Raw genomic sequence first — 57,671 nt, 5'->3', positions numbered from 1 at the left:
GCCTGTTTGGCGGCGACGCGCGCGGCGATCTTCGTTTCGATCGCGGCGGCATCCAGCGCGCCTTCGGCTGCAGCACCCGCTGCCTGCTGCAGGTAGGCACGCGGCTCCCGTCCGAGCAGCCCGAGCACCGCGCCAAGCTCGCGCAATTGACGGGCCAGCGCGGGCTCGCGCGTGCGGTTCACTTCGGTGGCCAGCTCGAACAGCACCGACACGGCCACTGGCGTATTGAAGTCGTCGTTCATCGCCGCCTGGAAACGCCGCGCGTACGCTTCGTTCCAGTCGAGTTCGCCCGTATCGGGCGTCACGTCTTTCAACGCCGTGTACAAACGCGTCAGTGCGTTGCGCGCGTCGTCGATATGCACGTCGCTGTAATTGAGCGGTGAACGGTAATGCGCGCGCGCGATGAAGAAGCGCACGACCTCCGCATCGTACTGCGCGAGCACTTCGCGAATCGTGAAAAAGTTGTTCAACGACTTCGACATCTTTTCGTTGTCGATCTGCACGTAGCCGTTGTGCATCCAGTAATTCACGAAGGTCTGGCCGGTCGCGGCTTCGCTCTGCGCGATCTCGTTTTCGTGGTGCGGAAACTGCAGGTCCTGGCCGCCGCCATGAATGTCGAACTGTTCGCCGAGCAGCGTGCAGCCCATCGCCGAGCACTCGATATGCCATCCCGGACGGCCGCGGCCGTACTTCGACTCCCAGCCGGTGTCGGCCGGTTCGTCGGGCTTGGCCTGCTTCCACAACACGAAGTCGAGCGGGTCCTGCTTCGCGTCGTTGGCCGCGACGCGCTCGCCCGCGCGCAGGTCTTCGAGCGACTTGCCCGACAGCTTGCCGTAGCCCGCGAACTTGCGCACCGCGTAGTTGACGTCGCCGTCGCTCGCCTGATACGCGTACCCGTTGTTCTCGAGTGCCTCGATCATGCCGAGCATCTGCGGAATGAAGTCGGTCGCGCGCGGCTCGATGTCCGGACGCGCGATGCCGAGCGCGTCCGCGTCTTCATGCAACGCGGCGATAAAGCGATCGGTCAGCGACTTGATGGTCTCGCCGTTCTCGACCGCGCGACGGATGATCTTGTCGTCGATGTCGGTAATGTTGCGCACGTAGGTCACGTTGTAGCCGAGCGTGCGCAACCAGCGCTGCACGATGTCGAACACGACCATCACCCGCGCATGGCCAACATGACAATAGTCGTACACGGTCATCCCGCAGACGTACATTCGTACAACGCCTTCCTGCAGCGGGACGAAAGTTTGCTTGTCACGCGCGAGCGTGTTGTAGATGCGCAGAGATTCCATAGAGAACGGTGCGTGGGCCCAAAGAAGTCCGCATTGTGCTTCATGCGCGCCGCGACCCGAGACGAACAGAACAGCGGGTGCGTCGCCGGCAGCTGAAACCGGCGCACCTCGTGCGGCGATCACGCTGCAGACGAAACGGCGAACCAGGCGGAGACGGCCACGAGTGGCGAAAAGACAGTCGGCGGTTCGACGGAACGCGCAGACCTTTTGTTAGAATGGCTCGGAGTATAACACCCAGACCTAAGCCTATGAAACACTCCAGCGGCCGCGCACGCAGCGCTGCGACCCTCGCCGCGACTGCGCCTGAAGGCCTCGTTGGCGGCCTCGTTGGAAGCCGTTCCGGCGGCATTGTTTTCGCAGCGGCGCGCACTCTCGCGTGGCGCGTCACCGTGGCCGCCGCGCTGGCCGTGGTACCGGTCGCCGGCGCTTATGCGCAGAAGGCCGCGGTGATGCCGCAAGGCCCGGCGGTACGCGACAACACGCCCGAAGTCGACGCGTCGATTGAGCAGAGAAACTGGCAGGCCGCACTGACCCAGCTCGATGCGCGCATCGCGTCGAACCCGCGCGACGCCCAGGCCAAATTCAAGCGCGGCACCGTGCTCGCTCACCTGGGCCGCGACGACGAAGCGATCGCCGCGTTCACCGAACTCACGCAGCTCTACCCCGAGTTGCCCGAACCGTACAACAACCTCGCGACGCTGTATGCAAAGCACGGCCGTCTGACCGACGCGCGTGCCGCGCTCGAAACCGCGTTGCAGGTCAACCCGAACTACGGCCTCGCCTACGAGAACCTCGGCGACGTCTATCTGCGCATGGCCAATGAAGCGTATCGGCGCGCGCAGGGCATCGGCAAGGCCAGCGCGACCACCACCCAGCGTCTCGCGCAAATCCAGAAGATCGTTTCGCCGGCGCCAGCGCGCAAAGCCGCGCAACCGGCCGCCGCGCAATCGAGCGAAACCACCGAGCGCAACACCCCTTCTTCGACGCTGCCTGAAACCCCGAGCTTCCAGTTCGGCGGCGCCAACGGCTCGCTCGCGATGCCGCCGTACGTCGCGCCGTCGCGCTAACGCGGGGCCACACTGCCCCACCGCAGATTTTTCCACCCCGAGGATCTTCATGAAATGGTTGATGTTGGCGCTCGGCAGCGCCGCCCTGATCGCAACCGCGCCGGCTTTTGCGCAGGCGGGCTCGCAGGCCGCTCATCCGCAGGTGCTGCTCAAGACGTCCGAAGGTGACATTCGCGTCGAACTGTATCCCGAGAAAGCGCCAAAAACTGTCGCGAACTTCCTCGACTACGTGAAGGCCGGCCAGTACAGCGGTACGATCTTTCATCGGGTGATTCCGGGCTTCATGATCCAGGGCGGCGGCTACACGCAGAGCTTCGCCGAGAAGCCGACGCGCGCGCCGATTGCGCTCGAGAGCCGCAGTGGTCTGAAGAACACCGCGGGCACGATCGCGATGGCCCGCACCAGCGATCCGGATTCGGCCACCGCGCAGTTCTTCATCAACACCGTTGACAACGCCAATCTCGACTATCCGAAGCCCGACGGCAACGGCTATGCGGTGTTCGGCAAAGTGACGAGCGGGATGGACGTCGTCAAACGCATCGAGGCGACCCCGACCACCGTGCGCGGCGCGATGAGCGACGTGCCGCAAAAGCCGATCGTGATCCAGTCGGCGACGGTGGTGAGCAAGTAACCGCGTACCGGCGGCTCGCGCACCTCACCGGTACGCGCCGCAACCCACGCCCCGGCGCGGCCTGCCGTCAACCAATGACGGCGCGCCGCGCCTTTTATCCACCTGTTCATCAAAGGATTCCATCATGGTTGAACTGCATACGAACCACGGCGTCATCAAACTCGAACTGGACGCCGCGAAGGCGCCGAAGTCGGTCGAGAACTTCCTCAACTACGTGAAAGCCGGTCACTATGACAACACGGTGTTCCACCGCGTGATCGACGGCTTCATGATCCAGGGCGGCGGCTTCGAACCCGGCATGAAGCAGAAGCCGACGGCCGAGCCGATCACCAACGAAGCGAACAACGGCCTGAAGAACGAAACCGGCTCGATCGCGATGGCGCGCACCAACGACCCGCATTCGGCGACCGCGCAATTCTTCATCAACGTGAACGACAACGACTTCCTGAACCACTCGTCGCCGACGCCGCAGGGCTGGGGCTACGCGGTGTTCGGCAAGGTCGTCGAAGGGATGGACATCGTCGAGAAGATCAAGAAGGTCAAGACCGGTTCGAAGGGCTTTCACCAGGACGTGCCGGTCGACGACGTCGTGATCGAGAAGGCTGTCGTCGTCGACTAAGCGAACCGCTTAACGTCGACCCGTTTGAACTGATTATCAGGCACCTTCAATGCTGCAAGAGACGCCGCTGCGAAGCGTCGCCGCGGGCGTGCCAGGCGAGGGCCCACGCCCGCACGCCGCACGCCCGTTTTTCTTTCTCTCCGATCTTCATCTGAGCGACGCGATTCCGCACACGGTCGCCGCGTTCGAGCACTTCGTCCGCGTCACCGCCGAGGCCGCCGATTCGGTGTTCATCCTCGGCGATCTGTTCGAGTATTGGGTGGGCGACGACATGCTCGGCGAACCGTTCGTCGCGCGCATCACGGCGCTGCTGCATACGCTGTCGGAGCGCGGCATCGCGCTCTACATCATGCACGGCAATCGCGATTTCCTGCTCGGCCGGCGCTTCATGAAAGCGGCCGGCGCGATCTGGCTGCCCGATCCGTTCGTGATCACCGCATTCGGCACGCGTGTCGCGCTCGCGCACGGCGATGCGCTGTGCACCGCCGATCGCGGCTATCAACTGTTCCGCAAGTTCGCGCGCAATCCGTTTGTGCAGTTGCTGTTTCTCGCGTGGCCGTTTCGCTGGCGCCGCCGGCTCGCCGAGAAGATGCGCGCCAATAGCGAGCACGGCCGCGTGCGCCCGATGTCGATCAAGTACGACGTGACCGCCAAAGGCGTCGCCGCGCTGTTCCGCAAATCGAAGGCGGCGACGATCATTCACGGGCATACGCATCTGCCCGCGCGGCATCGCGAGCCGGGCGGCACGCGCTGGGTATTGCCGGACTGGGATCTCGATCACGGGCCGCGCCGGGGCGGCTATCTGAAGATCGATGCCGACGGGATTCGCGCGTTGCCGCTGGATTGACACTCGATTGACGCGTGACGCGGCGGCAGGCGCCGCGCACGCCCGCACTTCTCACCTGCGCTTCGCTTCACTTCACCTCACCTCGCCTCACTTCACGAGTTGGCTTCCGCCGTCGCGGTTTCCGCCTTGCCCGCGATCGCCGCGGACAAACGGCGCAGGTCGAAGAGCGCCGCATCCGCGCCCTGCAGACCTTCGAGGCTGGTGCCGAGCCGCTCGAGCGCGGCGACGATTTCATCGATGCGCCGCGCCTGGGTGGCCGCGTGATCGATCAGACCGTGAATCGCGAGCGAAACCGGATCGTCCGCATTCGGCGTGATGCCGTACGCGCAGAACGCGCTGGCTTCGGCAGCGCGTTTGGCGTCGCGCGCGGCGTCCTGGCTGGCGGCGTGGTTGGCGTCCTGGCTGGTCGAACTCGCGGCCGCGCCGCCCGCTTGCCCGTTCGCATGGGCGCCGCTCGCGGCAACCACTGCCGCTGCCGGAACGATGATCCGCGCCGGATTGCCGACCGCGGTGCCGCGCGCCGGCACCGGCTTGGTCACGACCGCGTTCGAGCCGATCTTCGCGTCGGCGCCAACGGTGAAGCCGCCGAGCACCTTCGCGCCCGCGCCGACGATCACGCCGCGCTCGAGCGTCGGATGGCGTTTCGCGCCGCGCGTGAGCGAGGTGCCGCCAAGGGTCACGCCCTGGTAGATCGTGCAGTCGTCACCGACCTGCGCGGTCTCGCCGATCACGACGCCCATCCCGTGATCGATGAACACGCGCCTGCCGAGCGTCGCGCCCGGATGGATCTCGATGCCGGTCATGAAGCGCGCCATCTGCGAGACGAAACGCGCAAGCCAGCGGCGTTTGGCCCGCCAGCACGCATGCGCGACACGGTGCAGCACCAGCGCGTGCAGCCCCGGATAACAGGTGAGCACTTCCCATGCGCTGCGGGCGGCGGGATCGCGCTCGCGGATCGTGGCGATATCTTCGCGAAGTCTCGTGAACATGGCAGGCACTGGTTTTGGGTAGGGACGGACAACCGTTGGCGCGGTTCGGCGCGCCTCGGTGCGCGCACGTCGCTCATGCATGCTGCGGTGTCTTTGCATGGGCATTTCGCGCGCTGCATGCAGCGCGGCCGCTTAGCACGCCAGCAGCTTAGCTTCGAATGTCTGGTGGATTGTAGGTCGATTGCGCGAAAGCTGCGGGAAGCCCCCGCCGCCGGCAAGGTTGTCGCCTGTGGGGCGCGCTGGCCTCGCTGGCCCGCGGGCAGCGTGTCCGGTTGCCCCGTTGTACGGTACGGCGCTCCCCGCGCATCACGCTCGACCGGTACGCGCCGCTCAGTCGCCCCGCTTCGTCTTCAGCAGGATGTGCTTGGCGATCCCGCGCACGATGTTGACCTCTTCGCGCTCCAGACCGGAGCGCGCGAATAGCCGCCGCAGCCGCGACATCAGCTTCTTCGGATTGTCCGGATCGAGAAACTCGAGCGCGACGAGCGCACTTTGCAGATGCGCGAACATGCTTTCGATTTCGTCGCTGGCCGCCATCTGCGCGCGGGCGCCAGCCGATTCGGCCTGCCCTGCGCTTGCGTGAGCGTTCGTACCCGAACCTGCAACCGCACCTGCAACCGCACCTGAAGCGGCGCCCGGCCGCGCCGTCGTGGACGCGCCGCCCGCGTCATCGGCACCGAGATACGCGGTCCGCAATTCGTACGCGAGCACCTGCACCGCCTGCGCGAGATTGAGCGAACTGTAGGCCGGATTGGCGGGAATATGCGCGATCGCGCTGCAGCGCTCGACGTCGTCGTTCGACAGCCCGGTGCGCTCGTTGCCGAACACCAGTGCGATCTCGCCATGCACCGCCTGCTGGTGCGCGACCGCGGCGGCCGCGCGCGGCGTCCACTGCGGCGGCCCGTACTCGCGCAGCCGCGCGGTCAGCGCGATCGACCAGTGCACGCCGGTCAGCGCCTCGGCGAGCGTCGGCACGACGTGCGCGGACGCGAGCACGTCATCGGCGCCGCTCGCCATCGCGATCGCCTCGGGATCGTTCTGCACGTTCGGCACGCGCGGCGAGACCAGCACGAGCCGCGCGAAGCCCATGGTTTTCAGCGCGCGCGCGGCGGCGCCGACATTGCCCGGATGACTGGGCTCGACGAGCACGAAGCGCGTCGACGTGAAGCCGCCGCGCAGATCGGCAACGGCGGGGTCGGAAGAGTGATGAGGGTGATCCACGATGAACCCGGCTAGCTAGAAAACAGGTGACTGGTGCAAAAGACTGCGACCGAAGACGCGTATGGTAGCGCCAACGCGCGCCGCTGCCGAATCACGCAGGTTCGTTCGCACCTGCGCGGCGACGCCCGGACTTCGGGTAAAATACCGCCTTTCGCGTCCGGCGCCGACGTCCGCCCCACGGTTTGCGTCGAACCGGCCGCTACGTTCTTATTCAATTCGTCTCCGTCGACGGAATGCGCCCCGGCGTTGTCCGGCCAGCGTTCCGTGCCGTTTTCGCGCCGTTGCGGCGCCTCCTGGCGCGGGTTTTCGCGCCTATTTACCGGCAAGCAGCCGTGCTGCCCCGGCACAAGGATCAGTTCATGCATCCCATGCTCAATATCGCTGTGAAGGCCGCGCGCCGCGCCGCGCAGATCATCAACCGCGCATCGCTCGATCTCGACCTGGTCCAGGTCAGCAAGAAGCAGCACAACGATTTCGTCACGGAGGTCGACAAAGCGTCTGAAGCGGCGATCATCGACACGCTGAAGACCGCCTACCCCGATCACGCGATCCTCGCCGAGGAATCGGGCAAGTCGGACAACGAGTCCGAATACCAGTGGATCATCGATCCGCTCGACGGCACCACCAACTTCATCCACGGCTTCCCGTACTACTGCGTGTCGATCGCGCTCGCGCACAAGGGCATCGTCACCCAGGCCGTCGTCTACGATCCGACCCGCAACGATCTGTTCACCGCATCGCGCGGCCGCGGCGCGTTCCTCAACGATCGCCGCATTCGCGTCGCCAAGCGCGACCGCCTCGCCGACTGCCTGATCGGCACCGGCTTCCCGTTCCGCGCGAGCGACAACCTCGACGCGTACGGCCGCCAGTTCGCCGAGATGACCGAAGCCTGCGCGGGCCTGCGCCGCCCGGGCGCCGCCGCGCTCGATCTGGCCAACGTCGCCGCCGGCCGCATGGACGGCTTCTTCGAGCAGGGCCTGAACGCATGGGACGTCGCCGCGGGCAGCCTGCTGATCACCGAAGCCGGTGGTCTGGTCGGCAACTACACCGGCGACTCGGACTTCCTGCACGTCGGCGAAATCGTCGCGGGCAACCCGAAGGTCTACGCGCAGATGATCCCGGTGCTGTCGCGCTACAGCCGCACGCGTCAGCAGTCGGCTTAAGCCGCGCCGCCGCGACCGGTTCGCGGCAGCCCCATCAGGTGACAAGAAAAAGCGGCTTCGGCCGCTTTTTTCATTGGCCCGGCCGCGCGGCCTGCAACGCGCGGAGCTTCGTGCTACAAAACGGGAAACCGCGCAGAGCCGGTGCCGGTGCCGGTGCAGGTGCAGGTGCAGCTGCAGGTGCAAGCGCCAGCGCCGTGCCCGCGCCGGAGATACGCGGGACACGGGCCGGCCGCTTGCGACGAGTCTCGCGAGTCCAGCCGAATCCCGCCGCCCCGGCCCTCTCGCGCAACGAGCGGGACCGTTCCGTGCTTCGGGCAGCTTCGACTTGCCCCGTCCGTGACGTCGTCACGTCGCCCTCCCGCCGCTTTGCGCTCAGCTTTCCACCCGCCTCATGAAAAAAGGCTTCTACACGATCATCGCCGCGCAGTTCGTTTCCTCGCTGGCCGACAATGCGCTGCTGATTGCCGCGATCGCGCTGCTGTCGGTGATCAAATCGGCCGCGTGGGTCACGCCGCTGCTGCAGATTTTCTTCACGATCTCCTACGTGCTGCTCGCGCCGTTCGTCGGCGCGTTCGCCGATGCGCTGCAAAAGCGTCACGTGATGTTCATTTCCAACGCGCTGAAGGCGAGCGGCTGCCTGCTGATGATCGCCGGCGTTCATCCGATGATCGCGTACGGCGTGGTCGGCTTCGGCGCGGCCGCGTATTCGCCCGCCAAGTACGGGATCCTCACCGAACTGCTGCCGGCCGCAAAACTCGTCAAGGCGAACGCGTGGCTCGAATCGGCGACGGTGCTCTCGACGATCGTCGGCACGATGCTCGGCGGCGCGCTGATCAGCGCGGTCGTCGAGCGCTTCGTCGCGCATGCGCATCTGCCGTTGATCGGCTCCGCCGCCGACCTCGCGATGTTCGCGGTGATGCTCACGTATGCGCTCGCCGCTGCAATCAACGTGTTCATTCCCGATACCGGCGCGCGCTATCCGAACCGGCTGACCGAACCGAAAAAGCTGGTCAGCGACTTCCATCACTGCTTTCACGTGCTGTGGGCCGACAAGCTCGCGCAGATCGCGCTGTGGGTCACGACGCTGCTGTGGGGCGCCGCGGTCACGATGCAGCTGCTGGTGCTCAAGTGGGCGAACGTGAACCTGGGGCTGTCGCTGTCGAAGGCGGCGGTGATGCAGGGCGTGACCGGCGTGGGCATCGCGCTCGGCGCGGCGGGCGCGGCCGCGTTGATTCCGCTGCGCCAATCGTTGCGGGTGCTGCCGATCGGCATTCTGACCGGCGCGGTGGCGATCGCGATGGCGTTCTACCACAAGGACCTGTTCCCGGCCGGCGCAGGGCTGCACGTCGGCGCGCACGTCTTGCCCTTTTACATCCTGTTCGCTTATCCGCTGATGATCGTGCTCGGCGCGCTGTCGGGCTTTTTCATCGCACCGATGAACGCGATCCTGCAGCACCGCGGCGCGACGCTGTTGTCGGCCGGTCATTCGATCGCCGTGCAGAATTTCAACCAGAACCTCGCGGTTCTGCTGATGCTCGGCGCGTACGCGCTGCTGCTCACCGCGCAGTTGCCCGCGCAGTGGATCATCGTCGTGTTCGGCAGCTTTATCACGCTGATGATGTGGCTCGCGAAGCGGCGCAGCGCCGCGAACGAGCGTGTGGTGGATATGCGGGCGATGGTCGAGGAATAAGCGCATGAGGGTCCCTCCGTGGCGCGCGTGCGTATCTGCATCGACAGGCGCCGCAGCGCCGCGCTGGCGAGCGGCGCGATGGCCAACGGTTCGCTGATGTTGCCAGCCCGATCGCGCCCCGGACATCGCCCATCCGGCCAGGGTCCGCTCGCCGCGCCGGCGGGTTAAACTCACGCCCTGAGCATCTACCGCAAGAAGACACCAAGGATGGGCAATCAAACCGCAGCGGCCACCGACGTCGCACAACACACGCCAATGATGCAGCAGTATCTGCGCATCAAAGCGGAGCATCCGGGCACGCTGGTGTTCTACCGGATGGGCGACTTCTACGAACTCTTTTTCGACGACGCGGAAAAAGCCGCGCGCCTGCTCGATCTGACGCTCACGCAGCGCGGCGCGTCGGCGGGCAATCCGATCAAGATGGCCGGCGTCCCGCATCACGCGGTCGAACAGTACCTGGCCAAGCTCGTGAAGCTCGGCGAATCGGTCGCAATCTGCGAACAGATCGGCGACCCGGCCACATCGAAAGGCCCGGTCGAGCGCAAAGTCGTGCGCGTCGTCACGCCCGGCACGCTGACCGACGCGGCGCTGCTGTCCGACAAGAACGACGTCTACCTGCTCGCGATGTGCGTCGCGCACAACCGCCGCGGCGTCGCGATCAGCGTCGGCCTCGCGTGGCTCAATCTGGCGAGCGGCGCGCTGCGCCTCGCCGAAGTCGCGCCCGATCAGGTCGCCGCCGCGCTCGAACGTATCCGCCCCGCCGAAATTCTGGTCGCCGACAGCACCGCCGAGTCGTCCAGCTGGAGTCCGCCCGTCAACGTCGGCGCGCTGACCCGCATGCCGGCCTGGCACTTCGACATCGGCTCGGGCACTCAGCGCCTGCGCGATCAACTCGGCGTCGCGAGCCTCGACGGCTTCGGGGCACACTCGCTCACCTGCGCGTGTGGCGCGGCCGGCGCATTGCTGCTGTACGCGGCGTCCACGCAAGGCCAGCAGCTGCGTCATGTGCGCAGCCTGAAAGTCGAATCGGAATCCGAATATATCGGCCTTGACCCCGCTACGCGCCGCAACCTCGAACTGACCGAAACGCTGCGCGGCACCGAGTCGCCGACACTATGCTCGCTGCTCGACACCTGCTGCACGACGATGGGCAGCCGCCTGCTGCGTCACTGGCTGCATCATCCGCCGCGCGATCCGGCGTTCGCCCAGGCGCGCCAGCAGGCGATCGGCGCGCTGCTCGACGCGCCGCCCGGCGCCGATCTCGATACACTGCGCGGCGCATTGCGGCAGGTTTCGGACATCGAACGAATTACCGGCCGGCTCGCGCTGCTGTCGGCCCGGCCGCGCGATCTGTCGAGCCTGCGCGATACCTTCATCGCGCTGCCCGAATTGCGCGCGCGACTCGCGGCGGTCGCGTCGAACGCGGATTCGCTCGCGCGCATCGACGCGGCGCTCGAACCGCCGCAAGACTGCGTCGAATTGCTCAAGCGCGCGGTCGCGCCGGAACCGGCCGCGATGGTGCGCGACGGCGGCGTGATCGCACGCGGCTATGACGCGGAACTCGACGAACTGCGCGATATTTCGGAGAACTGCGGACAGTTCCTGATCGATCTGGAAACGCGCGAACGCGCGCGCACCGGCATCGGCAATCTGCGCGTCGAATTCAACAAGGTGCATGGCTTCTATATCGAAGTCACGCGCGGGCAGACCGACAAGGTGCCCGACGACTACCGGCGCCGCCAGACGCTGAAGAACGCCGAGCGCTACATCACCCCTGAGCTGAAGGCCTTCGAGGACAAGGCGTTGTCCGCGCAGGAACGCGCGCTGGCCCGTGAACGCGCGCTGTACGACGCGTTGCTGCAAGCGTTGCTGCCGTTCATTGCGGACTGCCAGCGGGTCGCCATGGCGCTCGCCGAACTGGATCTGCTGGCCGCGTTCGCCGAACGCGCGCGCGCGCTCGACTGGGTCGCGCCGAGCTTCTCGGCCGACGCGGGCATCGACATCGAACAGGGTCGCCACCCGGTCGTCGAGGCGCAGGTCGAGCGCTTCATCGCCAACGACTGCGCGCTCGCGGCCGAGCGCAAACTGCTGCTGATCACCGGTCCGAACATGGGCGGTAAGTCGACCTTCATGCGTCAGACCGCGCTGATCGCGCTGCTTGCCTACGTGGGCAGCTACGTGCCGGCGCAGCGCGCGGCGTTCGGGCCGATCGACCGCATCTTCACGCGCATCGGCGCGGCCGACGACCTCGCCGGCGGCCGCTCGACCTTTATGGTCGAGATGACCGAAGCGGCCGCGATTCTCAACGACGCGAGCCCGCATAGCCTCGTACTGATGGACGAAATCGGCCGCGGCACCTCGACGTTCGACGGCCTCGCCCTCGCGTGGGCGATCGCCCGCCATCTGCTGTCGCACAATGGCTGCTATACGCTGTTCGCGACGCATTACTTCGAACTGACGCAGTTGCCGGCGGAATTTCCGCATGCGGCGAACGTGCATCTGTCCGCGGTCGAGCATGGCCACGGCATCGTGTTCCTGCACGCGGTGAACGAGGGCCCGGCCAATCAGAGCTATGGTCTGCAGGTCGCGCAGCTCGCCGGCGTGCCGAACGCGGTGATCCGCGCGGCGCGCAAGCATCTCGCGCACCTCGAACAACAGTCGGCCGCGCAGCCCGCGCCGCAACTCGATCTGTTCGCCGCGCCGCCGATGCTGCTCGAAGACGCCGAGGACTACGACGAGCCCGCCGCGGCGACACCGTCCGTCGCGCCGGCAATGCAGGCGCTGGTCGAACGTCTGCGCGGCATCGACCCGAACGATCTGCGCCCGCGCGAAGCACTCGATCTGCTGTACGAACTGCACGAACTGGCCGTCGCGCCGGATGCGGACCATTGACACAGCGCGGCCATCGCGGCGCCCGCGCGAATTTTGCGCGGCGCTGCGCCACACGCTTGCGCTAGCGGTCGGCATCGCTGCTTCACTCGCAGCCGTGCTGGGCGCGCCCGGCGCGCCGGCCTATGCCGCTTCCCCGCGCCTCACTTTCGCGGTAATCGCCGACACGCTGCGCGCCCCCGCCGACGAAGCATCGACGCAGCGGCTACTGGACGCGATCGGCCGTGATCGCGACGTGCGCTTCATCGTCTACAACGGCAATCTGAAGGGCCCGAAGGAAACCTGCCGCGACGCGCTGTTCGAGCGCCGTCACGCGCTGCTCGAAAGCGCGCGCCCCCCGCTATTCTTTATCCCCGGCCAGCACGACTGGGTCGATTGCAATACCGCCGAAGCCGGCGGCTTCGATCCGGTCGAACGGCTCGATCAGCTGCGTCAGACGTTGTTCGCCGACCCGACCTCGATGGGCCAGAATCCGCTCGCGTTGACGCGCGAGAGCGAAGTGTCGCGCTTCCGGCAGTTCCGCGAAAACGTGCGCTGGGTCGTCAACGACAAAGCCGGCGACGTCGTGTTCGTCGGTCTGAACGCGCCCGGCCCGAACAATCACTATCTGACCGCCGGCGGGCGCAACGGCGAGTTCGAGGATCGCGTGATCGCCAATGCGTTCTGGCTCGAGCATGCGGGCGAGTACGCGAAACGCCGCGACGCGCGCGCGATCGTCGTGTTCACTCAGGGCGACTTCGATCCGGAGCGTTACGAGCGGCCCGAACGGTTCGCATGGCTGCACTTCGCGCCCAGTTCGCGCCGCGACGGCTTTCTCGAATTCAAGCGCAGCCTCGTCAAGCTCGCGCAGAGTTTCAAGGGACCGGTGGTCGTGATTCATGCGGACGACGAACGCGCAGCCGGCGGCTTCGTGATCGATCAGCCGTTACGCAACGATAAAGGGATGGTTGTCACGAATCTCACGCGTATCGCGCTTGCGCCGCGTGATCGTCTGAATCAGTGGATCGAGGTGGAAGCGGATTTCGGCAGGAAGCCGCCGTTCCGCGTCAGTGTGCGCGAGGTGCCCAAGCAGATGCCGCTGCCGGCTGTGCCGCCGTTATTGCCGGCCGGAGCGCCGCGCGAAGAGTCGGGCGCGTCGGTGCCGGGCGTGCCGGATATGCCGAATGTGGAAGGGTTCGGGCCGGCGTCCGAAACGCCGCCGTTGTTGCAGACGCCCGATGGCGGCTACGGGCCGGCGATCTCGATGCCGCCGGGTTCGATCTTGCCCGCCTCGCCTGTGCCGGCGCCGCCTGCCCCCGCGACGGCGCCGCGGGTACCGGGTGCCGCGTCAGGCGCACCCGGAATACCCGCGAGTTCAGTGCAGGGTCGGTTTTGAGTTGTCTTCGTCCTCGTCTTCATCGTCGTCGAGGACTTCAAGGCCATCCGCGCCGTGCGCGTGCTCGTGTTCGATTTCGTCTTCGGTAGCCGGGCGCACGTCTTTCACGGTCAACGCGAAACGCAGCGCCATGCCGGCCAGCGGATGGTTGCCGTCGAGCACGACTTTGTCTTCCGCGACGTCGGTCACCACGTAGACCAGCGAATCGATTTCCTCGTCGCCGTCTTCCGGGGTGCCTTCGAACTGCATGCCCACTTCGAGCGGTTCCGGGAAACGATCGCGCGGCTCGATCTTCACGAGTTCGGGATCGTATTCACCGAACGCGTCTTGCGGCTCGAGCTGGATCTGCGTCTCGAAGCCGGTCTCGTGGCCGTCGAGCTCTTCCTCGATCTTGGGGAACGTGCCATCATAGCCGCCGTGCAGATAGACCATCGGCTCGTCGCTTTCCTCAATCAGATTGCCCTGTGCATCCGACAGCTTGTAGGCGACCGAGACGACGGTGTTCTTTGCGATTTTCATTCGATTCTCCAGAATACAACTCACATTATACGATGCCCAGGCGGCCCACTCACCCTCCGGCCGATGCAGCTTCGGCGGCCAATTCGTCGTCCGCTGCAAAGCCGGTCACCCTGCCCGTTACCCCTGCCTCGCCCGATCTTCCGACCGCACTGCTCGGCGGTCTGAGCCCGTCGCAATTCATGCGCCGCTACTGGCAAAAAAAGCCGCTGCTGATCCGCCAGGCGATCCCCGGCATCGAGGCGCCGCTCTCGCGCGACGCGCTGTTCGAGCTCGCCGATCAGGACGAAGTCGAAGCGCGGCTGATCACTCACTTCCGCAACAAGTGGCAACTCGAGCACGGCCCGTTCGCGCCCGACGAACTGCCGTCAGTTAAACAGCGCGCATGGACGCTGCTGGTGCAGGGCGTGGATTTGCACGATGACCGCGCGCGGGCGTTGCTCGACCGCTTCCGCTTCGTGCCGGACGCGCGTCTGGACGACCTGATGATCTCGTACGCGAGCGATGGCGGCGGAGTCGGCCCGCACTTCGATTCCTACGATGTGTTTCTTTTGCAAGTAAAAGGCAAGCGCCGCTGGCGCATCAGCGCACAGAAGGATCTGACGCTGCGGCCCGGCTTGCCGTTGAAAGTTTTACAGAACTTCGAGGCGCAGGAGGAGTGGGTGCTGGAACCCGGCGACATGCTGTACCTGCCGCCGCACATCGCCCACGACGGCATCGCGGAAGGCGAATGCATGACCTGCTCGATCGGTTTTCGCGCGCCTTCGGAGCGCGAATTGACCGCGCAGTTCCTCTATCATCTGGCCGAGCGCGGCGAGGCCGCCGGCAAGTCCGGTGCGCTCTATCGAGATCCGCAGCAACCGGCCGTCGCCACGCCCGCGCAGCTGCCCGCGGCCTTGGTCGAACGGGTGGGCTCGATCCTTGCTCGCGTCAAATGGAATGAGCAGGACATTGCGTCGTTCCTTGGTACGTATCTCAGCGAACCCAAGCCGAGTGTCGTCTTCGATCCGCCGCAGCGGCCGCTCAACGACGCGCGTTTTGTCAGCGCGGCGTCGAAACAGGGTCTCAGACTCGATCGCAAGACTAACTTGTTGTATGAACGCCGCTTTTTCTTCGTAAATGGAGAGGAAATGGCGTGGCACGGCGCGAAAAAATGGCTGTTTGATCTCGCCAACTGCCGGTCGATGAGTGCGAAACGCTTTGTAACACTATCGCACGATTCATCGGTGACAGCACTGCTACACGAATGGTATTGTGCGGGCTGGATACAGGTGGGCGAGCTTGCGTAACTCTGCCCACGTGCTATACCGTACAGTGAAATTTTGTATGAGAAAGACAACGTATTGACCCCGGATTCATCGACTGTCAGTACGAAAGTGCATATAATTTCCGCCCAAGCCGTAGGGAAGAATCCAGCTCGTCAGAAGAGCTTCTCCACCAGCGGCCCAGGTCGGTGTTGGAGCACATTACCGGTTTTATTTTGCGCTGTTGCTTACCTTTAAACCATAAAAGGACGTGATCATGAAGAAATCCCTCCTCGTAGCATCCCTGTTGGCAGCTGTGGCACTGGCTGCATGCAACAAGAGCAACGACCAGGCCGCCGCACCGGCTAGCGACGCAGCTGCTGCTTCGGCACCGGCTGCTGCAGCTTCGGACGCTGCTGCTTCGGCTTCGGGTGCTGCTGCTGCTGCGAGCGACGCTGCTGCTTCGGCTTCGGCTGCTGCTTCGGACGCTGGCGCTGCCGCTTCGGACGCTGCTGCTTCGGCTGCTGCTCCGGCTTCGGGCGCAAGCCAGTAAGCTGTCGCGTAGGGTTCGCCTCTGGGCGAAAACTGCTTCGGGAAATCGTTTCGGTTTCCCGGGCAGTCCGGCGAAACGCCACGGATTCATCTCCGTGGCGTTTTGTTTTTTGGGCTCCGGTTTTTCGATTTTGCTTTTGTTGACGCTTACGCCGACCCGCTCGAAGAGATTCGAAAAAAAAGCCGCTTTAAAAGCGGCTTTTTTACATTAACCCGGATTCGCGCATTCACGCGGCGGAATCCGGCACTGCGTTTTCTTCGAAAAACTCCCGCACCACATCGATCTCGCGAGTGCGCTTGAACGGCGGCAGGCTCTGCCAGATCCGCCGACCATACGGCTTATCGACGAGGCGCGTATCGCAGATCATCAGCACGCCGCGATCGGTCTCCGCGCGAATCAGCCGGCCAGCGCCCTGCTTCAGCGTGATCACCGCCTGCGGCAGCTGATGCACGGCGAACGGGCTCAAGCCCTTCTTGGTCAGCGCGTCGAGCCGCGCGGACAGCACCGGATCGTCGGGCGGTGCGAACGGCAGCTTGTCGATCACCACCAGCGACAACGCATCGCCACGCACGTCGACCCCTTCCCAGAAGCTCTGACTGCCCACCAGGATCGCGTTGCCGTACGCGCGAAACCGATCGAGCAGCTCGGTACGGCTCGCATCGCCCTGCACCAGCAGCGGATAGTCCCAGCCGCGCGCCTCGATCGCGTCGCGCAGTTTCGCCGAGATCCGGTCCACCGCGCGCAGCGTCGTGCACAGCATGAAGACGCCGCCACCCGATGCTTCGATCGCGGGCAACGCGGCGTCGAACACAGCATCGGTGAACATCGGCGACGACGGCTGCGGCAGATTGCGCGGCACGTACAGCAGCCCCTGCGACGGGTAGTCGAACGGGCTCGGCAGCGTCATCGAGCGCTTCGAGTTCAGGCCCATCTGCGCCGCGTAGTGCGTGAAGTCACCGCGCACCGACAGCGTCGCCGACGTGAAGATCCACGCGCGCGGCACACCCGCGCGCTGCTTCGCGAAAATCGGCGCGACCGATAGCGGCGTTTCGTGCAGTTGCACCGTGTGTGAGAACACTTCGATCCAGCGCACTTTCTCGTTCGGATCTGTGCGTTCGGCGCGTTCGCCGCGCTCACCACCAGCCGCGTCAGCCCCGCTGTCGCGGCTGGCGGCAGCGTCGCGTTCGGTGCTGGTAGGCGGCGTAGTCCAGCCGCTCAGCACGTCCTGCAATTCGCGCGCGCGGCGCAGACACGCGCCGAGCGATTCGGCGCGCTCGGCCTGCCCCGCGAGCGCCGCGGCCAACGCATCGAGCTCGGCTTCGAGCGTCTCCAGCGCGGGGAACAGCGGATGGTCGTCGGGCAACTGGCCGATCGACAGACGCACCGAATCTTCCTTGAACGCGAGCCGCACGTCGCGCGCCGCGCGCTCGAGCGTCGCGCCGAGCTTGACCCAGTCGACCGCGTCGCGTGCGTGGCCCAGACCCTCCGCGACCGAATCGCGCGCGAGTTCGAGAAACTGCGTGGTCGACAGTGTTTCGCCGAAAAACAGCGTCGCGGTTTCGGGCAGCTGATGCGCTTCGTCGAAAATCACCGTGTTGGCGGTCGGCAGCAGTTCGGCCATGCCGGTATCGCGCAACATGATGTCGGCGAAGAACAGATGGTGGTTGACCACCACGATATCGGCCTGCTGCGCTTCGCGGCGCGCCTGCATCACGAAGCATTCCTTGTAGTGCGGACACTCCTGGCCGAGGCAGTTGTCGCGCGTCGAGGTCACCATCGACCACACCGCCGCCGTCTCCGGCACGCTCGCGAGTTCAGCCTTGTCGCCGGTGCGCGTGATCTTCGCGAAGCGCACGATGTCCTGCAGGTACGAGGTCTCCTGACGCGACGGCAAGCGGCCGTTGTCCGCGGTGCGTTGCAGGTAGTAGTGGCACAGGTAATTGGCGCGGCCCTTGAGCATCGCGACCGACACCGGCACCGCGAGCGCGTCGCGCACGGTCGGAATGTCGCGCTGGAACAGCTGATCCTGCAGATGCTTGGTGCCGGTCGAGACGATCACCTTGCCGCCCCACAGCATTGCCGGCACGAGATACGCATAGGTCTTGCCGGTACCGGTGCCGGCCTCGACGATCAGCGTGTTCTCGCCGGCGTCGGCGCCTTCGGCCGCGTCGTTATCGCTCGCCTCGGCCGCGCTGTCGGCGCCCGTCTGCTGCAGGCGCCGCGCCGGACGTTTCTGCGCTTCGAACATCGCGGGCTCGGGCATCGCGCGGCCCGACGCTTCCATCGCGGCGGCGACCGCGCGGGCCATTTCGACCTGCGACGCGCGCGGCCGATAGCCGTCGATCTGCCGGGCGAGCAAACCGTTGTCAGCGAAGATTTCGTCGAGCTCGCTCGCGCGGCGCCGGCTCAACGAGCCGCCCGTTATCGAGGCAGCCGCGCGCGGCGCCGGCGTGCCGGCGCTGGAAGCCGCGTCGCCCGACGCGGTCCGGGATGAAGTGTCATGCGGTGAATTCAAGGCAAGCGTTTCCTGCTAGGTCCGGCTCGCGCGCTGCGCGCCCGGCGCCTGCCAGGCCACGAACTCAGGCGCGCGCGTCCGGTTCGAGCTGCAATTGCAGCAAGATGATGGTGTCCTTGACTTTGAGTTTGCGCTTTTTCAGACGCTGCAACTCGAAGTCGTCGATGCCGGGCTCATCCGCAATCCGGTCGATCAACCGGTCGAGCCCGCTATGCTCCGATTCCAGCTGCAGAATGCGGTCGCGAAGTGTATTCGCGTCGATGACGTGATGACGATCGCGCATGCTCGCCTCCCCTCGTCTGCGGCCCGGACCTCGTGCACGGTCCGCTGCCTGAGATTGCTGTCCGGCTCAAAACGCGTTACGGCGACTACCTCGGTCCCGGCCACGCTCGAGCGGCCGGGTTCACTCTACAGCACAAGCCCTACGGCCGATTTACTGCTGTTGCTGTTGCTGCTTTTGCTGCTCTTCGAGTTGCTGCTGCTTCAGCTGGTCCTGGCGCCGCTGCTCGGCCTTCTCGGCGGCCTGCTTCTGGCGCGCTTCGACGTCGAGCTTATGCTGCGCGGCGGTCTCCTGCTTGCGCTCGAAATCCGCCTGCTTCTGCTGACGCTCGGCCGCTTGCTGCGCACCCTGTCGACGGGCTTCTTCGAGTTGCCGCTGGAAGTCGCTCTGCTTCTGGCCGGCAGCGTTCTGCGCGGTCGCACCCTGAGCCGGCGCCGTGCCGCGTTGCGCCTGCTCGAGCGCATGCTGGTGCTGCTTGTCCTCGTAAGCCTGCGCGTTGGCCGCACGCTGCGGCGCCTCGGCGTTACGCCGCGCCTGATCGAGCGCGTGCTGACGCTGCTTGTCCTCGTAAGCCTGTGCGTTGGCCGCGCGCTGCGGCGCCTCGGCGGTGCGTCGCGCCTGATCGATTTCGTGCTGGCGCAGCCGGTCCTGATAGGCCTGCTCGTTGCGCGCGTCTTCGGCGGCCCGCTGCGGCGCTTCCGCCTCGGCGCGGGCACGCCGCAGCGCGGCGCGCTCGTCGCGCTCGCGAGCGCGTTGCGCACGCTGTTCGGCGTCGAGCGCGAGCTGTTCCTTGCGGATTTGCGCCTGCACGGTACGCATCGAGTCGCGCGCGCGGTTCAGGCAATGATTGACGAAGAAGCGGCTATAGCAGTTGTGCTGCGCGACCGCGAATTGATAGTTGTTGTCGTCGCTGCGCTCGTTGAGCGCCTGCTGCCGCTCCTCGAACGATTTGTCCAGCGCGGCCGCTTCGCTGGCGCTCTGCGCGCTGTCCGCAGAGGCGCCCGGGGCGGAGACCTGCGCGCTTGCGGCGGGCGCAGCGACCGGTGCCGCGCTCTGTGCTGAAGGTGCGGAAGGTGCGGAAGGTGCGGACTGCACCGTTTGCGCGGCGGCCGGCGCCGGTATTACCATCACGCCGGCGATCACCCACGCCGCGCTCAGTGCGGCGAGCGAGCGCGACGATGCGCGCGCAACACACGACGAAACCAGTGGCGACTGGAACGAACCCCGAGCCGAGCCCGGCAGCGAATCCGACGACAGAAAAGGGACCAGGCGGTTGAGCGGCAAGGAGATTGGCAACGTCGTAGAAGGTCAACGGAACATGGCCGAAATTCTAACACCGCGCGGTTGAGCCCTTTGGCATTTATGGCAAAATGCCCCGCTCCTGGTCGCGGCTCACGCCCGGCCTGTCCGACCTGCCGCCCGCGCGCGGCCCATCACTGAGTCCGCAGGAACACCAAGACCTTATGACGGAAACCGTAGCACTCAAGATCGTCCAGCGCATCGCCGCCGAACTGTCCGTCCAGCCGCGCCAGGTCGCGGCCGCGGTGGAACTTCTCGACGAAGGCGCGACCGTTCCGTTCATCGCCCGTTACCGCAAGGAAGTGACCGGCAATCTCGACGACACGCAACTGCGCAATCTCGAGGAACGCCTGCTGTATCTGCGCGAACTCGAAGAGCGCCGCGCGGCGATCATTGCGAGCATCGACGAACAGGGCAAACTCACCGACGAGTTGCGCGGCGCAATCGAAGGCGCCGACAGCAAGCAGGTCCTCGAAGACCTCTATCTGCCGTACAAGCCGAAGCGCCGCACGCGTGCGCAGATCGCCCGCGAAGCCGGTCTGCAGCCGCTCGCCGACGCGCTGCTCGGCAACCCGCTGCTCGATCCGCAGAGCGAAGCCGCAGCGTACGTGGACGCCGACAAAGGCGTCGCCGACGTGAAGGCCGCGCTCGACGGCGCGCGCGACATCCTCTCCGAACAGTTCGGCGAAACCGCCGAGTTGCTCGGCAAGCTGCGCGACTATCTGTTCAACCAGGGCGTGGTGTCGTCGAAGGTCGTGGAAGGCAAGGAAACCGCGGAAGAAGAAAAATTCCGCGATTACTACGACTATGCCGAAACGATCCGCACGGTGCCGTCGCATCGCGCGCTCGCGCTGTTCCGCGGCCGCAATGCCGGCGTGCTGATGATCAAGCTCGGTCTGGGCGAGGAACTCGACGCGCAGGTCCCGCATCCGGGTGAGGCGCTGATCGCGCGTCACTTCGGCATCGCCAATCAGAGCCGCCCGGCCGACAAGTGGCTGTCCGACGTATGCCGCTGGTGCTGGCGCGTGAAGGTGCAGCCGCATCTCGAGAACGAGCTGCTGACCAATCTGCGCGACGAAGCCGAGCACGAGGCGATCCGCGTGTTCGCGCGCAATCTGAAGGACCTGTTGCTGGCCGCACCGGCCGGCCCGAAGGCGGTGATCGGCCTCGACCCGGGTCTGCGCACCGGCGTGAAGGTGGCGGTGGTCGATCGCACCGGCAAGGTGCTCGCGACCGACACGATCTACCCGCACGAGCCGCGCCGCGACTGGGACGGCTCGCTCGCGAAGCTCGCGCGCATCGCCGCGCAAACCCAGGCAGAACTGATCAGTATCGGCAACGGCACCGCGTCGCGCGAAACCGACAAGCTCGCGAGCGAGCTGATCGCGCGGCATCCTGAACTGAAGTTGCAGAAGATCGTCGTGTCCGAAGCGGGCGCGTCGGTGTACTCGGCCTCCGAACTCGCGGCCAAGGAATTCCCCGACATGGACGTGTCGCTGCGCGGCGCGGTGTCGATCGCTCGGCGTCTGCAGGACCCGCTCGCCGAACTCGTGAAGATCGAGCCGAAGGCGATCGGCGTCGGCCAGTATCAGCACGACGTGAACCAGCGCGAACTCGCACGCTCGCTCGACGCGGTGGTCGAGGACTGCGTGAACGCGGTCGGCGTCGATGCGAACACCGCGTCAGTCGCGCTGCTCGCGCGCGTGTCGGGCCTGAACGCGACGCTCGCGCGCAATATCGTCGACTACCGCGATGCGAACGGTCCGTTCCCGTCGCGCGAGCATCTGCGCAAGGTGCCGCGGCTGGGCGACAAGACCTTCGAACAGGCCGCCGGCTTCCTGCGCATCAACAACGGCGAGAACCCGCTCGACCGTTCGTCGGTGCACCCGGAAGCGTATCCGGTCGTCGAGCGCATTCTCGCGAAGATCAGCAAGCAGGCCGGCGAAGTGCTCGGCAATCGCGACGCGTTGCGCGGACTGTCACCGGCTGAGTTCGTCGACGAACGTTTCGGTCTGCCAACGGTGCGCGACATTCTCAGCGAACTCGAAAAACCGGGCCGCGATCCGCGTCCGGAGTTCAAGACCGCGACGTTCCGCGAGGGCGTCGAGAAGGTCAGCGATCTGATTCCGGGGATGGTGCTCGAAGGCGTCGTGACCAACGTCGCGGCGTTCGGCGCGTTCATCGACGTCGGCGTGCATCAGGATGGTCTCGTACACGTGTCCGCGCTGTCGACCAAATTCATCAAGGATCCGCACGAAGTCGTGAAGGCCGGACAGATCGTCAAGGTCAAGGTGCTCGAGGTCGACGTGAAACGCCAGCGTATCGCGCTGACGATGCGGATGGACGACGAACCGGGCGCGGCGGCCGCACGCAGCGGCGGCGGTGCGCAGCAGGAGCGTGGCGGCGGCGGCAACTTCAACCGTGGCGGCGGCGGACGCGGTGCGCCGCAGCGCTCGCGCGACGCCGAACCGGCCGGCGCGATGGCGGCCGCGTTTGCGAAGCTCAAACAGAAATAAGCCCTCAGCGGGCGCGGGCGTATCCCGACCCGCGCCGCGCGCGACAAACAAAAAGCCCACGCATTGCGTGGGCTTTTTGTTCGCACTCCGTATATCAGAAGCGGCAGGCGCCGCGCTCAGATCTCGATCTTGGTTCCGAGTTCGACCACACGGTTAGCCGGAATACTGAAAAAGTCCGTCGGCTTCGCGGCGTTCTGATGCATCCACGCGAACACCCGCTCGCGCCACACGGACATACCCGGCAATTGCGTCGGCACCACCGTTTCGCGCGCGAGGAAGAATGACGTGTCCATCATCTCGAAGGTCATGTCGTGCGTGCGGCCCACGTCGAGCAGCACCGCCTTCACGTCCGGCGTTTCGTTGAAGCCATAGGCCGCCTTCACCAGATACAGTCCGCCGTCCATATCCTTGACCGTCACGCGATCCGCGTCGTTCACGTATGGGATATCGCGCGTGATGAAGGTCAGGAAGATCGTGCGCTCATGCAGCACCTTGTTGTGCTTCAGATTGTGCAGGAGACCTACCGGTACGAGCGTAGCGCTGCCGGTCAGGTAGATCGCGGTACCTGACACGCGATGCGGCGGATGCGCGAGCAGCCCTTGCAGGAACGGCATCAGCGGAATGCCGTCGGCGGCCGTACGCTCCTTGACGAGCATCCTGCCCTTGAACCACGTCATCAGCAGGAAGAACAGCAGCGCGCCGATACACAGCGGCAGCCAGCCGCCCTCTTCGACCTTCAGCAGGTTCGCGCCGAAAAAGCCCAGGTCGACCACCAGGAACACGCCGATGATCAGCCCCACCAGAATCTTGTTCCACTTCCATACTTTGACCATCACCACGCAGGCGAGGATCGTGGTGGTCACCATCGTCGCGGTCACTGCGATACCGTATGCGGCGGCAAGATTATCCGAACTCTTGAACGCGATCACGATGCACAGGATGATGAACAGCAGCATCCAGTTGACGACCGGCACATAGATCTGCCCGATCGCGAGTTCGGACGTGTGCAGGATCTTCATCCGCGGCACGTAGCCGAGCTGGATCGCCTGACTGGTCAGCGAGTACGCGCCCGAGATCACCGCCTGCGAGGCGATCACGGTCGCCACCGTCGACAGCACGACGAGCGGCAGCAGCGCCCAGTCCGGCGCGAGCAGGAAGAACGGGTTTTCGATCGCCTTCGAGTCGTGCATCAGCAGCGCGCCCTGGCCGAAGTAGTTCAGCACCAGCGACGGCATCACGAGGAAGTACCACGCCATCCGGATCGGCTTCGCGCCGAAGTGCCCCATGTCCGCGTACAGCGCTTCGGCGCCGGTCAGCACCAGCACGACCGAACCGAGCACCACGTAGGCCTGCAACACGTGCGCGGCCATGAACGAGTACGCGTAGTACGGATTGAGCGCGCGGATCACGCTCGGCGATTGCACGATGTGCCACAAACCGAGCACGGCGAGCACGACAAACCACAGCACCATGATCGGGCCGAACAGCCGGCCGACCGTCGCGGTCCCGTGACGTTGAATCCAGAACAGCGCGATCAGGATCACGATGGTCAGCGGCAGCACCAGATGCGATAGATGCGGCGCGGCGATTTCGAGACCTTCGACCGCCGAGATCACCGATATCGCCGGCGTGATCACCGCATCGCCATAGAACATGCAGGCGCCGAAGATGCCGAGCATCATCAGCAGGCCGGCGACTCGCGACTTCTGGTCGATCGAGCGCAGCGCCAAAGCCATCAGCGCGAGCACACCACCCTCGCCGTTATTGTCGGCACGCATCACGAACAGCACGTATTTGACTCCGACCACGATCATGATCGCCCAGAACAGCAGCGAGATCACGCCGAGAATCGATTGATCGGTCAGGGGGATGCCGTGCGACGGGCTGAACGCCTCTTTGAGCGAATACAACGGGCTCGTGCCGATGTCGCCGAACACCACTCCGATCGCGGCAATCGCAAGGGAAGGCAGCGGCTGCTTATGTGCGTGATTGTTATCTGTCATAGACGCGAGGAAATCCGTTCCCGGGGCGGAAAAAACGACCGCTATTCTAAACTGCCCTTCCGGTGCCGCCCGGCTTGTTGTGGATACGCCACGTGGACGTCCCGCGCAGTGTAGCACTGCGATATGAGTGCGTCTGCCGCATCCGTGGCCGTCTCACTCAGGTGTGAAGCGCCCGCTTACGCGGCCCGCGGGCAAAAAAAACGGAGCCTGGAAGGGCTCCGTTTTGCGGATTTCGTCGCACTGAGAATTTTTGCGGCAAGCACAGTCTCGCAGCAATTGGCGACGCGGATTTCATTGCAACAATCAAAGCTCCCGCGACGCACTCACCCGAGTGTTACTCGCCGGCCGATTCCTCGGCCTGCGCGATTCCGCGCTTGATCCACGCACCGAGGTTATGCGGACGCACGGTGTCCCACTCCTCGAACGGCTGATGAATCCACGGATTGGTCGGCAGATACTGCACATGATAATCGGGCTTCACCTTCGAGCAACCCTTGTACCAGAGCACCGCCGAGCGCACCGAGGTGATCGCCGGATAGCGTTCCTTCAGATGCTGTTGCACGCGCGCGAGCGTGACGCCCGAATCGACGAGATCGTCGACGAGCAGCACGTTGCCGTGCAGTTCGCCGCGCGTCATCGTGATGTATTGCGCGATGTCGAGTTCGCCCTGCTCCGTGCCGGCCGCTTCGCGATACGAGCTGGTGGCGAGAATCGCCAGCGGCAGATCGTAAATACGCGACAGCTGATCGCCGACGCGCAGGCCGCCGCGCGCGAGACACAGGATCTGATCGAATTTCCAGCCCGATTCGTGCACGGCAAGTGCGAGCACCTCGATCAGCCGGTGATATTCGTCCCAGCCGACCCACAGGTTCTTGTCGTCGTTACGCGGATCTTTCATCGCGATCATCGGTACACCTTGCATTGCTTAAACCTTGAACGGATGACGGCGCAGAATCGTTTCGTCGCGATCCGGGCCGGTGGACACCATGTCGATCGGGATACCCGCGACTTCTTCCACGCGCGACAGGTACGCACGTGCGCTGGCGGGCAGCTTGTCCCAGTCGCTGATGCCGACCGTGCTTTCCTTCCAGCCCGCGAACGTTTCGTAGACCGGCTCGCAGCGCGCGACTTCCGACGCGCCGCGCGGCAGCAGATCGAGCGGCTGGCCGTCCACGGTGTAGCCGACGCACAGCTTCACTTCGTCCAGGCCGTCGAGCACGTCGAGCTTGGTCATGCACAGGCCCGATACGCCGTTGATCTGGATCGAGCGGCGCAGCGCGGCGACGTCGAGCCAGCCGGTGCGGCGCGGACGGCCGGTGACCGAACCGAATTCCTTGCCGACGGTGGCCAGTTCGAGACCGATCGGGTCCTGACGCGATGCGTTGTCGGCGTCGTACAGCTCGCTCGGAAACGGCCCCGAACCGACGCGCGTGCAATACGCCTTGGTGATGCCGAGGATGTAGTTGAGCTTCTGCGGACCGACGCCGGCGCCCGCCGTGGCGGCACCCGCTACGCAGTTGCTCGACGTCACGTACGGATAGGTACCGTGATCGATATCGAGCAGCGTGCCCTGCGCGCCTTCGAACAGCAGGTTGCCGCCGTTCGCGTTCGCGTCATACAGACGGCGCGACACGTCGGTGACCATCGGCTTCAGACGGTCGGCATAGCTGAGCATCGTGTCGAGCGTTTGCTGGAAGTCGACCGCGGCGACGCCGAGGTATTGCGTCAGCACGAAGTTGTGATAGTCGAGGTTTTCGCGCAGACGGGCGGCAAATTCGGTCGCATCGAACAGGTCCTGCACGCGCAGGCCGCGACGTGCAACCTTGTCTTCGTATGCCGGGCCGATACCGCGGCCGGTGGTGCCGATCTTGCTCGCGCCGCGGCGCGCTTCGCGGCCCTGGTCGATCGCGATGTGATACGGCAGGATCAGCGTGGTGGCTTCGGAAATGAACAGGCGTTTCTGAACGTCGATACCGGCCGATTCGAGTTCGCCGATTTCCTTGAACAGCGCTTCCGGCGACAACACGACGCCATTGCCGATGTAGCACGCGACGCCGGGGCGCATGATGCCCGACGGAATCAGACGCAAGATGGTTTTCTTGCCGCCGATGATGAGCGTGTGACCGGCATTGTGACCGCCCTGGAAGCGAACGACGCCCTGAGCGTGGTCCGTCAGCCAGTCGACGATCTTGCCCTTGCCCTCATCACCCCACTGGGTACCCACGACGACGACGTTGCGCCCGGGGTTCACATTCACTGCGCTGGCAGACATGTTGTTTCGTAAGCTGGTTAAAAACGTATTTTACCTAGGTTCGCGGAAGCTTCCGGATTTTTTCCGTTTCCGCTCAACGGCATGCACGTTATGTTGAGTATTGCGAAGTGTATGAACGATGCGCGGCTCACGCGCGCGGTTCGACCACCCATGCACCGTTGCGCTCGACCAGCACGCGGTCGGCCGCGAACTCATCGAGATCGTGTTTGTGGCCAGGCAGCGCCTGAATCACCACTTCACCCGCGTCGCGCAATGCCGCAACCGCCGCGCGCAGCGTCTCGTCGTGCCGCCACGGCGCGAGAATCGCGCTGCTGCGCGCCTCGATCGGCGAGATCCGCGCGACTTCGCGCAGATCGAGCGAGAAGCCGGTAGCCGCGCGCGCGCGGCCGTAGGCCTGGCCGACGTGGTCGTAACGGCCGCCGCGCGCGACCGCGTTCGGCACGCCGTCCACATACGCGGAGAACATCACGCCGCTGTGGTACGCGTAGCCGCGCAGATCGGCGAGATCGATCATCACCTCGGCGCCGTCGACCTGGGTCGCGAGGAACGCGAGATCGTCGAGCGCGCGCGCGATCGCGGGCGAGTTCGGCAGCCGCGCGCGGGCTTCCTCAAGCACCGACGCGTCGCCGTACAGCGTGGGCAGCGCGCGCAGCGCGTCGCGGATCACCGGCGAGAACTGCGCGGTCATCTCGACGAGGCGCGGCACGTCCTTGCCGGCGAGCGCGTCGTACAGGGCCTGGCCGAGCTGCGCGGCGGCCGGCTCCGCTTCGATCAGCGCCGCGAGCACGCCCGCGTGGCACAGGTCGAGGCGCACCTTGCCGAGGCCGGCCAGACGCAGCGCGTCGAGCATCAGTTGCTGGATTTCGAGGTCCGCTTCGAGGCCCGCGTGGCCGTAGATTTCAGCGCCGATCTGAATCTGCTCGCGGGTTGCGTGCAGACCGCGCGGTCGCGTATGCGCGACATTGCCCGCGTAGCACAGGCGCGTGACGCCCTGACGGTTCAGCAGATGCGCGTCGATCCGTGCGACCTGCGGCGTGATGTCGGCGCGCAGACCGAGCGTGCGGCCCGACAGCTGATCGACGAGCTTGAAGGTGCGCAGATTCAGATCCTGGCCGCCGCCCGTCAGCAGCGACTCGAGGTATTCGAGCAGCGGCGGCATTACCATCTCGTAGCCGTACGAGCGGAAACGGTCCAGCAAATGGCGCCGCAATTCTTCGATCTTGCGGGCCTCCGACGGCAGCACGTCGGCAATATTCTCGGGAAGCAACCAGGTCGACATCGATACAGTCCTACGGCGTTGAACACGGCGTCTTGAAGCGCCGATAAATGAGTGTGAATGGCGGGCAGCGGCTTGATTCTGGCGGCTCGCCACCGGGGGCGCGCCGCGAGTTTGCCGGGAGCGGCGCGTGCCGCAGCCGGATGCGCGCCGTTTTGTCAGGTCACGATGAACAGCAACACCAGCCCCAGCAGCATCACGATCAGTCCACCGACGCGAATATGGTGCGGCGGCCGCTCCGCTATTTTACGGAACGTATCGCGCCAGGCGCTCGGAAACACGAAGGGGAACATCCCCTCGATGATCAGCATCAGGGCGATCGCGAGCAACAACGAGCCAGCTATGTCCATGCGAGTGAAGCGGCCGCGATGCGGATGCCGCGGCCGTCGGTAATCAGCGTTTGCGCGGGGTCGTCGCGGGGGCGTCCGGGGCGACGCCGCCGGTCGGGCTACGCATGAAGCGGAAGAACTCGCTGTTCGAGTCGACCACGATCAGATCGCCCGGCTTGAAGGTCTTCCGGTACGCCTGCATGCTCAAGTAAAACTGATAGAACTGCGGGTCCTTGCCGAACGCTTCGGCGGCGATTTCCGCGGCCTTCGCATCGCCTTCGCCGCGAATGCCCTGCGCCTGGGCGAGGCCTTCGGCCAGCACCGCCTGCTGCTTCGCGAGTGCGTCCGCGCGAATCTGGTCCGCTTCGGCGGTGCCTTTCGCGCGCTCGTCGACGGCGACCTGCTCGCGCGCGGCGATCATTCGCTTGAACACGGTGTCGGCCTGCGCGGCCGGGAAATCGATGCGGGTCAACCGCACGTCGACCACCGACACGCCCAGCGAGGCCGCGCCCTTGTCCAGCGCGCCGCGGGCCTGTTCGGCCACGGCCTGCTGTTTAGCCAGCGCGTCGGCCAGCGTGAACTGGCCGAACGCGTCGCCCAGCGCGCCGCGCGACAGCAGCGCGAGACGCTCCGGCAGGCTCTGCACGTCGCCCTTCGTTTCGGCGAGCAGCTTGAGCGGATCGGTGATGCGGAACTTGATGACCGGATTGACCAGCAACTCGGTTTTGTCGGAAGTCACGTAATGGTCTTCGTCCGGCGCGTCGAGCGACTGGATGCGGTTGTCGACCAGCGTGACCGTTTGCAGCGGCGGCGGCAACTTGACGTGCAGGCCGGGGCCGAGCAGCGTCGGCGCCGCATCGCCGCGCGGGGACAGCACGGCCATATGGCGTTGATCGACGACGAACACCATCGATGATGCCGCGAACAGCACGATGACGATGGCGACGACGAGCGCGATGATTCTGTTCATATTTCCGTGCGCTCCTTATTGGACGTCGTCTTCGCGCATGCGATTGCGGAATGCTTCGCGCGAACGCAGCGATGCGGCGCTCGGCCGGCTCGCTGCGGCAGGCGCGGAAGCTGCGGGAGCGGACGCGGCATCGGCTGAAGCGCCGGCTGCGGCGCCAGTGGCAGCGCCAGTAGCGGCGCCGCTGTCGGCCGCCGCGGCACCGGCCTGTGCCGGCGCCGGCACGGCTGCGCTGGCGGCCTGCGGCGCGCTCGCACCGGCAGCGGCGGCCGCCGCGGCCTGGCGCTCACGATTGATCTCGACCAGCCGGTCGAGCGGCAGATACAGCACGTTGTTGCCGTTCTTCGCATCGACGAACACTTTGGTCGCGTTCGAGTAGATCTGCTGCATGGTTTCCATGTACAGGCGGAAGCGCACCACCGCGGGCGCCTTCGCGTATTGCGCGTAGACCTGCTTGAAGCGCTCGGCCTCGGCCTGCGCCTGGGCGACCGTGTTCGCGCTATAGGTTTTCGCTTCCTCGACCTGCCGCGCGACGTCGGCCTGCGCGCGCGGCAACAGATCGGCCACGTACGCCTGCGCGTCGCGCTTCGCGCGCTCGTTTTCGTCGTGGACCCTGGCGGCCGCGTCGAACGCCGGCTGCACCTGCTCGGGCACTCGTACGCTCTGGATCGTCACGCCGGTCACCGCGAGACCGGACTCGTACTGGTCGAGCGATTGCTGGATCGCCGTCATCAGTTGCTGGCGCAATGCTTCGTGATCCTGATCGAGAATCTCGCTGGTGCTGTGCGCGCCGACAATTGCGCGCACCTCCGCCTGCGCGGCGCTGGTCACGCTCTGCTCGGCATCGACGCCGCGAAACAGATAGTCGGTGGGTTTGCGGATCTGGTATTGCACCGCGAAGCGCACGTCGACGATATCGCCGTCGTGCGTGAGCATCGACGCGTCCTTCACGTTCGCGAGACGCACCACGTTGCTGCGGCCGATCTCGACCTGGCGGATCTGGGCGACGTTGACAAACTCGTGGGATTCGAACGGATACGGCAAGCGCCAATGCACACCCTGATTCGCGGTGTAGCGATACTTGCCGAATTGCATGACGACGGCCTGCTGGCCGTCCTGCACGACGAACACCCCGCTGCCGAGATAAATCGCGATCAGCACGCCGATCACGATACCGACGCCGATACGGGCGCCGCGCCCGTTATCCGGACGGCCGCCGCCGACCCCACCGCCGCCGCCCTTGCGACCGAACATCCGGCTCAAACGACGGTTGAAGTCGCGCCACATTTCGTCGAGGTCGGGAGGGCCTTCGCCGTCGCGCCCCGGACGCTTCGGATCGTTCGGCCGTTGCCGGTCGCCATTGCCGTCGCCCCGGCCCCAGCGCGGATCGTTCAGTGAAAGCAAGGCGCGCATACGCAGCCAGGTACTCCGCTCGTTGTAATCGTTCACCTGTGTTCGTTCACCAGAGTAGACAGCGGGTCAGTGCAATTGGAACGGGTCAGTGCCCGAGTTCTGGAACCTTGTGGTTTTCGTTCGGTTCCGCCGTGCGGTCGTCTTTCGACGCGTCGAGCGGCATATCGGCAAGCGGTTCGGCAGTAGCGATTTCAGCGATGGCAGCGCGCAGCGTATCAAGCCCCTGCCCCGTGCGCGCGCTCAAAAAGACGCGCGAAATATTACCATACTCATCCCGCTCGACCGCGTCGCCACGGGCCGCCAACTCAGGCACCGCGTCGATCTTGTTGAACACCAGCACCTGCCGGATGGTGTCCGCGCCGATCGCGTGCAGCACCTCGTTGACCTGATCGATCTGGTCGAGCCGCACCGCGCTCGACGCATCGACGACATGCAGCAGCAGGTCAGCGTGAATGGTTTCCTCGAGCGTCGCGCGAAACGCGGCGACCAGTTGGTGCGGCAACTCGCGGATGAAGCCGACCGTGTCGGACACCACCACCTGCCCCGCCTCGTCGCCGAGATAGACGCGCCGCGAAGTCGTGTCGAGGGTCGCGAACAGTTGATCGGCCGCATACGCCTGGGCCTTGGTCAGCGCATTGAACAGCGTCGATTTACCGGCGTTCGTATAACCGACCAGCGACACCGACATGGTCTGATTGCGACTGCGCGCGCGACGCTGCGTGCCATGCTGACGGCGCAGCTTGTCGAGCCGGATCTTGAGCGCCTTGATGCGCTCGCCGATCAGCCGACGGTCGGTTTCGAGCTGGGTTTCACCCGGACCGCGCAGACCGATACCGCCCTTCTGCCGTTCGAGGTGGGTCCATGCGCGAATCAGCCGGGTCGACAGGTACTGCAGCTGCGCGAGCTCGACCTGCAGCTTGCCTTCGTGGCTGCGGGCGCGTTGCGCAAAAATGTCGAGGATCAGGCTGGTGCGATCGACCACGCGCCGGTTAAGCGCCCGCTCCAGATTGCGCTGCTGCGCAGGTGCCAGAGCATGGTTGAAGATCACGAGTTCGATGTCGTTCGCCTCGCACGCAACGCGCAATTCTTCGGCCTTGCCGCTGCCGACGAACATCTTCGCGTCGGGGCTGGATCGGCGCCCGGTGAGGGTGACTACGGGATTCGCGCCCGCGCTTTGCGCGAGCAGGCTGAGTTCTTCGAGACTGGCTTCGAAATCGATCTTGCCGAAGTCGATGCCGACGAGCGCTGCATTGATCAAATTGGAGGGTATCAAAATGACGCGGCCGGGAATGATCGCCAACGGGCGACGCTGGGCCGGCCGCGACGAGGGTTAGGACTGTTCGGAATCCGGGTGGAAATTCACCGGGCGGGCCGGCACGACCGTCGAAATGGCGTGCTTGTAGACCATCTGGGTGACCGTATTCCGGAGCAACACGACGTACTGGTCGAACGATTCGATGTTCCCTTGAAGCTTGATGCCGTTGACCAGGTAGATCGACACCGGCACATGCTCTTTACGCAGTGCGTTCAAAAACGGGTCTTGTAACAATTGCCCTTTGTTGCTCATAGCAAACTCCGTATTTTTTTGCAGGTTGACTAAATTGGCGGGGAAGAAAAAGAGATCCACCGCCAACCGCTACACTATAGCTGATTTTCATTTCGGCGCGCGGGCCCTGGCCAGGCGGCCAAAGCCAACGCACACGCGGGTTTCAGCCTGACTTCGAGGCCCGGTTCGAAGCGCTTTCCCGGCCCCGCGTCAGCCCTTGTCCGCGTAAGGGTTCGTCGACGATCTGAACTCTATTCGCAATGGAGTGCCCGTCAGCTTGAAAGTTTCCCGGAAGCGATTCTCGAGGTAGCGCTTATACGTGTCGGTGATCGCATCGAGCGCATTGCCGTGAATCACGATGATCGGCGGATTCTGACCGCCCTGGTGCGCGTAACGCAGCTTCGGCCGCACCGGACCGCGACGGCGCGGCTGCTGGAACTCGACGGCCTCGATCAACGCGCGCGTGAGCTTCGGCGTCGGCAGCTTCGACATCGCGGCCGTGTAGGCGTCGTCGACCGAACGCATCAGCGGGCCGATTCCGGTTTTTTCCGCTGCGGAAATGAAGTGGAATTTGGCGAAGTCCAGAAATTTTAGTTTGCGCTCGAGGTCGGCTTTGGTGCGCTCGCGCACATGCGGATCGAGACCGTCCCACTTGTTTACACCGACCACCAGCGCGCGCCCCTGTTCGACCACGAAGCCGGCGATGTGCGCATCCTGCTCCGAAATGTCCTGACGCGCGTCGAGCAGCAGGATCACGACGTTCGCGTCGGAGATCGACTGCAGCGTCTTCACCACCGAGAACTTCTCGATCGCCTCGAACACCTTGCCGCGGCGGCGCAGGCCGGCCGTGTCGATCAGCGTGTAGGGCTTGCCCTGGCGTTCGAAATCGACATAGATCGAGTCGCGCGTAGTGCCCGGCATGTCGAATGCGATCACCCGCTCTTCGCCGACCAGCGCGTTGATCAGCGTCGACTTGCCGACGTTCGGCCGGCCGACGATCGCGATCTTCACGCCGCGCGTTTCCTTGTCTTCGTCGCTTTCTTCCGGCTGGCCGGCGTACGCGACTTCGAGCGCCTCGTTGATCATCTCGGTCACGCCGTCGCCGTGCGCGGCCGAAATCGCCCGCGGGTCGCCGAGGCCGAGCTCGTAAAAGTCGGCGGCGACCGTCGTGTAGCGCATCCCTTCGGCCTTGTTGACGACGAGGAAGATCGGCCGGCCGACCTTGCGCAGATAGTCGGCGATCGACTTGTCCTGCGGTGCGAGCCCGTTGCGGCCGTCGACGATGAACACGACGATGTCCGACTCCTCGACCGCCTGGCGGGTCTGCCGCGCCATCTCGTGCAGGATGCCGTCTTTCGCGACCGGCTCGAAGCCGCCGGTGTCGACGACCAGATACGGCCGCTCGCCGGTGCGCCCCTCGCCGTAATGGCGATCGCGGGTGAGACCGGGCAGGTCGGCAACCAGCGCGTCACGCGAGCGCGTGAGGCGGTTGAACAGCGTGGATTTCCCCACATTGGGGCGCCCGACGAGGGCAATAACGGGTTTCATCTGATCTTGTTCACAGTGAACGCGGGAGCGAGAAATTGCGCACCCGCGTAGCGACGCCGAATGGCCGCCAGCTGGCGGTGTTCCGACGAAATTATCACGAATTCAGCCAGCTCCGGATACGCGCTTACGACGCGCATCCGGGCGGACGGGAATGGGCTGTACAGCCGGCACCTGCGGCCGCCTGCTGCAGGTCCGACGGCCCGGCGGTTCACAGCTCCGCTCGAGCACGCCTGTTCGCGGCATCGGCGGAAAAGTTCGCGGGGTGCCGCGCGTGCGGTCGGCGCGACGCTCGAACCGACTTGCCGGACCAGCCCGTCCGGCGGTTTTTTCTGGTGGGCCTTGCCACCGCGACGACGGACAGACAGGCACGCGTCGCTTCGCCTGCTTACCGTTGGCCGGCGTCAAGGCCGACGCCAACCTCAATTAAAAAGCGCGCGGCCGGCAAAGCCGGCCTGCGCGCCAGACAACCGTATGCCGCGTGATCAGCGCGGACGCAAACCGTACAGCCCGCCGTTGCGCGTTTGCACGACCAGCGTGTCGCCGGCCAGCACCGGCGCCGCGACGATCGCGCTGCCGTCGGTTTTCACCCGCGCGACCAGCGTGCCGTCGACGGCCGACAGGAAATGCACGTAGCCCTGATAGTCGCCGAACACGGCCGCGCGGCCGAGCAGCATCGGCACGCTCAGGTCGCGGTTCTTCAGCGCTTCGTTCTTCCACAGCACCGAGCCGTTATTCGCGTCGAACGAGGACACGACCGACCAGTCGTCGGCGGCAACCACGCTGCGTTCATCCTGCGCGAGACCGCTCGCGCTCGAGAACGGCTTGCCCCACAGCGCGCGACCGGAGTTCGCGTCGAAGCAGCCGATCTGGCCTTGGAAGGTGACCGCGCAGGTTTGCGAACCGACCAGCGTGGGCGGGCCCGTCACGTCGTTGATACGCTCGACTTCGGTCACGCCCTTCGGATACGACACGGGCGTCTGCCAGTAGGCGTCGCCGGTCTGCAGGTTGATCGCGGCGAACGAGCCGCCCGGGAAACCGGCCAGCACCGCGGCATCGCCGGCGAAGGTCATTCCCGACGACACGCGCAGGTTCAGCGGCACCGCGCGGTTGCGGTAGTTCCACTTCTGCTCGCCCGTCTGCGCGTTGAACGCGACGATCTGACCGTCGATCGTGCGCACCACCACGAGACCGTTGCCGACCAGCGGCGGCGAGATGATCTCGCCCGGCGCCTTGGCGGTCCACAGCTGTTTGCCGTCCGCGCCGAGCACGTAGACGTCGCCCTTCAGGCCGCCGACCGCGGTCAGCGTGCCGTCGCTGCCGACCCCGGCCGACAGATCGTCATGCAGCTTGACGCGCCACACGTCCTTGCCGGTTTGCGCGTCGATCCTGGCGACCGTGCCGTTCGCGGCCGCCGCGAACACGGCATTGCCGACCGCCACCGGGGAGAACAGATAGCGGCCCGCCTTGCCGACGCTCGCGGACCACGACTGCTGCACGTCGAGCACGGGTTTGAACTCGGTGAGCGGCGTCGGCACACGGCGCTCGTCTTTCGTGGATGAGCAAGCCGCCAGCGTCAGGACGGTCATCGCACAGATAACGGGCACGGCGTAACGTTTCAGCAGATTCATCGGTGGACGAAGCATTCAGGAAATGGATTAAAGGAGGTCGTCTTGCGGTGGTGGCGCGCGGCTCGCCGCGCGCCACACTCAACCGCCGAGCGCGTCCAGCTTGAACTGGATCAGCTGACGCGCGGAGCTGTCGCTCTTCGACAGCGAATCGAGCGCGACTTTATAGGCCGCGCGCGCGTCGTCGCTCTTGCCTTGTGCGGCGAGCAGGTCGCCGCGGCGATCCGCGACAAGGCCCTTGAAGGCTTGCGCCTGCGGCTCGGCCAGCAGCGCGAGACCCTGATCGTAGGCTTTTTCGTCGAGCAGTAGCGACGCCATGCGCAGTTTCGCGATCTGCTTGAACTCGTCGTCCTTCGCGTGATCGATTGCCCACTGCAGTTGCGCCTTCGCGCCGGCTTCGTCGCCGGCGGCGTACAGCGCCTTGGCGGCGCCGAGCGCGGTCATCTGTGCATACGCGGTGCGGCCGAACTTGTCTTCCATGTCGGCGGCGACGCGCGCGACCTGCGCTTTGTCGCCCGCGGCCACCGCCTGCTGCACCTGGTCATACAGCACCGCGGCTTCCGCCGCCTGACGCCGCTGCCAGAAATTCCAGCCGTTATAAGCCGCGCCTGCCAGCAATACCACCAGCAAGATCCACGTGGTCGCATTGCCCCACTGCTTCCACCATGCCTTCACACTTTCAATCGATTCTTGTTCGTCGTGGTAACTCATCGCCCGGCGATTTCCTCTTTCTTGATACTGACGTGTGTCGAGCCAGCCGGCCCGACGACAGCGCGCTCAGTCGTCGCCGTCTTCGGCGGTTGCAACCATCGCATTGATTAGAAATTCGGTCAAGTCTTCGGCCGGCACGTTCTGTTGCTCGCTCTTACCGCCGCCAGCTTGCGTATCGCGCAGCGGTTTGACGCCGACCGTGCCGTTCGCGATCTCGTCTTCGCCTAGCACTACCGCGAACGCGGCGCCGCTCGCGTCGGCGCGTTTCATCTGCGACTTGAAGCTGGCGCTCTGACCGTCCGCGCTGCAATGCAGGATCACGTCGAGACCCGTATCGCGCAGACGCTCAGCAATGATGAAGGCCTGCTCGCGCGCGGCGTCGCCCTGGTGGACTACGTACACGTCACAGCCTTCCGCTTCCGGCACCAGTTGCTCTTCTTTCAGCAACTCGAGAATCCGCTCGACGCCCATCGCCCAGCCGCACGCGGCGGTCGGCTTGCCACCGAGCTGTTCGATCAGCGGATCGTAACGGCCGCCGGCCGCCACCGTACCCTGCGCGCCGAGTTTGTCGGTCACCCATTCGAACACGGTCAGATTGTAGTAATCGAGACCGCGCACGAGGCGCGGGTTGATCGTGAACGGGATGTTGTTCGCCTTCAGAATGCGCTGCAGACCTTCGAAGTGCGCAAGCGATTGCGCACCGAGAAAATCGATCAGCTTCGGCGCGTTCTGCGCGACTTCCTGCAGCGCCGGGTTCTTCGTATCGAGCACGCGCAGCGGGTTCGTATAGAGACGGCGCTTCGCGTCTTCGTCGAGCACGTCCATGTGCTTTTCGAGGTACGCAATCAGTTCGACGCGATGCGCGGCGCGCTCTTCAGCGAGGCCCAGCGAGTTGATTTCGAGCTTGATGCCGGTCAGCCCGAGGTCGTCCCACAGCCGCTGGCACATCATGATGATTTCCGCGTCCGTGTCCGGACCGGCGAAGCCGAGCGCCTCGACGCCGACCTGATGGAACTGGCGATAGCGGCCACGCTGCGGACGCTCGTGACGGAACATGGGGCCGATGTACCACAGACGCTTCGGGCCGTCGTACAGCATGTTGTGCTCGATCGCCGCGCGCACGACCGCCGCGGTGTTTTCCGGGCGCATCGTCAGGTTCTCGCCGTTCAGCGCGTCGGTGAAGCTGTACATCTCTTTTTCGACGATGTCGGTCACTTCACCGATACCGCGCGTGAACAGCTGCGTATGCTCGACGATCGGCGTGCGGATGTTCTGGTATCCGTACGAACGCAGCATCGACTTGACGGTGGTTTCGAAAAATTCCCAGAGCCCGGCTTCCTGCGGAAGGATGTCGTTCATGCCCTTCACGCCGGACAGCTTCTCGAGCTTTTTCTTCTGTTCAGTCATCTGTGTTTCGATTGCCGCGGTTTAGTTGAGCGCGTCGGCGCGGCCATAGCGGCGCTCGACGTAGTCGCTCACGATTTGCTGGAATTCTTGCGCGATATTGTCGCCGCGCAGCGTCTTGACCTTCTCGCCGTCGATGAACACCGGTGCGGCCGGATTCTCGCCCGAGCCCGGCAAGCTGATGCCGATGTTGGCCTGCTTCGATTCGCCAGGCCCGTTCACGATGCAGCCCATCACCGCGACGTGCATCTGCTCGACGCCGGGGAACTGGTCGCGCCACACCGGCATCTGCTGGCGCAGATAGGTCTGGATCTGCGACGCCAGTTCCTGGAACAGCGTGCTGGTGGTGCGGCCGCAGCCCGGGCACGCGATCACCATCGGCGTGAACGAGCGCAGGCCCATCGTCTGCAGGATTTCCTGACCGACGATCACTTCGCCGGTACGCGATGCGCCCGGTTCCGGTGTCAGCGAAATCCGGATCGTGTCGCCGATGCCCTGTTGCAGCAGCACCGACAGCGCCGCGGTCGACGCGACGATACCCTTCGAGCCCATGCCCGCCTCGGTCAGCCCGAGGTGCAGCGCGAAGTCGCAACGGCGCGCGAGTTCGCGGTACACCGCGATCAGATCCTGCACGCCGCTGACCTTGCACGACAGGATGATCTGGTCGCGGCCGAGGCCGAGTTCAACGGCGCGTTCGGCCGAGCCGATCGCCGACTGGATCAGCGCTTCGTACATCACGCTTTGCGCTTCCCACGGGGTGGCGCGCGACGCGTTTTCGTCCATCATCTTCGCGAGCAGGTCCTGGTCGAGACTGCCCCAGTTCACGCCGATTCGCACCGGCTTGTCGTATTTGACCGCCGCCTCGATCATCTGCGCGAACTGCGTGTCGCGCTTCGCGCCGTGCCCGACGTTGCCCGGATTGATCCGGTACTTCGACAGCGCTTCCGCGCAGGCCGGATAGTCGCGCAGCAGCAGATGGCCGTTGTAATGGAAGTCGCCGACGAGCGGCACCATCACGCCCATGCGGTCGAGCTGCTCGCGAACCGCCGGCACGGCCGCCGCGGCTTCCGGCGTGTTCACGGTGATGCGCACCAGCTCGGAGCCGGCCTGCGCCAATTCCTTGATCTGGATCGCGGTGCCGATCGCGTCGGCGGTGTCGGTATTGGTCATCGACTGGACGCGCACCGGCGCATCGCCGCCGATGGTCACCAGCTGGCCGCCCCAGCGGACATTGACCGCATGCGACTTGCGCCGCATCGCGGGACCGCCGAACACCGGCTCGTCTGAAACGATCTTGCTACAGGATTGGGATTGAGCCTCGGTTTGCATCGAAAAACCCATTTACGCCGCATGCGCTACAAACGCAGCGCCTGAATTGAAAAAGCGCCGCGGACCGGGTGGCCGCGGCGCGTACCGTATCTGTCAAGGCAGCGCGAAGCGCGCCACGTTGCCCTTGGCTGCCGAATATTTCGCGGGATCGACCGGCTGGCCGTCGAGCGTGATCGATTCGAGTCCGGCTTTGTTACCAACCGTGACCTTGAAGGGCCCAGCGCCGCTCACTTCCTTCGAATCGCCCGCATGCACGAGGCCCGAGAACAGCTCCTTGCCGTCTTTGCCGCGCACGCTGAACCAGCTGTCCTGGGTCACGCGCAGCGCGACGACCGCATCGCCCGGCGCCGCCACGGTCGCCGGCGCCGCTGCGCCCGCGACGACCGACGCCGGCGCGCTCGCGGCCGCCTTGGGCTGCGAGCTGGCCTTCGGTTCGGCGGCTGAGGCGTTCGTTGCGGGAGCCGCGCCTGCCGTCGTCCCGGTGGCGAGCGGCGTGGGCATCGGCGTCGCCGATGCTGCCGCGGTGTCCGCGCCCGCCGCATTATTGCCGGCAGTGGCGGCCGGCGCTGCCGCGTCCGGTGCTGCCGCCGCCGGAGCTTGTGCGACCACGCCCGACGCAACCGTTTCGCTATTTGTCGACCCGTTCGCGCTCGCCTTCAGACGCGCGAGCCACGCGGACGAATCACCACCATTGGTACGCCACATGCCGAGCGCGATGACCGCCACGACGATGGCCGCGACACCCCACAGCCACGAGCGGCTTTTGTGGCCGCTGTCGCCGAGCGTCAGCGAAACCTTGCCGCGCGGCAGGTCCTTGCCCGACGAGGCCGGCATCGACAGATTCGGCGCCGGCACGCCCTTTTCGCGACGCAGCGCGGCGGTAAACGGCGCCGGGTCGGCACCGAGCATCTTCGCGTAGCTGCGCACCACGCCGAGCGCGAAAGTGGTATCCGGCAGATGGCTGATGTCGCCCGCCTCGAGCGCTCTCAGCTTGACGACCGACACCTTCAGCCGCGCCGACACGTCTTCGATCGTCCAGCCCTTCGCTTCACGCAACTGGTTCAAGCGCGCGCCAACCGCCGCCAGCGAATCGAGGGCCGGCTGCACGACCGGCTGAACCACCGCACGCGCTACGGGTGCCGGATGGCCGTCGTTCGTATCTGTCTCGTGCGGCTGCGGGTGCTGCGGCTCACTCATCCCAAATCCTTTCGCGTCGATTCTTTTCTGGTGCAACCGGACGGGCTCGAGCCTCGCGTCCAAATCGCAGACCGTTTATAACAAAATGCGCGGCTTTGTGTGCCGCTCCTGATCGATTCTGCAAACTTTCTTTTCAATCGGCGGGGCATCTGGCACTTTGTTGCGGGCACGCGGTTTTTCGCGCGACCACTGGCGCCCTGCCAGCCCTGTCCGATTACACGGCGCGAACTTCAATGACCTTCGCCGCCTTCCCGGTGCGTTCGGCAAGACGGGTGCGGTCCTTCACCGCACCGGCCAGCTGACCGCAGGCAGCATCGATATCGTCGCCGCGGGTCTTGCGCACCGTGGTGACGACGCCCGCGTCCATCAGCACCTGCGCAAACCGCTTGATCTGTTCCGACTTCGAGCGGATGAGGCCCGATTCCGGGAACGGATTGAACGGAATCAGATTGAACTTGCACGGCACGTTACGCGTGACGGCGAGCAGCTCGCGCGCATGAGCCTCGCTGTCGTTCACACCATCGAGCATGCAATATTCGAACGTAATGAAATCGCGCGGCGCGACTTTCAGATAGCGCTCGCACGCAGCCATCAGTTCGCGCAACGGATACTTCTTGTTCAGCGGCACCAGCACGTCGCGCAGCGCATCGTTCGACGCATGCAGCGACACCGCGAGCGCCACCGGCAGATCGGCGCCGAGCCGGTCCATCATCGGCACGACGCCGGAGGTGGATAGTGTCACGCGCCGGCGCGACAGGCCGTACGCATTGTCGTCGAGCATCAGCCGCATGGCCGGCACAACCGCGTCGTAGTTGAGCAGCGGTTCGCCCATGCCCATCATCACGACGTTGGTGACCACACGTTCACCTTTACCGTCGCCGCCCATCGCGCGCCCACCGGTATCGCCGCGCGACGCGCGCAGCGCAAATTCGGCCATGCGCAGCTGGCCGATGATTTCGCCGGTGGTGAGATTACGGGAGAAGCCCTGCTTGCCGGTCGAGCAGAACCGGCAATTGACCGCGCATCCGGCCTGAGACGACACGCACAGCGTGCCGCGCGTTTCCTCGGGGATATACACGGTTTCAACGGCGTTGCCGTTGCCGACGTCGATCAGCCACTTGCGGGTGCCGTCGGTGGAAATATGGTCGCTGACGATGCCGGGCATCGTGATCGACGCGCGCCCCTTGAGCTTTTCGCGCAAGGACTTCGCGAGATCGGTCATACCGTCGAAGTCGGCAGCGTTGTACTGGTGAATCCAGCGCTGCAATTGCTTGGCGCGAAACGGCTTCTCGCCCAGGCTGTCGCAATAGGCGACGAGCCCTTGGGCGTCGAGGTCGAGAAGGTTGACGTTGGGACTGCTCGTCATATCGAATCCTGCCATTTCAGTGCGAGACTTTCATTCATGCAACAAGCTGCATGAACGCCCTGCCGATCGCGCCCATTCCTGCTGCTTTTACCTTACTACGTTGCCGGTCCGCGCGTGCGATTCGTGCGATCAAACCCGGCTACACGAAACCCGCGGCACGGAACCGGCCGGCACATTGCGCGGGACGCCGGTCACGCGCCGCCCGCATCAGTGCTTAACGTGCGTACACGTTGACTTGCGGGAAGAAGAAAGCGATTTCCACCGCTGCCGTTTCAGCCGCGTCCGAACCGTGGACTGCGTTCGCGTCGATGCTGTCGGCGAAGTCGGCGCGGATCGTGCCCTTGTCCGCCTTCTTCGGGTCCGTCGCGCCCATCAGTTCGCGGTGCTTCAGGATTGCGTTTTCGCCTTCCAGAACCTGCACCACCACCGGACCCGAGATCATGAACTCGACGAGGTCCTTGAAGAACGGACGCGCTGCGTGCACAGCGTAGAACTTCTCGGCGTCAGCACGCGACAGATGAACCATGCGCGATGCCGCGATCTTCAGACCAGCGTTTTCGAAGCGGCTGTAGATCTGGCCGATCACATTCTTTGCCACTGCGTCCGGCTTGATAATCGACAGGGTGCGTTCGATCGCCATAAAAACTCCAAAAAATTAAGAGGTTACAGATTCAAATGAATCCGCGATTGTAGCATGTTCCCGTGTATGATTGCGATTGAACCCTTACAGCACTGAAAGGTTGCTGCAGGAAGTCAAATAATTCTGGTAGCGTATGCTGTGTGGGGAATCGCAGGGCATTGAAACTCCCTGCCGCGGCGCTAATCTTAGGGGTAAATGCCGGCTCCGCCGGCACTTCACGAATTTCCGTATCACCATCACGAAACACGCTTGCGAGGTAAGGAGAGACCATGAACGATCATCCGTATATGTTTGGCCGCAACGGTGCGGTCAGCACGGCCGAAACGCGTAACCGGGTGCTACGCAATACCTACTGGCTGCTCGCGCTGTCGATGATTCCGACCGTGCTCGGCGCATGGGTCGGCCTCGCCACCGGCTTCTCGCTGTTCGCCGCGACCAGCCCGGCAATGAGCATGCTAGCGTTCTTCGCGATCGCGTTCGGCTTCATGTTCGCAATCCAGCGTACCAAGGACAGCGCCGTAGGCGTATTCGTGCTACTGGGCTTCACGTTCTTCATGGGGCTGATGCTGTCGCGCATCCTCGCGTTCGTGCTCGGTTTCTCGAACGGTCCGTCGCTGATCATGCTCGCGTTCGGTGGCACTGGCGTGATCTTCGCGGCCATGGCCACGGTCGCCACAGTCAGCAAGCGCGACTTCTCGGGTCTCGGCAAGTGGCTGTTCATGGGCGTGATCGTGCTGTTGCTGGCATCGGTCGCGAACGTGTTCCTGCAACTGCCGGCGCTGATGCTGACGGTCTCGGTCCTCGCGATCGTGATTTTCTCCGCGTACATCATGTTCGACGTGCAGCGGGTCGTGAACGGTGGGGAAACCAACTACATCACCGCGACGCTCGCGATTTATCTCGACCTGTACAACGTGTTCGTCAACCTGCTGGCGCTGCTCGGCATCTTCGGTGGCAACCGCAACTAAGTCCGGCCAACGCGCGGCGCTTCGGCGCCGCCTTCAGCGGCTAGAACAAAAGCCCATAACGATTACTCGTTATGGGCTTTTTTCATGGAGCGGCCGCCTGAAGTCGGCGTTGCGGTCACAAGTCGTCAGGGCGGCATCAAACCGACAACCACGCGAAACCGTCGGTTTGCGACGCCACCACGACCTCGGTGTGCGCCGCGCCGAGCACGCCGCCCAACGCCGCCTGCGCCAGCTCCGGCAGATTGTTCTGCTGACTCAGATGCGCAGCCACCAGATGCCGCAAGCGCGAGCGATCGAGCGACGCCAGAATGTCCGCCGCCGCGTCGTTGTTCAGATGACCATGATTGCCGCCGATGCGCGCCTTCAGCGACGGCGGGTAGCGGCTGCCCGCGAGCATCTGCGCGTCGTGATTGCACTCGAGCACCAGCGCGTCGCAGCCGCTCAGCACCGCACTGATATGCGGCGTGGACGTACCGACGTCGGTCAGCACGCCGAGCCGGCTCGCGCCATTCGAGAACACGTATTGCAACGGCTCGCGGGCGTCGTGCGGAACCGTATAGGGAAGAATGCTGAGGTCGCCGATCGCCACCGCCTCGTCGCCCCACAGCACCTGCAGGTCGACATCGGCTTCGTCGGCGCCCACCGCGCGCGCGGTGCCCCAGCTCATGTACAACGGAATCGACCACTTGCGCGCCAGCGTCAGCGCGCCGCCGATGTGGTCGCTATGTTCGTGGGTAATCAGAATTGCGTCGAGATGCTCGGCGCTTGCGCCGAGCCGCGCGAGACGCTTCTCGACTTCGCGCGCGGAAAAGCCGCAATCGAGCAGCACGCGGGTGGTAGTCGTACCGCTGTGCGCCTCGACCAGCAGCGCATTGCCTTCACTGCCGCTGCCAAGACTTGCGAAGCGCACGACCCACCTAGTTCAGTTGCGAGTGCAGCAGCGACACGATGCGCTGCGCGTCCGACGACGTATCGATCTGGCCGTTCGCGTTCAGCACCGCGACCTGGGTCACCGAGTCACCCTTCGCGCGCACGTTGACGAGGAATTCCTGCCCCGGCTTGCGCGCCGAATTGCCGCTGTAGAACAGCTTGCCGAACAGCCCTTCCCTCTTCAGCTCCTGCATCGAATCCGCGTAGCGCACGTAGTAGATGCCCTTCTCGCGATCGCGGTTGTCGACGGTGAAATTGGTGCGATCGAGCGCGAGGCCCACGCGCAGCCATGCACGGTCGAACGACTCCTGCAGGTCGAGCGTCGACGCGCCCGCGTTCTGCTCGATCGTGGCCGGCGCGGCGGCCGGACGCGCGTCGGTCAGCAACTGCTTCGACTGCGCTTCGGTCAGGCCGAACTTCTGCATCAGCTTGGCGAGGAACAGCGCCTCCAGCGCCGGATCGCGCGGACGCTCCTCCCAACGCGACGAGGTCTTGTCCTGGCCCGTCAGCACTTCTTCCATCGCGCTGTGCGTGATCGAGATGTCCGTCGTGCCGTTCGGACCGCGCGACACCAGCGTGCGGAAGCTGTCGCGTGTACCCGACGAGTATGCGAAGTCGATCAGCTTGCCCACCGTGCGGCGGAACCAGTCGTCCGGAATATTCGCGCGGTTTTCAGCCCAGTCGGTCGTCATGATGCCGGTGGACGCCGCGTCGGTCTTCAGCGCGAAGCCGTTCTCCTGCCAGAACTCCTGCAACTGCGGCCACAGCTGTTCCGGCGAACGTCCGTCGACCACCAGCCAGCGACGATCGCCGTCGCGCTCGATGTGCATGCCGAGCGGATCCTGCGCGGTCGGCTGGCCTTCGGACGCGTTGCCCGCAGCCGTCACGTTGCGCGCGGTCGCGCCGCCCAGCGCCAGATTGGCGGGCGGCGCCACGTAACGCTGGTCGGTCGGCGAGGTGCTCAGATCACTCGGCACCGCGAGCGGCGGCGCGCTGGCGGTGGACTTGTAATCGACGCGGTCGGAGGCAAACCAGTCGTTCAGCGTGTCACAGCCGGCGAGCGATGTCAGGGCAAGCGCCAGCGCCGCCATGCGGGTTGCGTGGAGGGAAAGTGCGGAACGTTTCATGAAGTCCTTCGTGATGCTGGAACGCGATGCCTGGTTCGGTCTGCCGGGAACGTGGGCTGAAGCGACGTCGGTTAATGAAATGCCGGTGGCGGTCTTGCGGACGCTGCGACTGGGCGGGCGCGCCGCTCAGCCGAGCAGGCCCGCTTCGCGCAGCGCGCCGCGCACCACTTCGTGGTATTGCGCGTCGAGCGGCGTGAGCGGCAAGCGGATGCCGCCCTGCACGCGCCCCATTTGCTGCAGCGCCCATTTCGCCGGAATCGGATTCGCTTCGGCGAACAGGTACTTGTGCAGCGAGAGGAGTTTCAGATGAATCTCGCGCGCGGTCTTCGCGTCGGCCGCGAGCGCGGCCTTGCACAGATCGCTCATCGCACGCGGCGCGACGTTCGCGGTCACCGAGATATTGCCGTGGCCGCCGAGCAGCATCAGTGCGAACGCGGTCGGATCGTCGCCGCTATAGATGCCGAAGTGCGCCGGCGCCGCCTTGATCAGATGCGCGGCGCGGTCGATGTTGCCGGTCGCTTCCTTCACGCCGACGATACCCGGCACCTGCGCGCAGCGCAGGATGGTCTCGTTGCTCATGTCGGCGACGGTGCGGCCCGGCACGTTGTACAGGATCACCGGCAGATCGACGCTTTCGGCGATCTTCGAGAAATGGCGGTAGATGCCTTCCTGGGTCGGCTTGTTGTAGTACGGCACGACCTGCAGCGTCGCGTCCGCGCCGACGTCTTTCGCGTGTTGCGTGAGTTCGATGGCTTCGGCGGTCGAATTGGCGCCCGCGCCCGCGATCACCGGAATGCGGCCCGCCGCGTGTTCGACCGCGGTCTTGACCATCAGCACGTGTTCTTCGACCGACAGCGTGGCCGACTCGCCGCTGGTGCCGACCACGACCAGCGCGTCCGTGCCTTCTTCGACGTGCCAGTCGATCAGTTTGCGAAACGCCGGCAGGTCGAGGCTGCCGTCTTCGAGCATCGGGGTGATGATGGCAGGGATGCTGCCGCGAATCTTGACACCGTCCTGGTGAGCGCTCTGGTTGCCGTTAGTCATGAAAAGCCATGAATTTGATCAGGTAAACCGCGATTGTAGCGGATTAGCCCGCCAACTCGTAACACGGTGGGAATGCCGTCTGCTCGGGGTTGTTCGAACCCGCGGCCTCGCGGATCGCGCAGATGCGCTGAATATAGGCCGGACGCGGCTGCGCAAGAAATCCGTCCTGGTACGCGACCACCCGCAACTGGCCGCGCACCCGCTCCAGCAGCTCGCCCGGAGCCAGCAAAAAGGCCGGATTAAATGGCTTGCCGACGCTTTCGTTTCCTTGCGCGAAGGTCTCGTAAACCAGCACGCCGCCGGGCGCGAGCGCATGCAGTAGCTGCGGGAACAGCGGCCGGTGCAGGTAGTTGGTCACGACGATCGCGGCGAACGCCGCATCGCCGGGCAACGGCCACGGCGCGTTTTCGAGGTCGGCGACGAGCGGCGACACGTGTGGCGCGTCGCGCAGCAACTCGAGCGCGGCCGCGTCACGATCCACCGCGGTGACCGGGTGCCCGCGTGACGCGAAAAAACGCGCGTGCCGCCCCGCTCCCGACGCGACGTCGAGCACCGCGCCGCCCGGCGCAACGAGGTGCGCCCAGTCACGCACCCAGCGCGACGGCTCACCGAGACCATGCGGAACGGCGACGGACGTACTCATCATCGGGGTCTGCTTTAACGCGCCGGCTCAGTTGTACGAAAGGCCCATCGCCTCGCGGACGTCGCGCATCGTTTCGGTCGCGAAGCGGCGAGCCTTGTCGCAGCCGTCGGCGACGATCGCGCGCAGCAGCGACGGGTCGTCCATATACTTCTGCGCGCGCTCGAGCATCGGCTGCTGCTCGCGCAGAATGCCTTCGACCACCGGCTGTTTGCAGTCGAGGCAACCGATACCCGCCGAGCGGCAGCCCTTCTGCACCCACTCGTGGGTCGCTTCGTCGGTATAGACCTGATGCAGCTGCCATACCGGGCACTTGTCCGGATCGCCCGGATCGGTGCGGCGCACGCGCGCCGGGTCGGTCGGCATCGTGCGAACCTTCTTCGTGATCGTTTCCGCGTCTTCACGCAGACCGATCGTGTTGCCGTACGACTTCGACATCTTCTGACCGTCGAGGCCCGGCATACGCGACGCTTCGGTCAGCATCGCCTGCGGTTCGACGAGAATGATCTTGCGCGAACCTTCGAGGTAGCCGAACAGGCGCTCGCGATCGCTCATCGACAGGCTCTGCGACTCCTGCAGCATGGCGCGCGCGCGTTCCAGCGCTTCGTCGTCGCCTTCCTGCTGATACGCGTTGCGCAGCTCGTGATACAGCTTCGCGCGCTTGCCGCCGAGTTTCTTCGCGGCTTCGTTGGCCTTTTCCTCGAAGCCCGGCTCACGGCCGTACAGATAGTTGAAGCGGCGCGCGATCTCGCGCGTCATCTCGACGTGCGGCACCTGGTCTTCGCCAACGGGGACCAGCGAGCCGCGATACAGCAGGATGTCGGCCGCCATCAACACCGGATAGCCGAGGAAGCCGTAGGTGGACAGGTCCTTGTCCTTGAGCTTCTCCATCTGCTCCTTATAGGTCGGCACACGTTCGAGCCAACCGAGCGGCGTGCTCATGCCCAGCAGCAACGCGAGTTCCGCGTGCTCGGGCACCTTGCTCTGGATGAACAGCGTCGCCTGGGCCGGATCGATGCCGGAAGCGAGCCAGTCGACCAGCACGTCCCACACGTTCTTTTCGATCACTTCGGGCGTTTCGTAGTGGGTCGTCAGCGCATGCCAGTCGACCACGCAGAAGAAGCACGGGTATTCGGACTGCAGCTTGACCCAGTTTTTCAGCACGCCGTGATAGTGGCCGAGGTGCAGCGACCCGGTGGGCCGCATGCCGGAGAAGATACGGTCTGGGAACATGGTTGTATTAGAAGAGCGAAACGAGTGGAGTCAGAATGGCGGTGATCGCGCCGTAACCGAGCGTAACGAGCGGCCTGAGCCAGAAACGGGTGAGCGTGCCCGTCATCACCAGCGCCATCACGATGAAAAAACCGTAGGGCTCGAGGCGCGCGAGCATCAGCGACGGCCGCGGCGGCAACAGCGCCATCAGCACGCGGCCGCCGTCGAGCGGCGGCAACGGGAACAGGTTCAGCACGCCGAGCACGAGGTTCACGCCAACCCCGGCGGCCGCCATGCGGGTGAAAAACGGTTCGTCGACATTGAGCACGGCAAGCGCGACGCCGACCACGCCCCAGATCAACGCCTGAATGAAGTTACACAGCGGCCCGGCCGCCGCGACCCACAGGCTGCCCCAGCGCGGATTGCGCAGATTGCCGAACGCGACCGGCACCGGCTTCGCATAGCCGAACATGAATGCGCCGCTGGTCGCGAAATACAGCAGCAGCGGAATCGCGATCGTGCCGAGCGGATCGATATGGCGCATCGGGTTGATCGACACGCGGCCGAGCACGTAGGCGGTGTTGTCACCGAGCCAGCGCGCGACGTAGCCATGCGCGGCCTCGTGCAGCGTGATCGCAAATATCACCGGCAGCGCGTACACCGCAATGGTCTGTATCAGGGAAGAATCCATAACTCGCTATTGTAACAATGCGCCTGCGCGCGTCTGTCCGCTTTCGCTCATGCTGTTCGAGCTGTTCGAGCTGTTTGAGCTGTTCGAGCCGCTCAGGCCGCTTCGGCAAGACCGAACGGCGCGAGCGGGCCGCGCCCTGCTCGCACCAGCACCGGCTCGGCGCCGGTCAGGTCGATCACGGTGGACGGCTCGCACACGCACGCACCGCCGTCGATCACCAGATCCAGCTGCTTTTCGAGTCGCGCGCGGATTTCCTCGGGGTCGTTCAGCGCTTCGGTTTCGCCCGGCATGATCAGCGTGGTGCCGAGCAGCGGCTGGCCGAGTTCCTCGAGAATCGCGAGCGTGATCGCGTGATCGGGCACGCGCAGACCGATCGTCTTGCGCGACGGATGCGACACGCGCCGCGGCACTTCCTTGGTCGCCTGCAGGACGAACACGTACGGCCCCGGCGTCACCGATTTAAGCAGCCGGTACTGGCGGTTGTCCACCATCGCAAAATTCGCCAGCTCCGACAGATCGCGCACCAGCAGCGACAGCAACTGCTTTTCGTCGAGCCCGCGAATGCGCCGCAGACGCTCGACCGCGTCCTTGTCGTCGAGATGGCACGCAAGCGCGTAGGTGGAGTCGGTCGGCAATGCGACGACGCCGCCCTCGTTGATGATCTGCACCGCCTGCTTGACGAGGCGCGGCTGCGGATTGTCGGGATGAAGCCGGAAGTATTGGGACATGGAGACTCACGATGACGACGCAAGCGCGGCGGCGGATGGACTACGGCGTAGGGTGGGCATAGTGCGCGCTGCAGCCGGCCGGCCCGCGCGTGTGACGTGCCGATACGGCACGACCCGGCGTCACAGCCAGCGTTCCCAGACGGGCTTGAGATCGGCCGGCAGCGGCGGCAACGCGCCGAGTTCGATGCGGCCTTCGCCGGGTGCGTGAAAGTCGGAGCCGCGCGACGCCTCGAAGCCGTAGCGGCGCGCGACGTCCGCATATTCACGGTATTGGTCGGGCGTATGACTGCCGGTGACGACCTCGATCGCTTTGCCGCCGAGGTCGATGAACTCGCCGAAGAACGCGTCGAATTCGAGCTGCGAATACGCGTAGCGGCCCGGATGCGCGACGATCGCGACGCCGCCCGCCGCCTTGATCCAGCCGAGTGCGTCGGCGAGTTTGGACCAGCGGTGCGCGATACAGGCCGGCTTGCCGTCGCCAAGATAGCGGTCGAACACTTCCTGGGTCGTCGCGCAGTGGCCGTGATCGACCATGAAGCGCGCGAAGTGCGTGCGCGACATCATGTCGGGATTCGACACGTATTTCAGCGCGCCTTCGTACGCATCGGGAATACCGAGCGTGGCCAGTTGCTCGCCGATTGCCTCGGCGCGCGCGGCGCGGCCGTCGCGGGTGCGGGCGAGACCGTCGATCAGGATCTGGCTGGTCGGATCGATGCCGAGTCCGACGATATGCACGGTGCGCGCCGCCCACGTGACCGAAATCTCGACGCCGCTCAGATAGCGCATGCCGAGCGCCTCGGCGGTGGTACGGGCCTCGAGCTGGCCGCCCACTTCATCGTGATCGGTGAGCGCCCAGAGCGTCACGCCGTTCGCATGCGCGCGGCGCGCGACGTCGGCCGGCGCGAACTGGCCGTCGGAAACGGTGGAATGACAGTGAAGATCGGCGTTCATCGTGGTCCTGAAAAGGTTCTGCGGCCATTTTACTGCAACGCAGTAAGGGACCGCAGGGGTATCGCGAGACGGGGGGCCGGCCGCTGGCGTCGCGCGAGTTCAGGACCGCTGGAGGGCGGATGCCTGGCCGATTCAGCGGTGAGGCAGCGGCGATTCAGCGCCGCGTGGACCATTGCCGTTACGCGCAAAAGCCTTCGATCAGGGCCGCAATCTGCTCCGGCTGGTCGTGATGCACCATGTGGCCGGCTTCATCGATGATCTTTTCGTGCCAATCGGGAAACGCCTGGAAACGCGCCTTGAATTCGTCGAGCGGGATTTCGCCGGCGATCTGCGCGAGCGTCGGCGATCCGGCCGCCTCGACGTGCAGCACCTTCGCGCTGACCTTGCGCCACACCGCCATCACTTCATCGACGCGGTACAGCGTCGGGCCGCGCACCTTGTGCGCCGGATCGGCCAGCAGCATGTACTGGCCGTGCCCGTCCGGCTTCGACCAGTGTTGCGCTAGAAATTGCGCGCGCCGCGGATCGAGCCGCGGATTGGTCTTGATCAGCCGCGCGGCAACCGCGTCGAGCGATTCATAGCGCTTCAGCTGCGGCGGATCGCGCAACTCGTCGAGCCAGTTGAGCAGACGTTTGGGCGCTTGCGCCGGATGCGATGGCGCGAGCCCGAAGCCCTCCAGATCGACCACGCGGCGCACCCGCTGCGGGCGCACGCCCGCATACACGCACACGACGTTCGCCCCCATGCTGTGACCGACGAGGTTCACCGCGCCGTCCGGCGCATAGTGGTCTAGCAGCGCGTCGAGGTCGGCGAGATAGTCCTGGATCCAGTAGCTGCCGCCGCCACGTTCGGCGACCGGCCAGTCCGACAGGCCGAAACCGCGCATGTCGGGCGCGATCACCTGCCAGTCGCCGGCGAGCGCATCGACGACGAACTGGAACGACGCCCCGACATCCATCCAGCCGTGCAGCATGAACAGCATCGGCGCGTCGGGACGGCCCCACCGTCGCACATGCAAACGGACGCCGCGCGCGGCAACGAACTCAGAGCGGGAAATATTCATGTACGGCGCACCCACGAAAAAGAATGGTCGTTCGATTATAGGGATAGCCGTGCCGGAAGTGGTAACGGTTTATCGAGGCGCGGCTCGATCGGCGCTCGCCCGCGGAACTCGCGGCGCTGGCTGTGGTATGCCGCGGCCGGGTTCGTCGGGCGCCAGCTACGGGTCTCTGGAGATCCTTGCGGGTCGATGCGGATTCGCTGCGGACTTACTGCGGGTCTTGGCGCGTGTCGGCCCCGGCGTCAAGGCTCGCCAGCGCGGCGAGTTCGGTCTCGTCGAAACCGGCGTCGCGGCGCGCTTCGAAATTGAACGGGCCGCGCAATTTCGGCGCGTGGTACTGCTCGGCGAGACGCAGATAGGTTCGATGCGGATCGAGACCGCTGCCGTCGCACAGATGACGAAACCAGCGATTGCCGATCAGCACGTGGCCGATTTCATCGCGCAGGATCACGTCGAGAATCGCCGCCGACGCGTGGTCCCCCGCCTGCTGCAAACGCGCGCGAATCGGCGGGGACGCGTCGAGGCCGCGCGCTTCGAGCGTGCGCGGCACCAACGCCATGCGCGCGAGCACGTCGCCGCGGGTGCGCTCGCACATGTCCCACAGCCCGCCGTGCGCCGGGAAGTCGCCGTACGCGTGGCCGTATTCGGCGAGCCGCGCGGCGAGCAGCGAGTAATGGTAGGCCTCCTCGGCGGCGACCTTGAGCCAGTCGGTGTAGAACGTCGGCGGCATGGTGGCGAAGCGCCAGACCGCGTCGAGCGCGAGGTTGATCGCGTTGAACTCGATATGCGCGAGCGCGTGCAGCAGCACCGTGCGGCCTTGCGGCGACTGCATGCTGCGGCGGCCGAGCTGGCGTGGCTCGACCAGCTCGGGCCGGCTGGGACGACCGGGCAGACCGGCCGGTTCGGCGAGTTCGATATCTGCGTGACAGAGCGCGCGGCCGTCGAGCACCGCCGCGTGGAGGTCGCGGGTCGCCGCCGCCTTGGTGGCCGGATCGCGCTCGCACAACGCGGCGAGCGCGGCGCTACGCGCGCAGTACGGCGCTTGCGCGCGAGTCGATGCGGAGTAAGCGGAGCAAACGGGCGAAGCGACGGATGTCATGAAGAGCGGATCTGCAAGGAAACGGGGACAGGCAACGGAAGATGAAGCGAGCGCGCGTCAAACGCCACGGGAAACGTTGTGAGGCTGAGTGCGACGGCCGGAACGGGCGGCGAGCTCGGCGGGACGGAATCGCGCCAGCGCCCCGAACACTTGCCTAAGCACCTTTAGCCACCGTCGAGCCACCGCACGCCCGCTGCCCGACCACGGCGAGCGGCTCGCGCGCACAACCGTTTACAATACCCGATTCGACTGACCGGCGTGCCCACCAGCGTGCCGGTCGATTGGCAGGACGGTAACACCCGATCCACCCTCGCGTGCCGGCGCAAGCCGCCGCGTCACGCGTGCGGCGACCGACCAACAGGAGACATTGTGACGATTTACAAGCTGGGCGAAGCCGCCCCGATCATCCATGAAAGCGTGTTCGTCGCGGATTCGGCGAACATCATCGGCAACGTGACGCTTGAGGAAAACGCCAGCGTGTGGTTCGGCGCGACGCTGCGCGGCGACAACGAGCCGATCACGATCGGCGCCGGCAGCAACGTGCAGGAAAGCGCAGTGCTGCACACCGACCCGGGCTTCCCGTTGACGGTCGAGGCAAACGTGACGATCGGCCATCAGGTGATGCTGCACGGCTGCACGATCAAGGAAGGCTCGCTGATCGGCATTCAGGCGGTGGTCTTGAATGGCGCGGTGATCGGCCGCAACTGTCTGGTCGGAGCGGGCGCCGTCGTCACCGAGGGCAAGGTGTTTCCCGACAATACGCTGATTCTGGGCGCGCCCGCGAAGGCAGTGCGCGAACTGACGGAAGCGGATATCGCCAACATGCAGCGCGGCGCGGCAAGCTATGCCGAGCGCCGTGAGTACTTCAAGGCGCAGCTCGTACGCATCGGCTAGACGGCCGGCGCACGAGGCGCGCCACGACGCGGCATCGGCCGCGTCATTCCACCGAGGAAAAGTTGTGAACGACCAGTTGCAAAAATTCATGTTCAGCGCGGCGCCGGTGCGCGGCGAGATCGTTTCCCTGCGCAATACGTGGCAGGAGGTGCTGACGCGCCGCGATTATCCGGCGCCGGTGCGGACGATTCTGGGCGAAATGATGGCCGCGTGCGCGCTGCTGTCGGCGAACCTGAAGTTCGACGGCACGCTCGTCATGCAGATTTTCGGCGACGGCCCGGTCAAGATGCTGGTCGTGCAGTGCAGCTCGAACCTGACGATGCGCGCGACCGCCAAGCTGTCGGCCGAAGGCAGCCATCTGATCGGCGACGCTACGCCGTTCGTCGATCTGTTGAACGCGAGCGGTCACGGCCGCTGCGTGATCACGCTCGACCCGACCGACAAGCAACCCGGTCAGCAGCCGTACCAGAGCATCGTGCCGCTCGCGGGCGTCAATGGTCCGCTGCAGTCGATCGGCGAGGTCCTCGAGCACTACATGCATCACTCCGAGCAGCTCGACACGCGCATGTGGCTCGCGGCGAACACCGAGCGCGCGGTCGGCATGCTGCTGCAGAAGCTGCCCGGCGACGGCGGCATCGTCCCGCATCCGGGCGAACTCGACGCCGACACCTGGGAGCGCGTGTGCACGCTCGGCGGCACGCTGTCCGAAGACGAGTTGCTGAAGGAAGAACCCGAGACGGTGTTCCGGCGGCTGTTCTGGCAGGAGAACGTCCAGCATTTCGAGCCGGTCGGCGCGCGCTTCGAATGCACGTGCTCGCGCGAGAAGGTCGGCGCGATGCTGAAGATGCTCGGCCGCGAAGAAGTGGATAGCGTGATCGAGGAGCGCGGCCACGTCGAGATTCATTGCGAGTTCTGCAACCAGCGCTACGAGTTCGACCCGGTCGATGTCGCGCAGCTTTTCGTCGCCGACGGGCTGTCGCAGGGTGTCACGCCGGCGGCCGAGCAGCGGCATTGATGCGCTTGATCTTGCTCACGGTCGCCGGGAGCGGCTTCACCACCGCCCACTGACCCGCGCTTGCTGACGATTATCCTCACCGCGCCGCCCGTTGCCTTGTTATGGCTCGGGCGGCGCGGTGCTTTTGGGGGTGCTTTTCGGCGATGCTTTTGGGGATTTTCATCGGCGTTGTCTCCACACGATGCTCACCGCTCCTTGCGTAAAATCATCAACGATGCACCCGATACGGGTGTCCCAGACGCCGCTCAGGTAATCTCAGGCATCGAACCGATGGAGATTCGACCATGAAGCACTCTCTTTCGTCGCTGCGCCCGCTGCGCTCGCTCGCGGTGCTGGCCCTCGTCGCGGGGGGCACCGCACTGATGACCGGCTGTACGATCGATCCACCGGGTCCGTCGCCGATCCTGAGCCGTTTGCCGCCCGATCAGGCGGAGGCGGTCAGCCACGGCCAGCCGCTCTTCCCAGAAGATCGCGCGCGCTATGAGGCGATCGACCGTCAGGTGCTGTTCGAGCAGGATCAGACGATGGCCGCGGACGCCGCCGCGCGCGCCTGGTCGCGGCAGTACTCGGCGCCGCCGCCCATTACGTTCACGGGCGGTTTCTCGACCGGTGGCTGGGGACGCGGCTGGGGGACCGGTATTGGCGTCGGCTTCGGGCCATACTGGGGTTGGTGAACGGGAATGGTGACACCGCCGCGGGCAGTGACAAGCGCCTCGCCGGCTCTGCCCCAAAAGAAAAAGCGCGGCTCAAATGAACCGCGCTTTTTTTTTATGTCTTCTGCCAGCACCAGACCAGGCCCGGCGACACAGTGAGCCGCCTTCACATCAGTGCGCCGGCTTTTTATCCTTCGCCGCCGCCTTGCCGCCATGCCGGCGATCCGGTTTCGCGCGCGACTCCGGATTGGGCACCACGTGCAGCGGCGCAGCCGACATCTCGCCACGCGTCGACGTATTCGCCGACGGACCACTCGGCACCGGCAACGGCTGATTCGGCGACACGAACTGCACGAACACTTCGCCGTCTTTGACCATGCCCATTTCGTAGCGCGCCCGCTCTTCGACCGCGGCCGTGCCGTTCTGCAAATCCTGCACTTCGCCCTGAATGCGCTCGTTGCGCAGCTTCGAGTCGGCGTTCTTCTGCATTTGCTGCGCGAGCTGCTGCTGCAACTCATGCACGCGCAGCCAGCCGCCGTGCCCCCACCAGAGCGGGTACTGGATCAGCGCCAGCAGAACAATCAGTACAGCAGTGACAAGCCGCATGAAGTAAGCACAATAAATACGCGCCGCCCTGCGCTATACGCAGGGCGGCGAGGTCAATCAGAAACGAAGGAAAACCGGCTCATCGAATCGCGTGAACAAACTGGCTGAGAACTTAGCGCAGATTGTAGAACGCCGACTTGCCCGGATAGCTGGCGATATCGCCGAGATCTTCTTCGATGCGCAGCAGCTGGTTGTACTTCGAGATGCGGTCCGAACGCGACAGCGAACCGGTCTTGATCTGACCGGCGTTCAGGCCAACCGCGATGTCCGCAATGGTGGAGTCTTCGGTTTCGCCCGAGCGGTGCGAAATCACCGCCGTGTAGCCGGCGCGCTTGGCCATTTCGATCGCCGCGAAGGTTTCCGTCAGCGTGCCGATCTGGTTGATCTTGATCAGGATCGAGTTCGCGATGCCCTTCTCGATGCCTTCCTTCAGGATGCGCGTGTTGGTCACGAACAGGTCGTCGCCGACCAGCTGAACCTTCTTGCCGAGCTTGTCGGTCAGGACCTTCCAGCCTTCCCAGTCGCCTTCGTGCATGCCGTCTTCGATCGACACGATCGGGAACTTGTCGGCGAGGTTCGCAAGGTAGTCCGCGAATTCCGTCGACGACAGTTGCAGGCCTTCGCCCGCGAGCTGGTACTTGCCGTCGTGGTAGAACTCGCTGGCCGCGCAGTCGAGCGCGAGCAGCACGTCTTCACCGGCGCGGTAGCCTGCTTTTTCGATAGCTTGCAGGATAGTGGACAGACACTCTTCGTTGCTGCCGAAGTTCGGCGCGAAGCCGCCTTCGTCGCCCACCGCGGTGCTCATGCCGCGATCCGACAGAATCTTCTTCAGCGCATGGAACACTTCGGCGCCGCAGCGCAGCGCTTCGCGGAAGGTCGGCTGGCTGACCGGAACGATCATGAATTCCTGGATGTCCAGGCTGTTGTTCGCGTGCGCGCCGCCGTTGACGATGTTCATCATCGGCACCGGCAGTTGCATTGCGCCTGAACCGCCGAAGTAGCGATACAGCGGCAGGCCGGCTTCTTCAGCAGCGGCCTTCGCGACGGCCATCGACACGGCGAGCATCGCGTTCGCGCCGAGACGCGACTTGTTGTCGGTGCCGTCGAGCTCGAGCAGGGTCTTGTCGAGGAAGGCCTGTTCGGAAGCGTCGAGACCCATGATCGCTTCGGAGATTTCCGTGTTGATATGCTCGACGGCCTTCAGCACGCCCTTGCCGCCGTAACGGCCGGCTTCGCCGTCGCGCAGTTCGATCGCTTCGCGCGAACCGGTCGATGCGCCCGACGGTACCGCGGCGCGGCCCATCGTGCCCGACTCCAGCAGCACGTCGCATTCGACGGTGGGGTTGCCTCGCGAATCGAGAATCTCTCGACCGATGATGTCTACGATAGCACTCATGGTTTCCTCAAGGAAATGACGTTGAATTCTTTACTGTGACACGGTATCGCGCACTTGCCGGTCTCCCCGACAGACAACCCGCGCGCCGATACGTTCGACGACCATTATGCGAAAACGCCGCGAGCCGATTATCGAAGGAAATCGTGACACGCGGCGCTCGCCTGAATCAGTTGAAGTTGCTCTCGAGGAACGGGCCGCGCTTGACGGCCTGGTCGAGCGTGACCAGCGTTTCGAGCAGCTCGGCCATGCGATTGAGCGGCACCGCGTTGGGGCCGTCCGACTTTGCCTGCGACGGATCCGGATGGGTTTCCATGAACAGACC

The 57,671-nt window shown here is 65.1% G+C and carries 52 protein-coding genes (2 of these 52 cut by a window edge); 15 read left to right on the top strand and 37 right to left on the bottom strand.

Annotated features, from left to right (window positions below):
• Window positions 1-1,295 carry the 5' portion of a cysteine--tRNA ligase gene (gene cysS, locus LJ656_RS17790; protein ID WP_230510695.1) on the bottom strand. Its footprint begins 103 nt before the window's first position, so the window shows 1,295 of its 1,398 coding nt (coding positions 1-1,295); it begins with the start codon at window positions 1,293-1,295; the stop codon falls past the left edge of the window.
• Window positions 1,296-1,543: 248 nt separating this feature from the next.
• Between cysS and LJ656_RS17785 the strand changes: the two genes are divergently transcribed.
• The 4 genes from LJ656_RS17785 (at window position 1,544) to LJ656_RS17770 (ending at window position 4,459) form a co-directional block, all read left to right on the top strand.
• Complete coding sequence (locus LJ656_RS17785) at window positions 1,544-2,362, top strand: tetratricopeptide repeat protein (protein ID WP_230510694.1); 819 nt, start codon at window positions 1,544-1,546, stop codon at window positions 2,360-2,362.
• A 49-nt stretch (window positions 2,363-2,411) separates the two neighbouring features.
• Complete coding sequence (locus tag LJ656_RS17780; protein WP_230510693.1) at window positions 2,412-2,993, top strand: peptidylprolyl isomerase; 582 nt, start codon at window positions 2,412-2,414, stop codon at window positions 2,991-2,993.
• Between the two features lie 124 nt (window positions 2,994-3,117).
• Entirely contained in the window at window positions 3,118-3,612 is a 495-nt protein-coding gene (locus LJ656_RS17775) for a peptidylprolyl isomerase (protein ID WP_230510692.1), read from the top strand.
• A 49-nt stretch (window positions 3,613-3,661) separates the two neighbouring features.
• The gene (locus tag LJ656_RS17770; protein WP_230510691.1) at window positions 3,662-4,459 is read left to right on the top strand and encodes a UDP-2,3-diacylglucosamine diphosphatase; all 798 of its coding nucleotides are present in this window, start codon (window positions 3,662-3,664) and stop codon (window positions 4,457-4,459) included.
• 92 nt (window positions 4,460-4,551) lie between these two features.
• Here LJ656_RS17770 and cysE read toward each other — a convergent pair whose 3' ends face one another.
• Window positions 4,552-5,448, bottom strand: a complete 897-nt coding sequence (gene cysE / locus LJ656_RS17765) for a serine O-acetyltransferase (RefSeq protein WP_230510690.1) — start codon at window positions 5,446-5,448, stop codon at window positions 4,552-4,554.
• 330 nt (window positions 5,449-5,778) lie between these two features.
• Window positions 5,779-6,669, bottom strand: a complete 891-nt coding sequence (locus LJ656_RS17760; protein ID WP_230510689.1) for an RNA methyltransferase — start codon at window positions 6,667-6,669, stop codon at window positions 5,779-5,781.
• A gap of 359 nt (window positions 6,670-7,028) precedes the next feature.
• Between LJ656_RS17760 and LJ656_RS17755 the strand changes: the two genes are divergently transcribed.
• From LJ656_RS17755 to LJ656_RS17740, 4 genes are all read left to right on the top strand, one after another.
• Entirely contained in the window at window positions 7,029-7,832 is an 804-nt protein-coding gene (locus LJ656_RS17755) for an inositol monophosphatase family protein (protein ID WP_230510688.1), read from the top strand.
• Window positions 7,833-8,223: 391 nt separating this feature from the next.
• A complete protein-coding gene (lplT, locus tag LJ656_RS17750; protein WP_230510687.1) occupies window positions 8,224-9,522 on the top strand; it encodes a lysophospholipid transporter LplT in 1,299 nt (432 codons plus the stop codon).
• A gap of 207 nt (window positions 9,523-9,729) precedes the next feature.
• Window positions 9,730-12,414, top strand: a complete 2,685-nt coding sequence (gene mutS, locus LJ656_RS17745; RefSeq protein ID WP_230510686.1) for a DNA mismatch repair protein MutS — start codon at window positions 9,730-9,732, stop codon at window positions 12,412-12,414.
• Entirely contained in the window at window positions 12,401-13,786 is a 1,386-nt protein-coding gene (locus tag LJ656_RS17740; RefSeq protein ID WP_230510685.1) for a hypothetical protein, read from the top strand. The genes mutS and LJ656_RS17740 overlap by 14 nt, the downstream gene beginning before the upstream one ends.
• On the opposite strand, the gene LJ656_RS17735 is transcribed toward LJ656_RS17740, so the two are convergent.
• Window positions 13,766-14,305, bottom strand: coding sequence for an FKBP-type peptidyl-prolyl cis-trans isomerase (locus LJ656_RS17735; RefSeq protein ID WP_075301257.1), 540 nt, complete (start codon window positions 14,303-14,305; stop codon window positions 13,766-13,768). The genes LJ656_RS17740 and LJ656_RS17735 overlap by 21 nt on opposite strands.
• 32 nt (window positions 14,306-14,337) lie before the next feature.
• Between LJ656_RS17735 and LJ656_RS17730 the strand changes: the two genes are divergently transcribed.
• Together LJ656_RS17730 and LJ656_RS17725 are read left to right on the top strand one after the other, a co-directional pair.
• Window positions 14,338-15,591: a cupin domain-containing protein gene (locus LJ656_RS17730; protein ID WP_230510794.1), complete on the top strand. Its 1,254-nt coding sequence runs from the start codon at window positions 14,338-14,340 to the stop codon at window positions 15,589-15,591.
• A gap of 232 nt (window positions 15,592-15,823) precedes the next feature.
• Complete coding sequence (locus LJ656_RS17725) at window positions 15,824-16,099, top strand: hypothetical protein (protein WP_075301261.1); 276 nt, start codon at window positions 15,824-15,826, stop codon at window positions 16,097-16,099.
• 226 nt (window positions 16,100-16,325) lie between these two features.
• Here LJ656_RS17725 and yoaA read toward each other — a convergent pair whose 3' ends face one another.
• The 3 genes from yoaA to LJ656_RS17710 all read right to left on the bottom strand — a co-directional run bounded on the left by yoaA (window position 16,326) and on the right by LJ656_RS17710 (window position 20,178).
• Window positions 16,326-18,614 carry a DNA repair helicase YoaA gene (gene yoaA, locus LJ656_RS17720; protein ID WP_230510684.1) on the bottom strand — a complete coding sequence of 763 codons (2,289 nt, stop codon included), beginning with the start codon at window positions 18,612-18,614 and terminating at the stop codon, window positions 16,326-16,328.
• A gap of 64 nt (window positions 18,615-18,678) precedes the next feature.
• On the bottom strand, window positions 18,679-18,897 hold the full coding sequence (locus LJ656_RS17715; protein WP_075301265.1) for a DUF465 domain-containing protein: 219 nt from the start codon (window positions 18,895-18,897) through the stop codon (window positions 18,679-18,681).
• 150 nt (window positions 18,898-19,047) lie between these two features.
• Complete coding sequence (locus tag LJ656_RS17710; RefSeq protein WP_230510683.1) at window positions 19,048-20,178, bottom strand: hypothetical protein; 1,131 nt, start codon at window positions 20,176-20,178, stop codon at window positions 19,048-19,050.
• A 179-nt stretch (window positions 20,179-20,357) separates the two neighbouring features.
• Between LJ656_RS17710 and LJ656_RS17705 the strand changes: the two genes are divergently transcribed.
• A complete protein-coding gene (locus LJ656_RS17705) occupies window positions 20,358-22,709 on the top strand; it encodes a Tex family protein (protein WP_230510682.1) in 2,352 nt (783 codons plus the stop codon).
• Window positions 22,710-22,825: 116 nt separating this feature from the next.
• Here the strand turns inward: LJ656_RS17705 and LJ656_RS17700 are convergent, their stop codons facing one another.
• The 17 genes from LJ656_RS17700 to ndk all read right to left on the bottom strand — a co-directional run bounded on the left by LJ656_RS17700 (window position 22,826) and on the right by ndk (window position 42,335).
• Window positions 22,826-24,712 carry a potassium transporter Kup gene (locus tag LJ656_RS17700; protein WP_230510681.1) on the bottom strand — a complete coding sequence of 629 codons (1,887 nt, stop codon included), beginning with the start codon at window positions 24,710-24,712 and terminating at the stop codon, window positions 22,826-22,828.
• Between the two features lie 334 nt (window positions 24,713-25,046).
• On the bottom strand, window positions 25,047-25,634 hold the full coding sequence (locus tag LJ656_RS17695) for a phosphoribosyltransferase (protein ID WP_230510680.1): 588 nt from the start codon (window positions 25,632-25,634) through the stop codon (window positions 25,047-25,049).
• Between the two features lie 3 nt (window positions 25,635-25,637).
• Window positions 25,638-26,984 carry an adenylosuccinate synthase gene (locus LJ656_RS17690; RefSeq protein ID WP_230510679.1) on the bottom strand — a complete coding sequence of 449 codons (1,347 nt, stop codon included), beginning with the start codon at window positions 26,982-26,984 and terminating at the stop codon, window positions 25,638-25,640.
• A gap of 127 nt (window positions 26,985-27,111) precedes the next feature.
• On the bottom strand, window positions 27,112-28,263 hold the full coding sequence (locus LJ656_RS17685; protein WP_230510678.1) for an ATP phosphoribosyltransferase regulatory subunit: 1,152 nt from the start codon (window positions 28,261-28,263) through the stop codon (window positions 27,112-27,114).
• A gap of 155 nt (window positions 28,264-28,418) precedes the next feature.
• Window positions 28,419-28,610 (bottom strand): DUF2065 domain-containing protein, encoded by a 192-nt coding sequence (locus tag LJ656_RS17680; RefSeq protein ID WP_075301275.1) that lies wholly within the window; start codon window positions 28,608-28,610, stop codon window positions 28,419-28,421.
• Between the two features lie 43 nt (window positions 28,611-28,653).
• Window positions 28,654-29,559, bottom strand: a complete 906-nt coding sequence (gene hflC / locus LJ656_RS17675; RefSeq protein WP_230510677.1) for a protease modulator HflC — start codon at window positions 29,557-29,559, stop codon at window positions 28,654-28,656.
• 15 nt (window positions 29,560-29,574) lie between these two features.
• Complete coding sequence (hflK, locus tag LJ656_RS17670) at window positions 29,575-31,005, bottom strand: FtsH protease activity modulator HflK (RefSeq protein WP_230510676.1); 1,431 nt, start codon at window positions 31,003-31,005, stop codon at window positions 29,575-29,577.
• A gap of 49 nt (window positions 31,006-31,054) precedes the next feature.
• Complete coding sequence (hflX, locus tag LJ656_RS17665) at window positions 31,055-32,242, bottom strand: GTPase HflX (protein ID WP_230510675.1); 1,188 nt, start codon at window positions 32,240-32,242, stop codon at window positions 31,055-31,057.
• Between the two features lie 57 nt (window positions 32,243-32,299).
• Window positions 32,300-32,536, bottom strand: coding sequence for an RNA chaperone Hfq (gene hfq / locus LJ656_RS17660; protein WP_006051315.1), 237 nt, complete (start codon window positions 32,534-32,536; stop codon window positions 32,300-32,302).
• Between the two features lie 189 nt (window positions 32,537-32,725).
• On the bottom strand, window positions 32,726-34,063 hold the full coding sequence (gene der, locus LJ656_RS17655; protein ID WP_075301283.1) for a ribosome biogenesis GTPase Der: 1,338 nt from the start codon (window positions 34,061-34,063) through the stop codon (window positions 32,726-32,728).
• 482 nt (window positions 34,064-34,545) lie between these two features.
• On the bottom strand, window positions 34,546-35,691 hold the full coding sequence (bamB, locus tag LJ656_RS17650; protein ID WP_230510674.1) for an outer membrane protein assembly factor BamB: 1,146 nt from the start codon (window positions 35,689-35,691) through the stop codon (window positions 34,546-34,548).
• 78 nt (window positions 35,692-35,769) lie between these two features.
• A complete protein-coding gene (locus LJ656_RS17645; protein ID WP_230510673.1) occupies window positions 35,770-36,399 on the bottom strand; it encodes a tetratricopeptide repeat protein in 630 nt (209 codons plus the stop codon).
• Window positions 36,400-36,465: 66 nt separating this feature from the next.
• Entirely contained in the window at window positions 36,466-37,806 is a 1,341-nt protein-coding gene (hisS, locus tag LJ656_RS17640) for a histidine--tRNA ligase (protein ID WP_230510672.1), read from the bottom strand.
• Between the two features lie 21 nt (window positions 37,807-37,827).
• Window positions 37,828-39,144, bottom strand: coding sequence for a flavodoxin-dependent (E)-4-hydroxy-3-methylbut-2-enyl-diphosphate synthase (gene ispG / locus LJ656_RS17635; RefSeq protein ID WP_230510671.1), 1,317 nt, complete (start codon window positions 39,142-39,144; stop codon window positions 37,828-37,830).
• A gap of 81 nt (window positions 39,145-39,225) precedes the next feature.
• Window positions 39,226-40,329, bottom strand: a complete 1,104-nt coding sequence (locus LJ656_RS17630; protein WP_230510670.1) for a helix-turn-helix domain-containing protein — start codon at window positions 40,327-40,329, stop codon at window positions 39,226-39,228.
• A 214-nt stretch (window positions 40,330-40,543) separates the two neighbouring features.
• Window positions 40,544-41,695, bottom strand: coding sequence for a dual-specificity RNA methyltransferase RlmN (gene rlmN / locus LJ656_RS17625; RefSeq protein WP_230510669.1), 1,152 nt, complete (start codon window positions 41,693-41,695; stop codon window positions 40,544-40,546).
• Between the two features lie 214 nt (window positions 41,696-41,909).
• Complete coding sequence (gene ndk, locus LJ656_RS17620) at window positions 41,910-42,335, bottom strand: nucleoside-diphosphate kinase (RefSeq protein WP_230510668.1); 426 nt, start codon at window positions 42,333-42,335, stop codon at window positions 41,910-41,912.
• A gap of 269 nt (window positions 42,336-42,604) precedes the next feature.
• On the opposite strand from ndk, the gene LJ656_RS17615 reads away from it, so the two are divergent.
• On the top strand, window positions 42,605-43,303 hold the full coding sequence (locus LJ656_RS17615; protein WP_230510667.1) for a Bax inhibitor-1/YccA family protein: 699 nt from the start codon (window positions 42,605-42,607) through the stop codon (window positions 43,301-43,303).
• A gap of 136 nt (window positions 43,304-43,439) precedes the next feature.
• Here the strand turns inward: LJ656_RS17615 and LJ656_RS17610 are convergent, their stop codons facing one another.
• The 10 genes from LJ656_RS17610 to LJ656_RS17565 all read right to left on the bottom strand — a co-directional run bounded on the left by LJ656_RS17610 (window position 43,440) and on the right by LJ656_RS17565 (window position 52,785).
• The gene (locus LJ656_RS17610) at window positions 43,440-44,213 is read right to left on the bottom strand and encodes an MBL fold metallo-hydrolase (protein WP_230510666.1); all 774 of its coding nucleotides are present in this window, start codon (window positions 44,211-44,213) and stop codon (window positions 43,440-43,442) included.
• 7 nt (window positions 44,214-44,220) lie between these two features.
• Complete coding sequence (bamC, locus tag LJ656_RS17605; protein ID WP_230510665.1) at window positions 44,221-45,360, bottom strand: NlpB/DapX family lipoprotein; 1,140 nt, start codon at window positions 45,358-45,360, stop codon at window positions 44,221-44,223.
• A gap of 126 nt (window positions 45,361-45,486) precedes the next feature.
• Window positions 45,487-46,404, bottom strand: coding sequence for a 4-hydroxy-tetrahydrodipicolinate synthase (gene dapA, locus LJ656_RS17600; protein ID WP_230510664.1), 918 nt, complete (start codon window positions 46,402-46,404; stop codon window positions 45,487-45,489).
• Window positions 46,405-46,447: 43 nt separating this feature from the next.
• Window positions 46,448-47,047, bottom strand: coding sequence for a class I SAM-dependent methyltransferase (locus LJ656_RS17595; protein WP_230510793.1), 600 nt, complete (start codon window positions 47,045-47,047; stop codon window positions 46,448-46,450).
• Window positions 47,048-47,074: 27 nt separating this feature from the next.
• Window positions 47,075-48,277 carry a tryptophan--tRNA ligase gene (locus LJ656_RS17590; RefSeq protein WP_230510663.1) on the bottom strand — a complete coding sequence of 401 codons (1,203 nt, stop codon included), beginning with the start codon at window positions 48,275-48,277 and terminating at the stop codon, window positions 47,075-47,077.
• A gap of 7 nt (window positions 48,278-48,284) precedes the next feature.
• The gene (locus LJ656_RS17585) at window positions 48,285-48,947 is read right to left on the bottom strand and encodes a site-2 protease family protein (protein WP_230510662.1); all 663 of its coding nucleotides are present in this window, start codon (window positions 48,945-48,947) and stop codon (window positions 48,285-48,287) included.
• A gap of 92 nt (window positions 48,948-49,039) precedes the next feature.
• The gene (locus LJ656_RS17580) at window positions 49,040-49,675 is read right to left on the bottom strand and encodes an L-threonylcarbamoyladenylate synthase (protein WP_230510661.1); all 636 of its coding nucleotides are present in this window, start codon (window positions 49,673-49,675) and stop codon (window positions 49,040-49,042) included.
• 120 nt (window positions 49,676-49,795) lie between these two features.
• Window positions 49,796-50,626 carry a 3',5'-nucleoside bisphosphate phosphatase gene (locus LJ656_RS17575; RefSeq protein ID WP_230510660.1) on the bottom strand — a complete coding sequence of 277 codons (831 nt, stop codon included), beginning with the start codon at window positions 50,624-50,626 and terminating at the stop codon, window positions 49,796-49,798.
• 178 nt (window positions 50,627-50,804) lie between these two features.
• Complete coding sequence (locus LJ656_RS17570) at window positions 50,805-51,689, bottom strand: alpha/beta fold hydrolase (RefSeq protein ID WP_230510659.1); 885 nt, start codon at window positions 51,687-51,689, stop codon at window positions 50,805-50,807.
• 205 nt (window positions 51,690-51,894) lie between these two features.
• Entirely contained in the window at window positions 51,895-52,785 is an 891-nt protein-coding gene (locus LJ656_RS17565) for a ferritin-like domain-containing protein (protein ID WP_230510658.1), read from the bottom strand.
• Window positions 52,786-53,154: 369 nt separating this feature from the next.
• Here LJ656_RS17565 and LJ656_RS17560 point away from each other — a divergent pair, with 369 nt between their 5' ends.
• The 3 genes from LJ656_RS17560 (at window position 53,155) to LJ656_RS17550 (ending at window position 55,368) form a co-directional block, all read left to right on the top strand.
• Window positions 53,155-53,679 carry a gamma carbonic anhydrase family protein gene (locus LJ656_RS17560; protein ID WP_230510657.1) on the top strand — a complete coding sequence of 175 codons (525 nt, stop codon included), beginning with the start codon at window positions 53,155-53,157 and terminating at the stop codon, window positions 53,677-53,679.
• Window positions 53,680-53,743: 64 nt separating this feature from the next.
• The gene (gene hslO, locus LJ656_RS17555) at window positions 53,744-54,694 is read left to right on the top strand and encodes an Hsp33 family molecular chaperone HslO (protein ID WP_230510656.1); all 951 of its coding nucleotides are present in this window, start codon (window positions 53,744-53,746) and stop codon (window positions 54,692-54,694) included.
• Between the two features lie 284 nt (window positions 54,695-54,978).
• Window positions 54,979-55,368, top strand: a complete 390-nt coding sequence (locus LJ656_RS17550) for a hypothetical protein (protein WP_230510655.1) — start codon at window positions 54,979-54,981, stop codon at window positions 55,366-55,368.
• 150 nt (window positions 55,369-55,518) lie between these two features.
• On the opposite strand, the gene ftsB is transcribed toward LJ656_RS17550, so the two are convergent.
• From ftsB to kdsA, 3 genes are all read right to left on the bottom strand, one after another.
• The gene (gene ftsB / locus LJ656_RS17545) at window positions 55,519-55,953 is read right to left on the bottom strand and encodes a cell division protein FtsB (RefSeq protein ID WP_230510654.1); all 435 of its coding nucleotides are present in this window, start codon (window positions 55,951-55,953) and stop codon (window positions 55,519-55,521) included.
• Window positions 55,954-56,065: 112 nt separating this feature from the next.
• Entirely contained in the window at window positions 56,066-57,349 is a 1,284-nt protein-coding gene (eno, locus tag LJ656_RS17540) for a phosphopyruvate hydratase (protein WP_075301327.1), read from the bottom strand.
• 166 nt (window positions 57,350-57,515) lie between these two features.
• On the bottom strand, window positions 57,516-57,671 hold the final stretch of the coding sequence (gene kdsA / locus LJ656_RS17535; RefSeq protein WP_230510653.1) for a 3-deoxy-8-phosphooctulonate synthase. Its footprint extends 699 nt past the window's final position; the window shows 156 of its 855 coding nt (coding positions 700-855); the start codon falls outside the window, past its right edge — the gene reads right to left on this strand; the stop codon is at window positions 57,516-57,518.

This window comes from Paraburkholderia sejongensis (assembly GCF_020880815.1).
Classification (GTDB): Bacteria; Pseudomonadota; Gammaproteobacteria; order Burkholderiales; family Burkholderiaceae; genus Paraburkholderia; species Paraburkholderia sejongensis.
The sequence above is the reverse complement of the archived record's forward strand: the minus strand, read 5'-3'. Positions and strand labels throughout refer to the sequence as shown.

Bases quoted from the DNA above. Each gene is read 5' to 3' on its own strand.
- LJ656_RS17785 (WP_230510694.1), top strand. From the start codon at position 1,544: ATGAAACACTCCAGCGGCCGCGCACGCAGCGCTGCGACCCTCGCCGCG.
- LJ656_RS17780 (WP_230510693.1), top strand. From the start codon at position 2,412: ATGAAATGGTTGATGTTGGCGCTCGGCAGCGCCGCCCTGATCGCAACC.
- LJ656_RS17775 (WP_230510692.1), top strand. From the start codon at position 3,118: ATGGTTGAACTGCATACGAACCACGGCGTCATCAAACTCGAACTGGAC.
- LJ656_RS17770 (WP_230510691.1), top strand. From the start codon at position 3,662: ATGCTGCAAGAGACGCCGCTGCGAAGCGTCGCCGCGGGCGTGCCAGGC.
- cysE (WP_230510690.1), bottom strand. From the start codon at position 5,448: ATGTTCACGAGACTTCGCGAAGATATCGCCACGATCCGCGAGCGCGAT.
- LJ656_RS17755 (WP_230510688.1), top strand. From the start codon at position 7,029: ATGCATCCCATGCTCAATATCGCTGTGAAGGCCGCGCGCCGCGCCGCG.
- lplT (WP_230510687.1), top strand. From the start codon at position 8,224: ATGAAAAAAGGCTTCTACACGATCATCGCCGCGCAGTTCGTTTCCTCG.
- mutS (WP_230510686.1), top strand. From the start codon at position 9,730: ATGGGCAATCAAACCGCAGCGGCCACCGACGTCGCACAACACACGCCA.
- LJ656_RS17740 (WP_230510685.1), top strand. From the start codon at position 12,401: ATGCGGACCATTGACACAGCGCGGCCATCGCGGCGCCCGCGCGAATTT.
- LJ656_RS17735 (WP_075301257.1), bottom strand. From the start codon at position 14,305: ATGAAAATCGCAAAGAACACCGTCGTCTCGGTCGCCTACAAGCTGTCG.
- LJ656_RS17730 (WP_230510794.1), top strand. From the start codon at position 14,338: ATGCCCAGGCGGCCCACTCACCCTCCGGCCGATGCAGCTTCGGCGGCC.
- LJ656_RS17725 (WP_075301261.1), top strand. From the start codon at position 15,824: ATGAAGAAATCCCTCCTCGTAGCATCCCTGTTGGCAGCTGTGGCACTG.
- LJ656_RS17715 (WP_075301265.1), bottom strand. From the start codon at position 18,897: ATGCGCGATCGTCATCACGTCATCGACGCGAATACACTTCGCGACCGC.
- LJ656_RS17705 (WP_230510682.1), top strand. From the start codon at position 20,358: ATGACGGAAACCGTAGCACTCAAGATCGTCCAGCGCATCGCCGCCGAA.
- LJ656_RS17700 (WP_230510681.1), bottom strand. From the start codon at position 24,712: ATGACAGATAACAATCACGCACATAAGCAGCCGCTGCCTTCCCTTGCG.
- LJ656_RS17695 (WP_230510680.1), bottom strand. From the start codon at position 25,634: ATGCAAGGTGTACCGATGATCGCGATGAAAGATCCGCGTAACGACGAC.
- LJ656_RS17690 (WP_230510679.1), bottom strand. From the start codon at position 26,984: ATGTCTGCCAGCGCAGTGAATGTGAACCCCGGGCGCAACGTCGTCGTC.
- LJ656_RS17685 (WP_230510678.1), bottom strand. From the start codon at position 28,263: ATGTCGACCTGGTTGCTTCCCGAGAATATTGCCGACGTGCTGCCGTCG.
- LJ656_RS17680 (WP_075301275.1), bottom strand. From the start codon at position 28,610: ATGGACATAGCTGGCTCGTTGTTGCTCGCGATCGCCCTGATGCTGATC.
- hflC (WP_230510677.1), bottom strand. From the start codon at position 29,559: ATGAACAGAATCATCGCGCTCGTCGTCGCCATCGTCATCGTGCTGTTC.
- hfq (WP_006051315.1), bottom strand. From the start codon at position 32,536: ATGAGCAACAAAGGGCAATTGTTACAAGACCCGTTTTTGAACGCACTG.
- der (WP_075301283.1), bottom strand. From the start codon at position 34,063: ATGAAACCCGTTATTGCCCTCGTCGGGCGCCCCAATGTGGGGAAATCC.
- bamB (WP_230510674.1), bottom strand. From the start codon at position 35,691: ATGAATCTGCTGAAACGTTACGCCGTGCCCGTTATCTGTGCGATGACC.
- LJ656_RS17645 (WP_230510673.1), bottom strand. From the start codon at position 36,399: ATGAGTTACCACGACGAACAAGAATCGATTGAAAGTGTGAAGGCATGG.
- hisS (WP_230510672.1), bottom strand. From the start codon at position 37,806: ATGACTGAACAGAAGAAAAAGCTCGAGAAGCTGTCCGGCGTGAAGGGC.
- ispG (WP_230510671.1), bottom strand. From the start codon at position 39,144: ATGGGTTTTTCGATGCAAACCGAGGCTCAATCCCAATCCTGTAGCAAG.
- LJ656_RS17630 (WP_230510670.1), bottom strand. From the start codon at position 40,329: ATGAGTGAGCCGCAGCACCCGCAGCCGCACGAGACAGATACGAACGAC.
- rlmN (WP_230510669.1), bottom strand. From the start codon at position 41,695: ATGACGAGCAGTCCCAACGTCAACCTTCTCGACCTCGACGCCCAAGGG.
- ndk (WP_230510668.1), bottom strand. From the start codon at position 42,335: ATGGCGATCGAACGCACCCTGTCGATTATCAAGCCGGACGCAGTGGCA.
- LJ656_RS17615 (WP_230510667.1), top strand. From the start codon at position 42,605: ATGAACGATCATCCGTATATGTTTGGCCGCAACGGTGCGGTCAGCACG.
- bamC (WP_230510665.1), bottom strand. From the start codon at position 45,360: ATGAAACGTTCCGCACTTTCCCTCCACGCAACCCGCATGGCGGCGCTG.
- dapA (WP_230510664.1), bottom strand. From the start codon at position 46,404: ATGACTAACGGCAACCAGAGCGCTCACCAGGACGGTGTCAAGATTCGC.
- LJ656_RS17595 (WP_230510793.1), bottom strand. From the start codon at position 47,047: ATGAGTACGTCCGTCGCCGTTCCGCATGGTCTCGGTGAGCCGTCGCGC.
- LJ656_RS17590 (WP_230510663.1), bottom strand. From the start codon at position 48,277: ATGTTCCCAGACCGTATCTTCTCCGGCATGCGGCCCACCGGGTCGCTG.
- LJ656_RS17585 (WP_230510662.1), bottom strand. From the start codon at position 48,947: ATGGATTCTTCCCTGATACAGACCATTGCGGTGTACGCGCTGCCGGTG.
- LJ656_RS17580 (WP_230510661.1), bottom strand. From the start codon at position 49,675: ATGTCCCAATACTTCCGGCTTCATCCCGACAATCCGCAGCCGCGCCTC.
- LJ656_RS17575 (WP_230510660.1), bottom strand. From the start codon at position 50,626: ATGAACGCCGATCTTCACTGTCATTCCACCGTTTCCGACGGCCAGTTC.
- LJ656_RS17570 (WP_230510659.1), bottom strand. From the start codon at position 51,689: ATGAATATTTCCCGCTCTGAGTTCGTTGCCGCGCGCGGCGTCCGTTTG.
- LJ656_RS17565 (WP_230510658.1), bottom strand. From the start codon at position 52,785: ATGACATCCGTCGCTTCGCCCGTTTGCTCCGCTTACTCCGCATCGACT.
- LJ656_RS17550 (WP_230510655.1), top strand. From the start codon at position 54,979: ATGAAGCACTCTCTTTCGTCGCTGCGCCCGCTGCGCTCGCTCGCGGTG.
- ftsB (WP_230510654.1), bottom strand. From the start codon at position 55,953: ATGCGGCTTGTCACTGCTGTACTGATTGTTCTGCTGGCGCTGATCCAG.
- eno (WP_075301327.1), bottom strand. From the start codon at position 57,349: ATGAGTGCTATCGTAGACATCATCGGTCGAGAGATTCTCGATTCGCGA.